44 protein-coding genes and 1 tRNA gene (1 of these 45 running past the window's edge) are annotated in these 57,671 nt (G+C 59.9%); 33 read left to right on the plus strand and 12 right to left on the minus strand.

The window, feature by feature from the left end; all coding sequences use genetic code 11:
- Positions 1–89 precede the first annotated feature (89 nt).
- From ABIT76_11155 to ABIT76_11215, 13 genes are all read left to right on the plus strand, one after another.
- A complete protein-coding gene (locus ABIT76_11155; protein ID MEO7933704.1) occupies positions 90–7,124 on the plus strand; it encodes a LamG-like jellyroll fold domain-containing protein in 7,035 nt (2,344 codons plus the stop codon).
- Between the two features lie 3 nt (positions 7,125–7,127).
- Positions 7,128–7,490, plus strand: a complete 363-nt coding sequence (locus ABIT76_11160; protein MEO7933705.1) for a hypothetical protein — start codon at positions 7,128–7,130, stop codon at positions 7,488–7,490.
- A 56-nt stretch (positions 7,491–7,546) separates the two neighbouring features.
- Complete coding sequence (locus tag ABIT76_11165; protein MEO7933706.1) at positions 7,547–8,995, plus strand: MFS transporter; 1,449 nt, start codon at positions 7,547–7,549, stop codon at positions 8,993–8,995.
- 7 nt (positions 8,996–9,002) lie between these two features.
- Positions 9,003–10,472: a glycosyl hydrolase family 28 protein gene (locus tag ABIT76_11170; GenBank protein MEO7933707.1), complete on the plus strand. Its 1,470-nt coding sequence runs from the start codon at positions 9,003–9,005 to the stop codon at positions 10,470–10,472.
- A gap of 7 nt (positions 10,473–10,479) precedes the next feature.
- The gene (locus ABIT76_11175; GenBank protein MEO7933708.1) at positions 10,480–12,297 is read left to right on the plus strand and encodes a DUF2264 domain-containing protein; all 1,818 of its coding nucleotides are present in this window, start codon (positions 10,480–10,482) and stop codon (positions 12,295–12,297) included.
- On the plus strand, positions 12,294–13,832 hold the full coding sequence (locus ABIT76_11180; protein MEO7933709.1) for an alpha-L-rhamnosidase: 1,539 nt from the start codon (positions 12,294–12,296) through the stop codon (positions 13,830–13,832). The genes ABIT76_11175 and ABIT76_11180 overlap by 4 nt, the downstream gene beginning before the upstream one ends.
- Positions 13,833–13,837: 5 nt before the next feature.
- On the plus strand, positions 13,838–14,014 hold the full coding sequence (locus ABIT76_11185; GenBank protein MEO7933710.1) for an alpha-L-rhamnosidase C-terminal domain-containing protein: 177 nt from the start codon (positions 13,838–13,840) through the stop codon (positions 14,012–14,014).
- A 4-nt stretch (positions 14,015–14,018) separates the two neighbouring features.
- Positions 14,019–14,429, plus strand: a complete 411-nt coding sequence (locus tag ABIT76_11190) for a hypothetical protein (protein ID MEO7933711.1) — start codon at positions 14,019–14,021, stop codon at positions 14,427–14,429.
- Positions 14,426–16,825, plus strand: coding sequence for a beta-L-arabinofuranosidase domain-containing protein (locus ABIT76_11195; protein MEO7933712.1), 2,400 nt, complete (start codon positions 14,426–14,428; stop codon positions 16,823–16,825). The genes ABIT76_11190 and ABIT76_11195 overlap by 4 nt, the downstream gene beginning before the upstream one ends.
- A gap of 13 nt (positions 16,826–16,838) precedes the next feature.
- Positions 16,839–18,224: a family 43 glycosylhydrolase gene (locus tag ABIT76_11200; GenBank protein ID MEO7933713.1), complete on the plus strand. Its 1,386-nt coding sequence runs from the start codon at positions 16,839–16,841 to the stop codon at positions 18,222–18,224.
- 163 nt (positions 18,225–18,387) lie between these two features.
- Complete coding sequence (locus ABIT76_11205) at positions 18,388–20,049, plus strand: hypothetical protein (protein MEO7933714.1); 1,662 nt, start codon at positions 18,388–18,390, stop codon at positions 20,047–20,049.
- 10 nt (positions 20,050–20,059) lie between these two features.
- Entirely contained in the window at positions 20,060–22,462 is a 2,403-nt protein-coding gene (locus ABIT76_11210; protein MEO7933715.1) for a glycoside hydrolase family 95 protein, read from the plus strand.
- A 19-nt stretch (positions 22,463–22,481) separates the two neighbouring features.
- Positions 22,482–25,427, plus strand: a complete 2,946-nt coding sequence (locus ABIT76_11215; GenBank protein MEO7933716.1) for a TIM-barrel domain-containing protein — start codon at positions 22,482–22,484, stop codon at positions 25,425–25,427.
- Here the strand turns inward: ABIT76_11215 and ABIT76_11220 are convergent.
- From ABIT76_11220 to ABIT76_11230, 3 genes are all read right to left on the minus strand, one after another.
- Positions 25,394–25,627 (minus strand): hypothetical protein, encoded by a 234-nt coding sequence (locus ABIT76_11220; protein ID MEO7933717.1) that lies wholly within the window; start codon positions 25,625–25,627, stop codon positions 25,394–25,396. The two genes, ABIT76_11215 and ABIT76_11220, sit on opposite strands and share 34 nt — an antisense overlap.
- A 181-nt stretch (positions 25,628–25,808) precedes the next feature.
- Positions 25,809–26,678 carry an RluA family pseudouridine synthase gene (locus ABIT76_11225; GenBank protein ID MEO7933718.1) on the minus strand — a complete coding sequence of 290 codons (870 nt, stop codon included), beginning with the start codon at positions 26,676–26,678 and terminating at the stop codon, positions 25,809–25,811.
- 6 nt (positions 26,679–26,684) lie between these two features.
- Positions 26,685–27,539, minus strand: a complete 855-nt coding sequence (locus ABIT76_11230; protein MEO7933719.1) for a D-alanyl-D-alanine carboxypeptidase family protein — start codon at positions 27,537–27,539, stop codon at positions 26,685–26,687.
- Between the two features lie 133 nt (positions 27,540–27,672).
- Here ABIT76_11230 and ABIT76_11235 point away from each other — a divergent pair, with 133 nt between their 5' ends.
- The 10 genes from ABIT76_11235 (at position 27,673) to ABIT76_11280 (ending at position 38,487) form a co-directional block, all read left to right on the plus strand.
- Entirely contained in the window at positions 27,673–27,849 is a 177-nt protein-coding gene (locus tag ABIT76_11235; protein MEO7933720.1) for a ubiquitin-like protein UBact, read from the plus strand.
- A complete protein-coding gene (locus tag ABIT76_11240) occupies positions 27,850–28,647 on the plus strand; it encodes a proteasome subunit alpha (GenBank protein ID MEO7933721.1) in 798 nt (265 codons plus the stop codon).
- Positions 28,644–29,417, plus strand: a complete 774-nt coding sequence (locus tag ABIT76_11245) for a hypothetical protein (protein MEO7933722.1) — start codon at positions 28,644–28,646, stop codon at positions 29,415–29,417. Before ABIT76_11240 ends, ABIT76_11245 begins: the two co-directional genes overlap by 4 nt.
- A gap of 35 nt (positions 29,418–29,452) precedes the next feature.
- Positions 29,453–30,127, plus strand: coding sequence for a peptidoglycan-binding domain-containing protein (locus ABIT76_11250; GenBank protein MEO7933723.1), 675 nt, complete (start codon positions 29,453–29,455; stop codon positions 30,125–30,127).
- 43 nt (positions 30,128–30,170) lie between these two features.
- Positions 30,171–31,184: a glycosyltransferase family 4 protein gene (locus ABIT76_11255; GenBank protein MEO7933724.1), complete on the plus strand. Its 1,014-nt coding sequence runs from the start codon at positions 30,171–30,173 to the stop codon at positions 31,182–31,184.
- A gap of 44 nt (positions 31,185–31,228) precedes the next feature.
- Entirely contained in the window at positions 31,229–32,767 is a 1,539-nt protein-coding gene (gene cobA, locus ABIT76_11260; GenBank protein ID MEO7933725.1) for a uroporphyrinogen-III C-methyltransferase, read from the plus strand.
- Positions 32,768–32,891: 124 nt separating this feature from the next.
- Positions 32,892–33,797: a nucleotide exchange factor GrpE gene (grpE, locus tag ABIT76_11265; protein ID MEO7933726.1), complete on the plus strand. Its 906-nt coding sequence runs from the start codon at positions 32,892–32,894 to the stop codon at positions 33,795–33,797.
- 33 nt (positions 33,798–33,830) lie between these two features.
- On the plus strand, positions 33,831–35,396 hold the full coding sequence (locus ABIT76_11270; protein ID MEO7933727.1) for an Hsp70 family protein: 1,566 nt from the start codon (positions 33,831–33,833) through the stop codon (positions 35,394–35,396).
- 32 nt (positions 35,397–35,428) lie between these two features.
- A complete protein-coding gene (locus ABIT76_11275) occupies positions 35,429–37,069 on the plus strand; it encodes an SUMF1/EgtB/PvdO family nonheme iron enzyme (protein MEO7933728.1) in 1,641 nt (546 codons plus the stop codon).
- A 149-nt stretch (positions 37,070–37,218) separates the two neighbouring features.
- Positions 37,219–38,487 carry an adenylosuccinate synthase gene (locus tag ABIT76_11280; protein ID MEO7933729.1) on the plus strand — a complete coding sequence of 423 codons (1,269 nt, stop codon included), beginning with the start codon at positions 37,219–37,221 and terminating at the stop codon, positions 38,485–38,487.
- Here the strand turns inward: ABIT76_11280 and ABIT76_11285 are convergent.
- On the minus strand, positions 38,484–38,705 hold the full coding sequence (locus ABIT76_11285; protein MEO7933730.1) for a hypothetical protein: 222 nt from the start codon (positions 38,703–38,705) through the stop codon (positions 38,484–38,486). The genes ABIT76_11280 and ABIT76_11285 overlap by 4 nt on opposite strands.
- A gap of 99 nt (positions 38,706–38,804) precedes the next feature.
- On the opposite strand from ABIT76_11285, the gene ABIT76_11290 reads away from it, so the two are divergent.
- On the plus strand, positions 38,805–40,091 hold the full coding sequence (locus ABIT76_11290; GenBank protein ID MEO7933731.1) for an AI-2E family transporter: 1,287 nt from the start codon (positions 38,805–38,807) through the stop codon (positions 40,089–40,091).
- Between the two features lie 3 nt (positions 40,092–40,094).
- Positions 40,095–40,469, plus strand: a complete 375-nt coding sequence (locus tag ABIT76_11295) for a hypothetical protein (GenBank protein ID MEO7933732.1) — start codon at positions 40,095–40,097, stop codon at positions 40,467–40,469.
- Here the strand turns inward: ABIT76_11295 and ABIT76_11300 are convergent.
- Together ABIT76_11300 and ABIT76_11305 are read right to left on the minus strand one after the other, a co-directional pair.
- Positions 40,466–41,206 carry a pseudouridine synthase gene (locus tag ABIT76_11300; GenBank protein MEO7933733.1) on the minus strand — a complete coding sequence of 247 codons (741 nt, stop codon included), beginning with the start codon at positions 41,204–41,206 and terminating at the stop codon, positions 40,466–40,468. The two genes, ABIT76_11295 and ABIT76_11300, sit on opposite strands and share 4 nt — an antisense overlap.
- A 16-nt stretch (positions 41,207–41,222) precedes the next feature.
- The gene (locus ABIT76_11305) at positions 41,223–41,378 is read right to left on the minus strand and encodes a small basic protein (GenBank protein ID MEO7933734.1); all 156 of its coding nucleotides are present in this window, start codon (positions 41,376–41,378) and stop codon (positions 41,223–41,225) included.
- Positions 41,379–41,517: 139 nt separating this feature from the next.
- Between ABIT76_11305 and dapF the strand changes: the two genes are divergently transcribed.
- The 6 genes from dapF to ABIT76_11335 are packed head-to-tail and all read left to right on the plus strand — an operon-like array spanning position 41,518 to position 46,413.
- The gene (gene dapF, locus ABIT76_11310) at positions 41,518–42,327 is read left to right on the plus strand and encodes a diaminopimelate epimerase (GenBank protein MEO7933735.1); all 810 of its coding nucleotides are present in this window, start codon (positions 41,518–41,520) and stop codon (positions 42,325–42,327) included.
- 30 nt (positions 42,328–42,357) lie between these two features.
- Positions 42,358–43,233: a 4-hydroxy-tetrahydrodipicolinate synthase gene (gene dapA / locus ABIT76_11315; GenBank protein ID MEO7933736.1), complete on the plus strand. Its 876-nt coding sequence runs from the start codon at positions 42,358–42,360 to the stop codon at positions 43,231–43,233.
- Positions 43,234–43,974 carry a 4-hydroxy-tetrahydrodipicolinate reductase gene (gene dapB / locus ABIT76_11320; protein ID MEO7933737.1) on the plus strand — a complete coding sequence of 247 codons (741 nt, stop codon included), beginning with the start codon at positions 43,234–43,236 and terminating at the stop codon, positions 43,972–43,974.
- Between the two features lie 5 nt (positions 43,975–43,979).
- Positions 43,980–44,480 carry a 2-amino-4-hydroxy-6-hydroxymethyldihydropteridine diphosphokinase gene (gene folK, locus ABIT76_11325; protein ID MEO7933738.1) on the plus strand — a complete coding sequence of 167 codons (501 nt, stop codon included), beginning with the start codon at positions 43,980–43,982 and terminating at the stop codon, positions 44,478–44,480.
- Positions 44,477–45,235, plus strand: coding sequence for a 3-methyl-2-oxobutanoate hydroxymethyltransferase (gene panB, locus ABIT76_11330; protein ID MEO7933739.1), 759 nt, complete (start codon positions 44,477–44,479; stop codon positions 45,233–45,235). The genes folK and panB overlap by 4 nt, the downstream gene beginning before the upstream one ends.
- Entirely contained in the window at positions 45,232–46,413 is a 1,182-nt protein-coding gene (locus ABIT76_11335) for a glycosyltransferase (GenBank protein ID MEO7933740.1), read from the plus strand. Before panB ends, ABIT76_11335 begins: the two co-directional genes overlap by 4 nt.
- Here the strand turns inward: ABIT76_11335 and ABIT76_11340 are convergent, their stop codons facing one another.
- Positions 46,414–48,813: a tetratricopeptide repeat protein gene (locus ABIT76_11340; GenBank protein ID MEO7933741.1), complete on the minus strand. Its 2,400-nt coding sequence runs from the start codon at positions 48,811–48,813 to the stop codon at positions 46,414–46,416.
- The gene (uvrA, locus tag ABIT76_11345) at positions 48,810–51,695 is read right to left on the minus strand and encodes an excinuclease ABC subunit UvrA (protein MEO7933742.1); all 2,886 of its coding nucleotides are present in this window, start codon (positions 51,693–51,695) and stop codon (positions 48,810–48,812) included. Before uvrA ends, ABIT76_11340 begins: the two co-directional genes overlap by 4 nt.
- A gap of 67 nt (positions 51,696–51,762) precedes the next feature.
- Between uvrA and ABIT76_11350 the strand changes: the two genes are divergently transcribed.
- A complete protein-coding gene (locus ABIT76_11350; protein ID MEO7933743.1) occupies positions 51,763–52,014 on the plus strand; it encodes a hypothetical protein in 252 nt (83 codons plus the stop codon).
- A 28-nt stretch (positions 52,015–52,042) separates the two neighbouring features.
- Complete coding sequence (locus ABIT76_11355; protein MEO7933744.1) at positions 52,043–52,963, plus strand: hypothetical protein; 921 nt, start codon at positions 52,043–52,045, stop codon at positions 52,961–52,963.
- A gap of 86 nt (positions 52,964–53,049) precedes the next feature.
- Here ABIT76_11355 and ABIT76_11360 read toward each other — a convergent pair.
- From ABIT76_11360 to ABIT76_11375, 4 genes are all read right to left on the minus strand, one after another.
- Positions 53,050–53,133, minus strand: a tRNA-Leu gene (locus ABIT76_11360).
- A 53-nt stretch (positions 53,134–53,186) separates the two neighbouring features.
- Positions 53,187–54,281 carry a DNA polymerase III subunit beta gene (dnaN, locus tag ABIT76_11365; protein ID MEO7933745.1) on the minus strand — a complete coding sequence of 365 codons (1,095 nt, stop codon included), beginning with the start codon at positions 54,279–54,281 and terminating at the stop codon, positions 53,187–53,189.
- Between the two features lie 92 nt (positions 54,282–54,373).
- A complete protein-coding gene (dnaA, locus tag ABIT76_11370) occupies positions 54,374–55,720 on the minus strand; it encodes a chromosomal replication initiator protein DnaA (GenBank protein MEO7933746.1) in 1,347 nt (448 codons plus the stop codon).
- Between the two features lie 472 nt (positions 55,721–56,192).
- Positions 56,193–57,671 carry the 3' portion of a sodium:solute symporter gene (locus tag ABIT76_11375; protein MEO7933747.1) on the minus strand. The gene runs 135 nt beyond the window's last position, so the window shows 1,479 of its 1,614 coding nt (coding positions 136–1,614); the start codon falls outside the window, past its right edge; its stop codon occupies positions 56,193–56,195.

Below are 57,671 nucleotides of genomic sequence, written 5' to 3' on the forward strand. Positions count from 1 at the left end.
GCGCCGATCCCTACGCCGGCGGCACGGCCTACTCGCGCAGCGGGTCGACGGTCACGCCCCTGTCCGGCGACCGGGTGTTCCAGGTGAACATGACGGCATCGACGACGCCCTATGCGCCCTTTGTGCACCCGGGCGCCTTGCACACGGAGGCCGACTTCGACCGCATGAAGGCCAAGATCGCCGCGGGCACCGCGCCGTGGAAAACCAGCTATGACCAGCTTACGGGCGCCCGCTTCGCGTCAACGGGCTGGGGGCCCACGCCGGCCCAGTATATCAATCGAGGCGGCACAGCGGCCGACAACTACACCCGCGCCCAGTGGGACGCGCAGTCACTCTACGAACTCTCCCTGCGCTGGAAACTCACCGGCGACGTGGCCTATGCAAACCAAGCCGTGTGGATCGCCAACGCTTGGTCGGGCACGCTTCTCGGCATCACGGGCGACAGCAATCAATCCCTCGCCTCCGGCATCTGCGGTTATCTCTTCGCCACCGGCGGCGAAATCCTCAGCACCTACCCCGGCTGGCCTGCGGCGCAAAAGCAGGCCTACAAGGATATGATGATGCGCGTGTTCTACATCGCGAACGAAGAGTATCTTTGGTATCACTTCGGCACGCCCGTGAACGCTGGCGGCAACACGCACTACCGGCTGAACTGGGACGCGGACAACCTGGCCTCGATGGCCGCCATCGGCATCCTTTGCGACAACCGGGCGGTTTACCAGCAGGCTGTGGACTACTTCAAATTCGGCTCGGGCAACGGACGCGTGGAACGCGCGGCGTGGTACATCCACCCCGACGGCACCTCGCAGACCGAGGAGAGCGGGCGCGACCAGTTCCACAATGAGGGCGGCTGGTATTCGATGGGGCTGCTTTGCCAGATGGCGTGGAACCAGGGCGACGACCTCTTCGGCTACGACAACAACCGGGTGCTGCGCGCCTACGAATACATCGCGAAATACAACCTCGGCAACGATGACGTGTCCTGGGTCTATCACAGCAACACCGATACCGCCACCAACGAGACGCTCTCGAGCACCGGCCGATGGGTGGGCAACTACCCCGCCTGGGAGCTGGTTTACAACCACTACGCAAACGTCCAAGGTGTCGCCGCGCCGTGGAGCAAGATCGCGATGAACGTGATCCGGCCCGAGGGGTTCCCCACGCTCACCAGCCCTGCCTCCGCAGCGGATTCCCTCGGCCTCGGCAGCCTCACTTACGCACGGGACGACACGACCACCAGCGCCGCGCCCAGCGGCCTGCTCGCGCAATGGAGCAAGAACCAGCTCATTCTGAATTGGTGGGGCAGCCCCACCGCGACGAGCTACCAGATTCAGAGAACCGCCAGCGGTGCCAGCGCCGCCGGTCCCTACGCGACGCTCGGCACAGCCGTCGAACCCAACCTCAATTTCACGGACACCACGGTGGTGAACGGCGGCAGCTATTACTACAAAGTCGTCGCCATTACTCCGACGGGCAACCTCGAGAGCCCCCCGCTGCTCGCGAACCAGGCGCTCGTTGCCAGCTACAGCTTCGAAGGAAATACGAACGACGGCACCGGCACCCGCCACGCGACCGCCGGGGGCGGTGTCACCGCCCCCGGCTACGCCGCCGGCTTCGGCGGCGGGCAGGCGATTTCGCTCAACGGCACCGACCAATACGTCCAGCTCCCGGTCAACTCCGGCCTCTCCCGCGACGTCACCCTCGCCGGCTGGGTCTATTGGAACGGCGGCAACGCCAACCAGCGCGTGTTCGATTTCGGCAGCGAAATCGAGAAGTTCATGATGCTCACCGTCAAAAACGGCAGCGGCAAATTGCAATTTCAGATGACGACTTCCCGCGTCAACAACGGCACGATCACCCTCGTCGGCCCTACGATGCCGACCGCCACCTGGACGCACCTCGCCGTCACCTTCAACGGCGAAACCGCCACCCTTTACGTGAATGGCAAGCCCGTCGCGTCCGGCTCCTCGCCCCGGCTCGCCCCGATGTTCAGCCAGCCCTTCTGCTACCTCGGCCGTAGCATGTGGAACCCCGACGCCTACTTCAGCGGGCGCATCGACAACTTCCGCATCGCCAATTACGGCATGACCGGAAAGGAAATCTACAACCTCTGGGGCCAGGGAGGTGCCAACGCCGCTCCCGTCTTCACCGCCAACCCGATCAAGCCCGTCGATGCCACGCAGGGCATCAATTACAGCGGCTCCGCGCAGACGCTCGCCAGCCTGGCCACTGATGCCAATGGCGGCACGCTCACCTACTCCAAAGTCACCGGCCCCGCGTGGCTCACGGTCGCCAGCAACGGCGCACTCAGCGGTACGCCTGCGAACGGCGATGTGGGTGTAAACGCCTTTGTTGTCCGCGTGACCGACTCCTCCGGCGCCACCGACGACGCTAACCTCTATATCACCGTCGCCAACGTGAACGACGCTCCGACTTGGAGCACGAACCCCATCTACAAGCTCTCCGTCACGCAGAACATCGCCTACATTGGAACGCTGGCGAACGACGCTTCCGATGTTGATGTCGGCGACACGATCTCCTTCAGCAAGGTCAGCGGCCCCGCGTGGCTGGCGGTCGCCGCCAACGGCACGCTCTCCGGCACGCCCGCCGCGGCCAACGTCGGGGTGAACAGCTTCGTCGTGCGCGCAACCGACTCCTCCGGCGCCTTCAACGACGCGACCCTCACGATCTCGGTCCTCGCGCCCGCCCTGCAAACGCGTTTCCTCCTCGACGGCTCTGCATCCGACAGTCTGGGCGCGACCACCGCGACCCTGACAGGCACCCCGTCGTATGGGACCGGTGTGTTCAACCAATCGCTCCTTCTCGACGGCACCACCAATTATGTGACCCTCGGAACGCTTTCCGGGATGACCTACAACGACTTCACGGTTGCCACCTGGGTTTATTGGAATGGCGGGAACGCCCCGCAGCGCATCTTCGATTTCGGCAGCGGCACCGACGAATACATCTATCTCACGCCCTCCAACGGCTCGAACATGCGTTTCCTCATCCGGGAAAACGGCGTGGACCAATACGTGGACACCGCCCCGCTACCGAAGAACCAATGGGTGCATGTCGCGGTGACCCTTAACGGCAGCACCGCCACCATTTACGTGAACGGCGTGGCCAAGGCGTCCAACAGCGCCGTCACCAACGAGCCGGCCAACATCAGCCTGACGCTGAACTACATCGGCAAAAGCCAGTATGCGTCCGACCCGCTTCTCAATGGCCAGATCGATGACTTCCGCCTCTACAATTACGCGCTCAGCGCCTCGGAAGTCACCGCGCTGCTGAGCGGCGTCCCCGCCATTATGCCGACGGGCGTCCTCGCCGTTCCTGCGTCCAGCAAGATCACGCTGACCTGGAACACGAGCGCCACGGCGCAGAGCTATAGCGTCAAGCGCGGCACCACCAGCGGCGGCCCCTACACGACGATCGCCTCGGGCCTCACCGCCACCAACTACACCGACACCAGCGGGCTCTCCATCGGTGTCACCTACTACTACGTGGTCTCCGCCACCAATACCCTTGGGGAAAGTGCCAATTCAGACGAGGACAGCGTCGTCCTTTCTGATCTCATTGCCTACCTCAAGTTGGATGAGACCTCCGGCACCACCGCCGCCGATTCCAGTGGCAACGGTTTCGACGCCACTCTCGTCAACACCCCGACACGGATCTCCGGCCTCTACGGGAACGCGGTCAACCTGGCCTCCGGGTCGAGCCAGTATGCGACGCTGCCCGCCGGAGTGATGAACGGTCAGACTGATTTCACCCTCTCGGCCTGGGTAAAACTCGGCAGCATTTCGACCTGGGCGCGGATCTTCGACTTCGGGACGGGAACGACGAACTACATGTTCCTTTGCCCCGCGCCTTCGACCGCGAACAAAATGCGCTTCGCCATCCGCACGCCATCGGTGACGGAGCAACAGATCAACAGCGGCACCATCGTGACCACGACCGGGGTCTGGACCCATGTGGCGGTGACCCTCTCCGGGTCCGTGGGCACGCTCTACATCAACGGCGTGGTCGCCGGGACGAACTCGGCGATGACGCTCACCCCGTCGAGCCTCGGGTCCACCACGCTAAATTACATCGGCAAATCACAGTTCAACGACCCGTATCTCAACGGTGCGGTCGATGAGTTCCGCATCTACAACCGCGCGCTCACCGCGGCGGAAGTTCTCGCCCAAGCCACTCCCGCTCCCACCGTTCCCGCGGCACTCACCGCGACGGGCAATGACGGCTACGTGACCTTGAGCTGGCCTCAAGCCGACGCCGCCACCTCCTACACCGTCAAACGCGCCACCGTCAGCGGCGGACCTTACGCCACAGTCACCAACGGCTCGGCGGTGACCGCCACCACCTTCCTCGACACTGGTCTGACCAACGGCAGCACCTATTACTACGTGGTCAGCGCCAACAACTGGCTCGGCTCAAGCGCCGATTCCACGGAAGCGTTTGGCATCCCCTACGCGATTTCCTGGAGCGGTCAGGATATCGGCGCCGTGGCCGCCGCTGGAAGCAGCAGTTACGCGACCGGCACCTACACGGTGATCGGCTCCGGAGCCGATATCTGGAGCACGCTGGATGAGTTTTACTTCCGCAGCGTGCTGGTCGGTGGCGACTGCAGCCTCACCGCCCGGGTGGTGAGCGTGCAAAACACCAATGCCTGGGCCAAGGCCGGCGTGATGGTTCGAAGCTCGCTGGCGGCCAACGCCTCGAACGCCGCCGTCCTGCTCACCCCGACGACCACCAACGGAGTCACATGGCAGACGCGGACGACCGACGGTGGAACCTCCGCCAGCAGCAACACCACCGGCATTGCCCCTCCTTATTGGGTGCGCGTCGTGCGCGCCGGCAACACGCTCCAAGGCTACCGCTCGGCGGACGGATCGACCTGGGTTTCCACCGGCAGCGCGACGATCACCCTGGGCACCAACGTCTATATCGGGCTGGCGGTGACCAGCCACCTCGATGGCACTCCCTGCACGGCGACGTTTGACAATGTCACCCTCGTCTCGCTCCCCGTCGCTCCCGCCGCCCTCACCGCCACCGCCGGCTACCAGGCCGCGTCACTCGGCTGGACGGCTTCCGACGGCGCGACTTCCTACAACATTAAACGCGCGCTCGTCAGCGGAGGACCTTACACGGTTCTGGCCACGGGGGTAAGTGCCCTCAGTTACGCGGACGCCAACCTCACCGCCGGCACGACGTATTATTATGTGGTGTCGCCCGTAAACGCGGCCGGCGAAGGTCTTGATTCCCCCGAGGCATCCGTCATCCCGCTAACCCCCGGCACGACGGTCACCTTCAACTCCGCCTCCGCGCAGGATGGCTATGTGCGCGAGTCGAGCGAGACGAGCAACGCGGGGGGCACGATCACATCAACCAGCCTGCGCATCGGCGACGACTCGTCGGACCGGCAATACAAGACGATCGTCTCCTTCGATACCTCCTCGATTCCAGATGACGCCACCATCATCTCGGCGACCCTGAAGATGCGGCGCTCCGGAGGCAGCGGAACCAATCCCTTCACCACCCACGGAACCTGTTACGTCGATGTCAAATCAGGCTCCGGTTACTCCGCAAGCACCACCTTGCAGATCGGCGATTTCGAAGCCACGGCCGATGTCGCGACGGTGGCTACGATGAGCAATGCGGCGAGCACCGGCGCCTGGTCCACCGGCAGCCTGAATCAAGCGGGACGGGGATTGATCAACAAGACCGGCACCACGCAATGCCGCGTCTATTTCACCCTCGATGATAACGACGACCGAGGGAATGACTACGTCAGCTTCAACTCCGGCGAGGATTCCGCCAGCGGTTATGCGCCGGTGCTGGAGGTGACCTACAATCAGGACGCTCCCGGCATGCAGCCCAACGTCAGCCTGCATTTCAACGAGACCACGGGCACGACGGCGGCGGATTCATCGGGCAACGGTTGGAACGGAACGCTGGTGAACGGCCCCGCCTGGACGACCGGAAAATTCGCCAACGCCGTCAGCCTCGATGGCACCAATGATCACGTAACCCTACCGGCCGGCGTCGTCAGCAGTCTCAACGATTGCACGATTTCCGCCTGGGTGAAGCTGAACAGCGTGACCGCCTGGACGCGCATCTTCGACTTCGGCACCGGCACGGCGAACTACATGTTACTGACGCCCACCAACGGCTCCGGCGTCCGTTTCGCGATTAAGACGACCCCTTCCGCCGAACAAGTGATCACCGGCAACACCGCGATCGCCGCCGGCGCTTGGACGCACGTGGCGGTGGTCTTGTCCGGCTCGACCGGGACTCTCTACGTCAACGGCGTCTCCGTCGGGACCAACACGGCCATGACGCTCAGGCCCTCCAGTCTCGGTGCCACGACCTTGAATTACCTCGGTCGATCACAGTTCTCCGCCGACCCGTATCTCAACGGCGTGATCGATGAATTCCAGATCCACGGCTACGCGATGAGCGTGTCCGAGATCACCGCGCTGGCCACGCCCCCCGCGGCTCCCACCGGAGTCATTGCCACGGCGGGCGACGCCCTGGTCGCAACGATTTGGAATGCCTCGACGCGCGCCACCGGCTACAACGTCAAGTGCGCCACCACCAGCGGCGGTCCCTATACGACCGCGGCCGCCGGCGTGACGACGACTGCGTTCAGCGACTCCGGACTGACCAATGGCACGACCTATTATTATGTCGTCAGCGCGCTCAATGCCATCGGTGAGAGCGCCAATTCAGCGGAAACCAGCGCACGGCCGCTCTCTGCCGTGCAGACGTGGCGGCAAACCTATTTCGGCATGATCGACAGCGTCAGCACCGCCGCCGACACGGCCGACCCGGATGGCGACGGCTGGACCAACGCCCAGGAGTTCCTCACCGGCACCGATCCCACGAACGCCACCAGCACGCTGAAAATCAGCGAACTCCAAGTGAGCGGCAACGACTTCGTGGTAAGCTTTCCGTCCGTATCCGGAAAAACCTACCGCGTGGAGCGCTCCGACACGCTGCAAGCCGGCTCATGGACCACCCTGCTGAACAACATCGCCGGAACGGGCGGCGTCGTGCAGATCACCGACGCTGGCGGGGCCACGCAGAGCAAACATTTTTACCGAGTCGTCCTTCTTCCATAATCTATGAAACTCATTTGCCCGCATTGCACTCAGAACCTCGAAGTCGCCGACGAATGGGCGGGCCACGCCGTGGATTGCCCGAGCTGCCAGCAGGTGCTCACCGTGCCAGCCGTGGGAGAGGCGATTCCGCTTCGCTGCGGCAGCCCCGAAGCCTCCGACGCCCACGCTACGCCGTTCCGTGCCGGGCACTTCCTCGCCGTCGAAGCCGCCGCAGCGAAGCGGGGGTGGGGGATTTGGGGGATTTCTGCTGATGATCTCATTCTCGCGGACGGAGAGTTCGGTTACCGCATTCGCGCCTACAACACCGGAGGCTACTCTGCCTACTCGAACGTCGCTCCGGGCGCGCCCGCGCCGCAGACCAAATGAGCCGCGCGCCCCGCATGACCGCCACCACCATCCACCAACGCCCGTAAGCAATCCCCATGGACACCTCTTCTGCTCACCCGCATCACCACGAAACCGCGCTGAAGGATCGCGTGCCGCTGCGCGAAAAAATAGGCCTCGGCTGCGGCCGCATGGTCGTCGAAGGCACCCACGGCTCCCAATACGTCCTCGCGAATCCGATCTACAACATGACGATGGGCATGAGCCCCGCGTTGCTCAGCCTGATCGACTTCATCAAGCGCATCTGGGACGCGATGATCGACCCGGTCATCGGTCAATTCTCCGATAATTTTCGCTCCCGCTGGGGCCGGCGCCTTCCGTTGATGGCCGTCTCACTCGTGCCGTTGACGTTGCTTTTTGCCGCGTTGTGGTGGTTTCCCCGCGACGCCTCGGGCACAGGGCTCTTCTGGCATCTGCTGATCGTCTCCCTGGCCTTCTATGCCTGCTACGCGCTGTTCTCGATGCCGTTGAACGGACTGCTGCTGGAAGCGACCGACGATTATCACGAGCGCAGCCGCATCGTAGGCGTGTCGCTCGCCTTCGGGTTCGTCATCCAGATCGGCAGCCAGTGGCTGCCGTGGCTCGTTTATCAATTTCACAATTCCGCGACCGGCGCAGCCGATCCCATCACCGGCATCCGCTGGGTCTCGGCGGGTTGTGTCGTCTTTTTTGTCGCGCTTGGCCTCGTGCCGCTCCTGCTCTGCCGCGAGCGCAACTACCACCGCGTGGCCGCCCGTCAGGAAAAAATCGCGCTCCTGGCCAGCCTCCGTGCTGTCTGGCACAACAGCCAGTTCATGACTGTGCTCTGGGCGCGGTTCATCTTCTGTTTCTGCTTCAGCCTCGTCGGCATCATGTCGAGCTACATGAACGTCTATTACGTCTTCGGCGGCGACAAGCAGGCCGCGTTCTCCGCACTGCGTTTCATCGGCTCGTCCTATCACGTCGCCGCGCTGCTCACCTCGCTTTTCTTTTTTCCGTGGCTCGCCCGCCGCATCGGGAAAAAGGCCGCGCTGCAAACCGCCGCCGGGCTGCTCATCGTCGGCTGCGTCTGCAAACTCTTCCTCTACATCCCCGGCCAGCCGTGGTGGCAGCTCATCGTCCTCTCGTTCAACGGCGTAGCCAACGCCGGCTTCACGCTCATCCCCACTTCAATGATCGCCGACCTCGCCGATGAGGACGAATACGCCACCGGCCTGCGCCGCGAGGCTGTCTTCGGCTCGCTGCTCGCCTGGTTCGAGAAAGCGGGCAGTTCCCTTGGCGGCCTCATCTCAGGCCTCCTCCTCGTCTGGATCGGCTTCAACGCCAAATCCACCGGCGGCGTCCAAACGCCTCACACCTTGGAATTGATGAAGTTCAGCTACTTCGCCGCGCCCGCCATCGGCGCCGTGACCGCGCTAGTTCTCCTCCGCCGCTACACCCTCACCGAGGCGCGCGCCTACGAAATCGAAGCCGCGCTCAAACAACGCCGCGCCTCTGCCGCGCAATAAAAATCCCGTGACCGCACTTCAAAAAATCAGTCTCCTGCTTTCTGTGATCCTGCCGCTTTCGGCGTTCGCGCAGTCCCCGGATTGGGAAGCCCCGTTGCGTGCATCCCTTGAAGTCATGGCCGACACGCTCACGAAAACGGTGAAGCCCTGGCCCGTCCCGGATCGCGTCTTCCGCGTCGCGGAGTTCGGAGCCGTCGGCGATGGCGCGACCGTCAACACCACCGCGATTCAAAAAGCTATCGACGCCTGCACCACGGCGGGCGGTGGAGTCGTCCTCGTGGAAAAAGGCGACTACGTCACCGGCACCCTCGTCCTGAAAAACGGCGTGATGCTCGAAGTAGCCAAAGGCGCGCAACTCCTCGGCAGCACCAATCTCGCCGACTACCCCGACCATGTGCCCGCGCGCCTCACGGTCATGGACACATGGATGAAGATGAAGCAGTCGCTCATCTACGCGGAGAACTGCGAGCGCATCGGCATCCGCGGCGCAGGCGTGATCGACGGCCGCGGCACGCAGCAAAACTTCCCCGGCAAAGCCACCATCGCCGAGACACCGGGACGTCCGTTCATGATTCGTATTCTCGACAGCCGCAAAGTCGTCATCGACGGCATCACCCTGCGCAACCCCGCCTGCTGGACGGAAAACTACCTCGGCTGCGACGATCTCATCATCCAAGGCATCCACGTCGAGAGTCAGGTCAACGGGAACAACGACGGCATCGACATCGACAGCTGCCGCAACGTGATCGTCCGCGACAGCCTCATTAACTCCGAGGACGACGGCCTTTGCTTCAAGGGTGCCGGACTGCGCACGATGGAAAACGTGCTCGTCGAAAACTGCAAAATTTACAGCACCTGCAACGCGATCAAGTTCGGCACCGATTCACAGGGCGGGTTTCGCAACGTTCTCATTCGAAACGTCGAAATCGGCGGCGTCCCCGCCAACATGGCGGCCTATCGCCGCACCCGCAGTATTTCCGGTATTTCATGGGGCGCGGTGGACGGCGGCACGGTTGAAAACATTCTCGTTTCCAATGTGAAGATCGATCGTGCGAACGCACCGTTTTGCGTGCGCCTCGGCGACCGTGGCCGCGTGAAACCCGACATGGCCAAGCCTGCGCCAGGCTCCATCCGCCGCCTCGTTTTTGAACACATCACCGGTGGAGACAATGGCTCGTTCGGCTCCCTCATTTCAGGCATTCCCAGCGCGCTTGTGCAGGACGTGATGTTCCGCGACGTTACACTCACCGTGGGTGGCGGCGGCACCGAACAAGATGCCACGCGCAATGTGCCTGAACTCATCAACGCCTACCCCGATGCCTTCAGCTTCGGAAAAACGGTGCCCGCCTACGGCTTCTGGATTCGCCACGCCGCCGGCATCACCTTCGACCGCGTCACGATCACCCCGCAAAAGCCCGACGCCCGCCCTTGCTTCGTCGCCGGCCTGGACACCGCCGAGATAGTGATTCCCCGGTAAAATCCCGATGACCGCCCTTCCCTTCGCCGCCAATCCTCTGCGCACCCGTGCTGATTTGCAGCAACTCGCCCGCGATCTCGCCGCGCCGCTCGTGGCGCATTTTTCACCCGGTCGCGCCCAGGTAAAACTTGGTGCGGGACTCGGTCATTTCGGCGAACAGCCCGGCTGGCTGGAAGGTTTCGCCCGCCCGCTTTGGGGTCTCGTGCCGCTGTCGGCGGGCGGTGGTGAGTTTGAGCACTGGTCGCTCTGGCAGCAGGGAATCGCCTCCGGCGTTGATCCCGCACACTCTGAATACTGGGGCCTGGCCGGCGACTACGACCAACGCAGCGTCGAACAGGCCGCTTTCGCTTTTGCGCTCCTGCTCGCGCCGGAAAAATTCTGGGAACCGCTCTCCACCGATACCCGCGAGCAGCTCGCGTCGTGGCTGCTCCGCATCAACGAGGTGAAAGTCGTCCAGAGCAACTGGCTCTACTTCCGCATCCTGGTGAACCTCGCCCTGCGCCGCTGCGGCCAGACGTTTTCCCAGAAACAAATCGACGCCGATCTCGCGCTAGCCGACACGTTTCACCTCGGCGACGGCTGGTATTCCGACGGCGCCGACAGCGCGCATCATCGCGACGGCCGCACTGGCGATTACTATGTGCCGATGGCGTTTCAATTCTACGCGCTCATCTACGCCAAACTCGCGGGCGATACCGCGCGCGCGGCCGTGTTAACCGAACGCGCCCGGGCGTTTGCGCAAGACTTCCAACATTACTTCGCCGCCGACGGCTCCGCGCTGCCCTTCGGTCGCAGCCTCGCCTATCGTTTCGCCCAGGGTGCCTTCTGGGGCGCGCTCGCCTTCGCCGATGTCGAGGCGTTGCCGTGGGGCGTGATGAAGGGACTCTACCTGCGCCACCTGCGTTGGTGGATGCGTAAGCCGATTTTTTCCGAAACCGGACTGCTAACCATCGGCTACACGTATCCGAATCTGCTCATGGCCGAAAGCTACAACTCCCCCGGCTCGCCCTACTGGGCGATGAAAGCCCTGCTCCCGCTCGCCCTGCCCGAAAGCCACCCTTTCTGGCAAGCCGAGGAAGCCCCGCTGCCGCCGCGCCCTTCGGTGCATACCGTGCCCGGCGCAAATCTGATCCTCACCACCAACCCAACCGGCGACGTCACCGCCCTCAGCCCCGGCCAGCCCTGCCTCGACTGGCCGCGCAACGCCCCGCACAAATATTCCAAAATCGCCTACTCGACGCGCTTCGGTTTCAGCGTCCCCGCCAGCGTGACGACGCCCGCCGAGGGCGGCCTCGACAGCGTGCTCTCGCTCAGCGACGACGGACGTTTCTTCCGCCACCGCGAACACTGTCTCGACGCCACCGTGCACGACGGCGTGGCCTATTCCCGCTGGCAACCGTGGCCCGACGTCGAGGTGCGCACCTGGCTCATCGCCGACGCCACCGGTCACATCCGCGTCCACCACCTGCGCACCACCCGCAAACTCTGGGCACTCGACGCCGGCTTCGCCGTCAACTGGACCACCCGCGCGCATCTCGAAATCGGCCCGACCGAAGTGCGCACCCCGGCCGGTGTGTCGTCGTTGAAAAACCTCCTCGGCGAACGCGAATCCGGCAGTGTGGATCTCGGCGCGAACAGCCATCTGCTCGGCTCGCTCTCGACCATGCCCGTGCTGCGTTCCTTACATCAATCCGGTGAACACTGGCTCGCTTGCCGCGTGGGCGGCGAGCCGGACGAAGGCGCCATCTTCTCCGTCCGCGTGGAATCGAACCGCTGCGCCCTCTTCCGCAATCACGAACTCATATGGAACTCCGCCGACGCATGAAAAAATCCTACTGTCTTTACTTCACACTCGCGGGCGCGTGGCTGGCCACGCTCGCCAGCGCTTTCGCCCAGACCGTGCCGTTGCAAGTGACGCCGCTCGCGCCCGTGCGGGCGGAAACGCGCGGCCCCGTCACATTCGCCGACTTCGGCCAAGATGCCTACGGCAACCTCCAGATCACGATCCCCGCGTTGGCCCGCGCCGCCACCCTCACCGTGCGTCTCGGTGAAAAACTCGCCACCAACGGCACCCTCGACCGCAAGCCGCCAGGCAGCGTCAACTACCGGGAAATCCAACTCGTCACGCGCGACGGCGGCGGCGTTTATAAGCTGACCCTACCATCAAAGAAATTCCATCTCGGCGACGCCTCGGTGAAAATGCCCGCGTCCATCGGCGAAGTGACGCCCTTCCGTTACGTCGAAATCGAAAATTCCCCCGTCCCGCTCACCGCCGAAAACCTGCGTCAGCTCGCCGTCGCCGCGCCGTTCAACGACGACGCCTCCGCCTTCACCTGCTCCGACGAAACCCTCAATGCCATCTGGTCCCTATGTAAGCACACGATGAAGGCGACGAGCGCGTTCGGCGTTTACATCGATGGCGAACGCGAACGCATCCCCTACGAGGCCGACGCCTATCTCAACCAACTCTCGCACTATGCCTGCGATCTCGATCCAAGCGTGGCCCGCGCCACCTTCGCCCATCTGCTCGCCCATCCCACCTGGCCGACCGAGTGGAGCCTGCACATGCCCATGATAGCCGAAGCCGATTACGTTGCGACCGGCGACCCCGTGCTCGCCGCGAAAAACTTCGAGGCGATCAAAAAGAAACTCCTCATGAACAAGGCCGGCCCCGACGGCCTCCTGCGCGCCTCCGCCATTGTGGACTGGCCCGCCGTCGAGCGCGACGGCTACAACGACGGCGTCGTCGATCCGAAGGAGAAAAAGCAAGTCGGTCCCGAGATAAACACCGTCGCCAACGCCTTCTATTATCGCGCCCTCCGCGCCACCGCCCGCCTCGCCACCGCCCTCAAAAAAGACGACGAGGCCCGCGACCTGAGCGCCAAAGCCGACACCGTTTACGCGGCTTTCAACGCCACGTTATTCGACGCGACGCGCGGGATTTATATCGACGGACAAGGCTCCGCCCACGCCTCGCTTCACGCGAATATGTTCCCGCTCGCCTTCGGCCTCGTGCCCGCCGAACGCCAATCCTCCGTCGCCGACTTCGTCCAATCGCGCGGCATGGCGTGCAGTGTTTACGGTGCGCAGTATCTGCTCGAAGCGCTCTACGAAACCGGCCGCGCCGACTACGCGCTAAGCCTCATGACCGCGCGCACCAAACGCGGTTGGTGGCACATGCTGGAGCAAGGTTCTACCATGACACTCGAAGCGTGGGACGCGAAAGCGAAGCCCAACCTCACCTGGAATCACGCGTGGGGCGCGGCTCCGGCCAACATCATCGCGCGCTACGTCCTCGGCGTGCGCCGCTCTCGCCCGGCTACGACCGCATCCTCATCGCACCGCAACCCGGCACGTTGATCTGGATGTCCGGCAAAGTCCCCACTCCGCACGGCCCCGTCGGCGTTGCATGGGAAAAATCTCCCTCGCCCCGGTTTACGATCGATGTGCCCCAAGGCGCCACCGCCGAGTTCGTGCTCCCCGGTTGCCCCCCGGAAACCCTCTCGCCCGGCCGCCACATCATCCCTTTTCAAAAACCGTAAACCCGTGAAGCTTTTCGCCCTCGTCCCCGTCGAGCTCGATCCCTCCGGCATGGCCGACGGCCAGGTAGCCGGCCGCTGCCTCTACAATCGGAACTGCGCCACCATCGCGGTGCGCCACAAGCAAGGCGCGCTCGTGGTCGAGACCGCGCACAACCAGACGATCCTGCGCGGCCCCGCCGTCGCTGCGAAACCGCTCTGGCTGCGCTCCGAGTGGGGTTGGACGCTGTCTGCCGCTTCTCCTATAGCGCCGACGACAAAACCTTCGAGCCACTCGGCGAGCCCTACCGCTTCGGTTGGGCTGATTACCGGCGAACGCATGGGCCTTTTTTCCTACAACAACCAAGGCGACGCCGGTTACACTGACTTCGGCTTGTTCACTTATCGCTCCCACACGCTGATGCCCACTCCATTATGATTTCCCACTCCTTCAAATATCTCGCCTTTTCCATGGTCACTACCTGCTCGGCCTTTGCCTCCACCATACTCGACGCCGTTCCGGTCAAACTTCAGGCCGAGCCGTTCCCCCTCTCGCGCATCCGCCTGCTCGACGGTCCGTTCAAGGAACGCCAGGATCTCGACGCACGCTACCTGCTGGACGTGGTCGAGCCCGACCGCCTCCTCTCGGGCTTTCGCGCCCAGGCCGGTCTCCCCGAAAAAGCGAAACGCTACGGCGGCTGGGAAGCGCGCGGCATCAACGGCCACAGCCTCGGCCACTACCTCACCGCCGTCTCCGCCCTCTACGCCTCCACCGGCGATCCGCGCGCGCTCGAACGCGTCCGCTACGTCGTCTCCGAACTCGCCGACTGCCAGCAGGCCAACGGCGACGGCTACGTCCTCCCCGTCGCAAAAAAAATCTACGAGGACCTGCGCGCCGGAAAAATCCAGGCCACCGCCTTCTCCCTCAACGGCGAATGGGTTCCCAATTACACCCTGCACAAAGTCCTCGCCGGCCTCCGTGACGCCTACCGCTTCGCCGGCTCGACCCAGGCCCTCGACATCGAACACCGCCTCGCCGACTACCTCGCCGGCGTTTACGCCAAACTCACCCCCGCCCAAGCCCAGCAAACCCTCCAGTCCGAGCACGGCGGCATGAACGAGGTCTTCGCCGACCTCTCCGCCGACACCGGCGATCCGCGTTACCTGAAGCTCGCCGAAACCACCTTCAACCAAGATGCCGTCCTCAGCCCCCTCGAACACGGCCGCGACGAACTGGACGGCAAGCACGCCAACACCCAGATTCCCAAGATCATCGGCCTGGCTCGCGAGTATCAGCTCACCGGCGACGAAACCGACCTCGCCGGCGCAAACACGTTCTGGCGCAGTGTCGTCGGGCAACGCTCCTTCGCCAACGGCTCCCATGGCGAAGGCGAGCACTTTTTCCCGCCCGCGCAGTTCCCCCAAAAGCTCAAGCCGCACACCGGCGAGACCTGCGGCTCTTACAACATGATCAAGCTGGGCGGCCTCCTGTTCTCCGTTGAGCCCAAGGCGGACCAGATGGATTTCGTGGAGCGCGCCCTCCTCAATCACATCCTCGCCAACCTCGGCCGCCAGCCCGGCGAATTCGGCTACTTTCTCGGCTTGGAATCCGTCGGCGTGAAGGTCTTCTCCACCCCGGACGATTCCTGGTGGTGCTGCGTCGGCACCGGCATAGAAAACCCCGCCCGCTACGGCGAACAGGTGTATTTCCACCGCCCCGACACGCTCTGGGTCAACCTCTACATGGCCAGCACCCTCGACTGGCGCGAGCGCGGCGTGACCCTCCGCCAGGAAACCAAATTCCCAGAAGGCGACACTGTCTCCTTCACCATCGCCGCCGCCCAGCCCGCCCGTTTCACCCTCAAGCTCCGCCACCCCTACTGGTGCGCGCAGCCCGAAGTCACCGTCAACGGCCAGCCCGTCGCCGTGACCTCCTCGCCTTCGTCCTACCTCACGCTTGATCGCACCTGGAAAACCGGCGACCGCATCCAGCTTCGTCTTCCCATGACGCTGCGCACCGAGCCGCTGCCTAATTCCGGCGGCAAAACCGTCGCCCTCCTTTATGGCCCGCTCGTGCTTGCCGGCGTCGTCCCTACTCCGTCCGGCGCACCCGATCCCGCGAAACAACGTTTCTCCGACCACCTCAAAGGCCGCGGCCTGACCGATCAGCCCCCGCCCGTGCTCGTCGCCGCCGACACCGCCGATCTCCTCGCGCATCTCCGGCCCGACGGCAACACCTTCGCCTCCTTCCGCAGCGACGGCGTGGTCAAGTCCTCCGATCTCGCCTTCGTCCCGCTCTACCTCATCTACGAGGAACACTACGCGGTTTATTTCCCCCTGCTCACCCCCGCCGACTGGACCGCCCGCGAGGCGTCCATTCGCGCCGAAGACGAACAACGCGCCCGGCTCGCCGCCGCCACGCTCGACACCGTCGAACCCGGTTTCCAGCAATCCGAAGTCGAACACAAATTCGCCTCCGACCGCAGCGAGACGGGTGATTTCCGCAACCGCAAGTGGCGCGACGCGCTCCCCGGCGGCTGGTTCTCCTACGAGATGGCCGTCGATCCGGCCAAACCCATCGCGCTGGTAGCCACGTATTGGAGCGACGACCGCGGCCGCGAATTCGACATTGAGATCGACGGACGCCGCCTCGTCACCGCCAAGCCGTCGTATAACAAAGCCCTCTCCTTCTACGAAGCCACCTACGCAATTCCCCCCGAGCTTACGCGGGGTAAGACCACGGTGACTGTCCGCTTGGTCGCCACCCACGGTCGAATCGGCACCTTCGGCTTCCGCACCATGCTTGCCGCCTCGCTCAATCCCCAAGACCACTAATCCGCGAAATGCCATGACCTTGCGCCTTCCTTTTGTTTTTGCCGCCGGCCTGCTGGCCTCCGGCGCCTCGGCCCTCGCAGCCACCACATCTCCATTTGGGCGCCCGCTCATCCCCGACATGGTGGCCGACGCGAGCATCGTTGATATCGACGGCGTCTTTTATTGCTATGCCACGACCGATGGCTGGGGCCAGGGACTCAAAACTTCGGGCACTCCGGTCGTCTGGAAATCGAAGGACTTCCTGAACTGGAGCTTCGAAGGCTCCATTTTCCCCAACAACTTCAATGTCAAATACTGGGCGCCCAGCGCTCCGGTGAAGCACGACGGCCGCTACTACCTTTTCCCGACGCTGGACGGAAAAATCACCGCCACCGTTGCAGACCATCTGACCGGCCCCTTCCACACGCTGGACGGCAAGGACATCTTCCCCGGCTCGGGCTGGAGCCCGTTTCCCATCGATCAAAAATCCGCGATCGACGCGGAGATCTTCCGCGACGACGACGGACAATCCTACATGTTCTATTCTCGCCGCCGCATGGTGAAGCTCAAGCCCGACCTGTCCGGCCCCGACGGCCCTGTCGTCACCTTGAACACGGGCGAAACCCAATACTCCGAAGGCCCGGCAATTTTCAAACGCAAGGGCATCTATTACTACCTCTACACGCTCGGCGGAGATGAAAAATATGTTTACTCCTACGTGATGAGCCCCACGTCCGTGGAGGGTCCTTGGTCGATCCCGACGGAGAAAATCATCGCCAAGACCGACGCCTCGGTCGGCCTTTACGGCCCTGGCCACGGCAGCTTCTTTCACCCGGAAGGCACGGACGACTGGTATTTCGTCCACCTCGAATACGGGCGCGGCAGCGCCAACCGCCAGACCTTCGCCCAGAAAATGACGTTCAATGCGGACGGCACGATCCAGCCGATCACGTTGACCAACCAAGGCGTCGGCGCACTTCGCAAAGTCTCCTCGCGTTGTCCCAACCTCGCGCTTGCCGGCACCGCCACGGCGTCCTCGGTCCGTACGGATCTCAAGGTGAAGCCGAACCAAGACCCTTCACTCAACCGCACAGAGACCTTTGCTCCCGATCTCGCTCTTGATGACTCCAACGGCAGCCGCTGGATGGCCGCCGACGGCGATGCCTCGCCCTGGTGGCAGATCGATTTGGGCGCTCCGCGCGACATCGTGGGCACCGAAGCCTACTTCGTGAAACCGGCCGCCTGCCACGCCTATCGCCTGGAGTCCTCACTCGATGGCCAAACCTGGACGCCCTACGGCGGCCATGAGGAACTCGCACTCCGTTCGCCGCACGTTGATCAAAAGCCGGTTCGCGCCCGTTACTTGAAACTCACGATCCTCCAAGGCTCCCCGGGATTGTGGGAGTTCCGCGTCTATTGAGTAAGCCGCATTGGATTTCTCGTTACCTCATGAATCTGAATCATACAATTCTTGATTGCCTGATGTTAACCGGCTCGGCAAATTCCCAAGTGTGCCTTTCCCCGACCGGCGGTTGCGCTGCTTTGCTCTCGCCCGCCTCCCGAGCTGAACCATCCATCGCGCCATGAAACGATCTCTCTGCCTCCTGCTCACGAGCCTCGCGTGCATGATTTGCGCGGCTCCCATGCCGACTGCGGCGTCCTCCGATTGGCAATGGTCCGTGCCGATGGGCAAGGGCCGCGCGTTCCTCTGGATTCCGCCGGAGTGCAAACAACTGCGCGCTGTGGTCGTCGCGCAGAACAACATGATCGAGCAGGGCATCCTCGAGCATCCGGACTTCCGCCGGGCGCTGGCGGCCGAAGGCATCGGCGAGGTGTTCATCGCGCCGATTGCGGATCTGGTTTTCGAGTTCGAGCAGGGCGCCGGCGAGCGGTTCGACGATCTGATGAATCGACTGGCCGCCGTGTCCGGCTACACGGAGCTGAAATTCGCGCCGGTCGTGCCGCTCGGGCACTCGGCGTGCGCGAGCTTCCCGTGGAATTTCGCGGCGTGGAATCCCGGCCGCACGCTGGCCGTGCTGTCCGTTCACGGCGACGCGCCGCAGACGAATCTCACGGGCAGCGGGCGGCCGAACCCCGATTGGGGGACGCGCAACATCGACGGCGTGCCCGGCCTGATGGTGATGGGCGAGTATGAATGGGGCGACAACGAGCATGGCGTTGATCGCCTCTCTCCGGCGCTGACCTTCCGGCAGAAGCATCCGAAGACGCCGCTCGCGATGCTGGCCGAGCCTGGCAGCGGGCATTTCAATTACTCAGACCAGCTCGTCCGCTTTCTCGCAATGTTCGTGCGCAAGGCCGCGGCGGAGCGGCTCCCGACCGAAATGCTGCTGGATCGACCAGCGGTGCTGAAGCCAGTCGATCCCACGAAAGGCTGGCTCGTCCAACGCTGGCACTTGAACCAGCCGCGGACGGTCGAGCCAGCGCCGTGGGCCGCCTACAAGAGCGACCCGAAGGAGGCGTTCTGGGCGTTCGACGAGGAGACGTCCCGTGCGATTCAGGACTACGGAGCGGATCAGCCCGGCAAACAGCCGCAGCTCGTGAGCGTCACCGCGGGTGGCCAGCTTCCGGGCGAAGGATGCGGGGAGCCGGTGGAGCCGGCGTTTCTTCCCGATGCGGACGGTGTGACGTTCCATTTAAAAGCGGCGTTCCTGGACGCCGTTCCCGGCGACGCGACTCACAACCAGAATCCTGCGCGTTGGACGTATTTGTCGGCTGGCTCACTGCTCGAACACGCCACCGGCGGCGGCCCGATCACGCTGCGCAAAATCGTCGGCCCCGCGATCCAGATCGACGCGAACACCTTCCAATTCGCGATGAACCGGCTCAACTCGACCGAAGACCGCCGCAACTTGGACATCTGGGTCTGGGCCAGCCATCCGGGCGACGCGAAGTTCAAAAGCATTGTGCAGCAGGCCATGATTCGCGTGCCGCAAAACATCGAAGGCGCGGAGCAATGCATCACCTTTCCTGGGATTCCCGACCAGCGGGCGGGAGCGAAATCAGTGAAGCTCGCCGCCACCTCCGACGCAGGCACGCAGGTGCGCTATTACGTGCTCGAAGGTCCGGCGGAAGTGGACGGCGACGTGCTGAAATTCACGCCTATCCCGCCGCGCGCAAAATTCCCGATCAAAGTAACCGTGGTCGCGTGGCAGCGCGGCCTCTCCGGCGAAACTAAAATTCGTGCCGCCGAGTCCGTCGTCCGGGAATTCAATCTCACCCAATAACATCCAACTCATGATCCTCCACCGTCTCATTTCAAACGTTTGCGCCGCCATGTTCGTTTCCATAGCTTCACTCTCTGCGAATACCGACGTTCCCAATCCCTCCACCGCGCTGTGGTATGACAAGCCCGCCTCGCAATGGATCGAGGCGCTGCCGCTGGGCAACGGCCGCTTCGGTGCGATGGTCTTCGGCGACCCGGTGAAGGAACGCATCGTGCTCAACGACATCACTGTCTGGTCTGGCGGCCCGCAGCCGAAAGCGAACAACCCCGATGGCTGGACGCACCTCGCCGACATTCGCAAGGTGATCCGCGAGGGGCGCTACGACGAGGCGGAAAAGCTCTGCAACCAGTTCCTTACCTGCCAGGCAAACTACGACGAGAACAAATATCAGATGCTCGGCGATCTGAATCTCGACTTTCAGCCGCCCCTCGGGGCGGTGAGCGATTACCGGCGCTGGCTGAATCTCGAAACGGCCGAGGCCGGTGTGCAATATAAGGCAGGCGGGGTGAGCTACGAACGCGAGTTGTTTTGCAGTGCGCCCGACAAGGTGCTCGTCCAGCGAATGTCCGCGAGCCGGCCCGGAGCCTTGAGTTTCAGCATGAAGCTCGGGCGGCCCGAGAAGGCGCAGACGAAGTTCGTCGCGCCAGACATGCTCGTGATGACGGGCAACACAGGCGCGAACCTCGACTATCAGGTAAACGTTCGAGTGCTACTCAAGGGCGGCAAAATCACGGGCGAGGGGAATACGTTAAAAATCGAGGGCGCGACCGAAGCCCTTGTCCTCGCGACCGCGAACACGTCCTACGTGATGGACTATGCGAAAGGCTACAAAGGTGCCGATCCCGCCGTCGCGGCGAAAGAACTCCAAGCCGCCGCGGCGAAGAGCTTCGCGCAGCTCAAGGCCGCACACCTCGCCGATTACCAGAAATATTTTAGTCGCGTGAAACTCGACCTTGGCAAGACTCCCGCTGCGAACAAGCCCACGGACGAGCGCCTCCGTGCCTATGGCGACGGCAATGGCGACCCCGCGCTCGTAGCGTTGTTCTTCCAATACGGCCGGTATTTATTGATCTCGTGCAGCCGTCCCGACAATCCCGCGCCCGCGAATTTGCAGGGTCTGTGGGCCGACGGCCTCAGCACGCCGTGGAACGGCGACTACACGATTAACATCAACTTCGAGATGAACTACTGGCCCGCCGAGCCGACGGGTTTGAGCGAGATGCACACGCCGATGCTCCGCCACATCGAGAGCCTCGCCGAGCCCGGTGCCAAGACGGCCAAAGCGTATTTCGGGCCAAACGCGCCCGGCTGGGTGACTGGACCAAAGAGCAACGTCTGGGGCTGGGCGAGCCCCGGTGCGCGCCTCTCGTGGGGCGTGTGGTTCGGCTCGAACGGCTGGCTCTGCCAGCATTTCTGGGAGCATTACGCGTTTACGGGCGATAGCGAGTATTTGCGCTCGGCTTACCCAACGATGAAGGGCGCGTGCGAGTTCTGGCTGGCCGAGCTGGTCGAAGGTGAGGACGGCAAATTGATTACCTCGCCTTCCAGTTCACCAGAGAACTTCTTCTTCACCGACACGCACCTGAGATCAAGCGTGTGCGAAGGCGCTGAGATGGAGAAAGCAATCGTGTGGGATCTTTTCGACAACACAGCCCAAGCCTGTGCCGCGCTTGGCATTGACGCTGATTTCAAAGCGAAAATTCAAGCTGCGCGCGACCGCATTCGCCCTCCGCAGATCGGCAAGGCCGGCCAACTCATGGAGTGGGGAGGGGATTGGGACATGAATTCCAATGACATGCACCATCGCCACGTCTCGCACCTCTATGGACTGCATCCCGGCCACCAAATTACCGCTCTCGGCACACCGGAACTGGCTGCAGCGGCAAAGAAGACTCTGGAGCTTCGCGGCGACGAAGGCACCGGCTGGAGCAAGGCATGGAAGATCAACTTCTGGGTGCGGCTGCGTGATGGTGATCATGCTTTTAAAATTCTCGCCGAGCAGCTTCGACCGACCGAGGAATTGAAGGTGGTGATGAGCAAAGGCGGCACCTATCCGAATCTTTTCGACGCGCATCCTCCTTTTCAAATTGATGGCAACTTCGGAGCGACCGCCGGCATCTCCGAGATGCTGTTGCAAAGCCAAGAGCGTTACACCGATCCCGCCGCGCCGGATCAGGCGAGCTACATCATTGACCTCCTGCCCGCACTGCCGAGCGCATGGCAAAATGGTTCCGTCCAAGGCCTGCGCGCGCGGGGCGGCTTTGAGGTTGATCTAAGTTGGAAGGACGGAAAGCTCACGTCGGCGACGATTCGTTCACTGCTCGGTCGCTCTGCCAAACTTCGATCCGGACTTACCACGCGCGAAGTAAAACTCAAAAAAGGTGAATCGCTAACGTGGGACGGACGTTTGTAATCCCCAGTCACAGAATCAAATGAAACTCAAAACTACTCCATCCATTCTCCTCGCTGGTGCCTTGTTCATTCATGCCGTTGGTGCCCTCGCGCAAGTGCCGACGGGAATCAATGACGCCGGACAGCTTGTAGAAATTGCCAGCGTGGAGACGCCCGGATTCACTTTTGCCAAACTCCAAAGCGGCGTCCAAATCCGCGTCGGTGGCCTGACCAAAAACATCCTCTTTTACGGACCCGGCATCGTCCGCGTGAATGCCAACCCCGGCAAGGCAGACACCACTCAGCCGAGTCTCACGATTATGACGCAGCCCGCTGCTGTGCCGTTTGAAACCAAAGATACCGCCAATACGCTGACGATTTCCTCGGAAAAGCTGCACGTGCTGGCGGACAAGAAAACCGGTGCGCTAACCTTTCAACGACCCGACGGAACGGTCATCACACGCGAGAAATCAGCGGAAGTTAAGGAGGTCACCATCTCCGACGCTCCGACTTATGAAGTGCGGCAGACGTTCACGCTCACGCCCGATGAATCACTCTACGGTCTCGGCCAATATAATCAGCGCTACATGGATTATCGCGGCAAGGAAGTGTTGCTCGTGCAGACCAATATCGGTATCGTCATCCCGCTGCTCGTCTCCACGAACCGCTACGGCATCCTCTGGGACATTTATTCCAAGAGCATCTTCAAAGACAACGCTTCCGGCGCATCGTTCTGGGCCGAGAGCGCACCCGCTGGCGTGGATTATTACTTCATCGCCGGGCAGGACATGGATGGCGTGATCGCGGGCTACCGCCAGCTCACCGGCAAGGCACCGATGTTTGCAAAATCCGCCTTCGGCCTCTGGATGAGCAAGGAGCGCTACAAAACGCAGGATCGGCTGATCGAAGTGGTGCGCGAATTTCGCAAGCAGCAGATACCCCTCGATAACATCGTGCAGGATTGGCAATACTGGGGCGGCCACATCGGCGCGAGAGATGATTGGAAGGCTCCTTGGGACGACAAGTGGAGCGGCATGATCTGGGACAAGGAACGCTTTCCCGATCCCGTCGCGCTGACGAAAACGCTACACGACGAGCTGCATGTGAAGCTCATGAACTCGATCTGGCCGTCCATCGGAAACGGCACCGAGCTGGCGCACGAACTCGACGCGAAAGGGTTGCGCTTCGAGCCGCTGCACTGGATCACGAAGCAGGCACGCATCTACGATGCGTTCAGCGCCGAGGGCCGTGAGATTTATTTCAAGCACGTCAAAAAAGGTCTGCTCGATGTCGGCGTGGACGCGCTCTGGATGGACGGCACCGAGGTCGAGGTGGGCAGTGCCTGCCACGACGCGGCCAAGGTCGAGGCGGATATTAAAAGCCTCGGGAAAAACGCTCTGGGTGACTTCACCCGCTACCTGAATCCTTACAGTCTGGAAACTACCAAGGGCGTCTATGAGGGCCAGCGAGCGAACGGCAACAAGCGCGTGCTCACCCTCACGCGTTCGTCGTGGGCGGGCCAGCAGCGCTACGCGGCGCTCCCGTGGTCGGGCGATACCACTTCAAGCTGGCAGACATTTCGCGATCAAATTGCTGGCGGCATCAACGTCGCATTCGCGGGTCACCCGTATTGGACTCAGGACACGGGCGGCTTTTTCGTCCCGGGCAACTGGCGCAAAGGCCGCGAAACCACGCCTGAATACAACGAACTCTTCGCCCGCTGGAACCAGTTCGGCGCGTTCAACCCGATCTACCGCATCCACGGCGCCGACATCGAGCGCGAGCCGTATGTTTTCAAGGACGCCGACCCGGAGGTCTTCCAGTCGCTCATCGCCACCAATCATCTGCGCTACCGCCTGCTGCCCTACATTTACAGCCTCGCCTGGATGAGCACCGCGCAGGATTACACCATGATGCGCGGTCTGCCGATGGACTTTCCAGATGACAAAGCGGCGCGCAAGCTCGACGACGAGTTCATGTTTGGTCCTGCCTTTCTCGTGCATCCGGTGACGCGCGCAATGGTTCGCGTGCCGACTCCTCCGCCGGGCACAATTCCAGCCGCAGTCTTTCGTACGCCCGACGGCAAGCCCGGCATTGAGGTGCAATACTTCGAGGGCAGGAATTTTGAAAAACCCGCAGGCAAGATCATCGAGGCGAAAGTGGATCACACCTGGCCCGGGCCGCCGCTGGCCGAACCGCCCGCCGGACTGAAAAGCTGCGACAATTTCTCCGCTCGTTGGGAGGCGACCATCACCATGCCGGAGGATGGCGAATACGAGATCGGCGCGGAGGGCGACGATGGCGTGCGAGTGTGGCTCGACGGCAAGCTCACCGTGGACGATTGGGGCACGCATGCAATGCGGTGGAAAGGGCAGAAGCTCACATTTCGCAAAGGGCAGCAGGTCGCCCTAAAGATCGACTACAATCAAGGCAGCGGAGATCGCGGTTTGCGCCTCGGATGGCGGACACCAAGCGAACTAAAAGACCCGACGGGCAAGAAAGTGGCCGATGCGCAGGAAACCTACCTGCCATCGGGCGCGGACTGGTATGACTTCTGGACGAACGTGCGCCACCCCGGCGGCCAGACTGTGAAGCAATCAGTGCCGCTCGACCGGATGCCGTTGTTCGTCCGAGCCGGTTCCATCGTGCCCTTTGGCCCTGTCGTGCAATACGCCACAGAAAAGCCGGACGCTCCTTATGAAGTGCGGGTGTATCCCGGTGCTAACGCAACGTTCACCCTCTACGAGGACGACAACGAAACCTACGACTATGAGAAGGGGCGTCGCGACACCTGCACACTCTCGTGGAATGATGCGGAGCGCACCCTCACCATTGGAGAACGCAAGGGCTCTTTCCCCGGCATGATCTCCACGCGCACGCTGAACATCGTGCTAGCCGCGCCAGACCAGAACGCGGGCATTACCGCCGCTCCGCAGGCTGTGAAATCCATCACTTACACAGGCAAGCCGATCGCGGTGAAATTCTGAGTTCCGGCAAACCGAAAGCCCGTGATACGAACTCCATTTTCGCCGTCGGCGTGCTGACCAGCTCGCTCGCCGTTGCTGAAGACAGCCAGCAAACTCTGGCGTCCGCCTCCCTCTTGGCGGGGCGCAGTTTGAAACTGGAGTGGAATCGAAGTCGCGGCTGATGGCGCGACGCTGAAGGTTCCCGGTGAGGCAGTTTTCACGGTGCATGCCGTTTGAAAAATGTTCCTGGCGAGGCGCCCGCCAGATGATGGGCGCGTGCAGGAACTGAAACTAACCGGACTCTCCGACAATGGCCGGGATCTAAGTGTGCAAATTCCAGAGCTTAAAAATGGGGCGGTTGTCCGCACCGAGGAAAGCAAATGAAGCGGCCAGTGAGCGGGGTTAGAATAGATTCGCCAGCGCCTTTGGCAACGGCGAGGTGAAGTGCATTTCCTTGCCTGTAACGGGGTGGGGGAAACGCAGCGAGGTGGCGTGGAGTCCGAGTCGTTTCGCGGGATCGCTGACGGCTCCATATTTGTTGTCGCCGATGATCGGATGCCCGGCGTCGGAAAGATGGACGCGAATCTGGTGGCGGCGTCCGGTGCCGAGGGTGAGTTCGACCAAAGTCCGCCAGGTCGTGCGGGCGAGCACGCGAAAATGCGTGACCGCATAGCGCGTGACATCGCTCTCCGGCGCGCTGTGGACCTTGTAGGGATTCGTCTCGTCGAGATGGCTGTCGAACGTGCCAGAGTCGAGTTTCATGCGATTCTCGGCGACGGCCTCGTATTTTTTTTCGGCCTGATCCCAGTTGGATTGCAATGTCTCCTTGGCCTGCGGCGTCTTGGCGAAAATCATCAGGCCCGAAGTCTCGCGGTCGAGTCGATGAACAATCCAGACGCGTTCCTTCGCCTTCGCTTGCCCTTGGCGGAGATACTCGGTGAGCTGAAAGTAAGCCGTTTTTTCCGGTTCCGCCTCGCTGGCGATGCTCAGGAGATTGGACGGTTTGTCGATCACGAGAATGTGCGCGTCCTCGAAGTAAATCTTGATGCCCGCACCGACGGTCGTCTTCGGAATAGCAAACCGATCTCCGCGAATGCCGACGACATCGCCGGGCTTGAGAGCGTGATCAAACTGGCTGATCGGCCGGTCATTCACGATCACGGCTTGATGCTTCAGCCACGTGCGGATTTGCTTCTTTTTTTCCGCCGGCCAGGCTTCAAACAAACTGGCCAGAAGCGGGCCGGGCTGGGCAACGGTAAACGGGGCGGGCATGGGCCGCTAGATTCCCAGACTCCAGGAGAGCAGGCGATAAGAATCGGACCAAACTCCGGCCTTGGTGCAGTGCATGACGACCACGATGGAATCGCGCAGCGCACTGCGTCCACTGGAGGCGAGGCAGAAGCCGGCGAGTTCGGTGTAACCCGTTTTCAGCCCGTTGCAGAGCGGGTAGGTGACGAGGAGTTTGTTGGTGTTTCTGTAAGTAACAATGCCGCGTCCGGGGCGTCGGAAATCGAGCGTTTTCATCGAGGTGATACGCCGGACCACGGGGTTGCTGTAGGCGGTGCGGGCGATGATCGCGATGTCGCGGGCGCAGGAATACTGGCCCTCGGCAGGGAGTCCGTTGGGGTTCAGAAAATGGGAATTAACCGCGCCGAGTTCGCGGGCGAGCTGGTTCATTTTTACCGCAAACGCCGGGAGCGAACCCGCGTTGTCACGAGCTAGGGCGCGGGCGCAATCGTTGCCGCTGTGGACGAGCAGCGCCTCGAGCAATGCCATGCGCGTGTAGGTTTCCCCGGCTTGCAGATAGACCTTGCTCGGCTCGCAAAGGGTGTCCGTTTCCTGAATCGTGACCGTGCGCGAAAGGTCGCCATCGCGGATGATAACGAGCGCGGTGAGCAGTTTTTGCATGCTCGCGGCGGGTTGGTGAAAGGTGGAGTTTTTCTCGTAAAGAATCGTCCCGGTGCGGGCGTCGATCACCAGCGCGCTGCGGGCGGAAACCTTCGGGGCGTTGTCGCGGGTGTTGGTCGCGGAAAATGAGCGCAGCGGCACCGAGGTCAGCTCCGCCTGCGTCTGGCCGGTGGCCGACCACAGAATGGCGAGGGCGATGAAAGTGCGAAAAAGCCGGACAAGCATGATAATCGGCGGGACTCTGCGGAAGGTTGGGCCCGCTGTCAATGCGCAGGGCTGGAGAAGTCGCAAAAACCCGCCTGAATCAGGCCGCGGCCACCTTGCCAAGAGTGCGAATGAGGTTAATTTGATTTCCATTATGCCAGACCGATTGCAAAAGCCGTTGGTTCCCATGCCGGGCGGCCCAAATCATCCCTCCGACCAAGGCCCGAAATCGCCGACCGCGCCGCGTCCCGACACTCAGGAGTTGCTCAAGCGCATGCGCAAAGTGGACCCCGAGCAATCGAAGCGTTACCGCCAGCGCACCGGGCAATAAATGTCTGACTCCGCCCAGTTTTCCGGTAGCGGCATTTCGGGCGATTTCCCGGAGGTGTTGCAGCGTTATGGAGTCACGTCGCTGCCCTCACTTTCGTTGCATGGAAAAGAATTTACCCAGACGCAGGCTACGACCATTCTCGCCATCAAATACGCGGGCGGCGTCCTTATCGCCGGTGATCGCCGCGCGACTGCCGGAAATGTGGTCGTCTATGATCGCGCCGATAAGGTTCTGGAGATCGACCGTTTCTCCGTCATGGCCATCGCGGGTGTCCCGGCGACGGCTTGGGAAATGGCGCGGGTGCTGGAGCATTCGTTTCACTTCTATCGGCGCACGCAGCTTCAGGAAATGAGCGTCGATGGCAAGGTCCGCACGCTCTCGAAATTGCTCCGCGACAACCTCGGGCTCGCTCTGCAAGGCGTCGGCGTCGTGGTGCCGATTTTCGCCGTCTATGATAAGGATGCAACTCCGGGCGAGCGCCTCTATTTTTACGACGTGATGGGTGCGCAATTCGAGGTCGCCGATTTTGCGGTCAGCGGCTCGGGGTCACCCGCCGTTCGTGCCGTGCTGAATTACGAGAATCGCTGGGGCAAAAAACCGCTCGCCGACCGCAACGAAAAGGAAGCGATCTCACTGGCCCTCCGCGCCTTGGAAACGGCCGCCGAAACGGACACTGCGACCGGTGGATTCGACCGGCGTGCGAACATTCTGCCCATTCTAAAAACCGTCACCAAACTCGGCGTGCAGACGGTCGCTGATAACGTTCTAACTCCGCTCTACAAGAAAGGCCTCGCATGACGGACGAGCCCTACCGTTACGTCGAGGCGATGGCGAATCGCCGTGAGTACGTTGAAACTCAACTCGTCGCCGCCAGCCCGGTCGTGGCCCTGAATTACAACGGCGGAATCCTCTTTCTAACCATTGCGCCGGAGCCGCAGAAAATCTTCGAGATCTACGACCGCATCGCCCTCGGAGCGATGGGGCATCCGGGCGATGTCGAACGGCTGCGGATGACGGCCATTGAAATCGCCAGCGCGGAGGGATTTACGCGTTCGCCGGCGGATGTGTCGCTGCGGCGACTTGCGAATTTTTCCTTCAGTCCGCTGCTAAAAAACACCTTCGAGCAGGTCTATGGCTCGGTCTTCATCGTGCGCCTGCTTTTCGCGGAGTTAGGTGCGACTTCGAAGACGGATTTGTTTGTCCGAGTGGACTTCGATGGAACTCTGCAAACCGGCGGCGGCGCAACGAGGAAATCCTTCGGAGTATTAGGCGGAACCACGACGGCAGAGCAGGCGATGAATCAGTTTCTCCTAACCAAAGCGAAGCCCAATCTAACCTTGGACGCCGCCCTGCAAATCGCCCTCCTCACCTGGGCTGTTGGAAGCCAGGTCGAGCCCGTTGATTCACCAGACGAGGGGAAACTGACCGAGATCCTCCGCGACGCGCTGTCCTCGAAAGTGGTCGAGGCCGCCGTTCTCGATAGAAACACTGGCAGCAAGGTGAGCTATCGGACTTTAAATGAAATGGAACTCCGCAAAACCGTGAACCGGATCACCCGAGAGCGTTGAATAAACCCCTGACTCGACGCGTCGTAAATTCTCGCATGAAAAAATATCTCCCTCTCTTGCTGCTCCCGTTTTTTTCCGTCAGTTGCCTGGCAGACGAGCAGACGCGCCAGGTGCAGGCGGCCTTGAGCGAGGCGGGTTTCTATTATGGCACTGCCGACGGCCAGATGGGCGAGGAGACGCGCGCCGCGCTGCGTCGGTTTCAGATTCGCAATGGGCTCGACGTGAGCGGCTCGATGACGCCTGAGACCCTGGCAGCGCTTAAGTTAAAGAAAAAAGAAACCCGCAGCGTCGCCTCCGAGGACGAGGCGCAGGTCGCGGCCACGGCGAAAAATCCCGATGCTTTTCTTGCGCCACAAAGCCGCCGTCCGGCTCCCACTCCGCCGCCCCGCTCACCGGTGCGCGAGTCTTTTGCCGACACCGATCTGGCGGAATCCACGTCGCGGGATCAATCCGCGACCCTGCTCAACGCCCAGCGCAAGCTCCTGCAACTCGGCTATTACAAATCCGCCCCAAATGGATTGTCCGGACCTGAGACGGAGACGGCGCTGCTCCGTTTCCAGCACGCGATGCATCTGCGGCTTACCGGCACGCTCGACTCCGACACGCGCGAGGCGCTCTTCGACACGCCGCCGCCGGTGCCGACAAAACCGTTTCGTGCGTCGAAAAATCGTCCGCCGGGCACGGTTTTACGCGGAGTCTGGGTGCAGTGATTTCCTTTCGCATTCGAGTTCGATCCTGATCTATAAACGCGGCGTGAAAATCGCGTTTTACTCGTATGCCTTTTACCCGTTGGTCGGCGGCATCGAATCTGTCTCGATGGTTCTGGCGACGGAATTTGCCCGGCTCGGGCACGAGGTTCGGGTGATCACGACGACGCCGGCGGCGGTCGAGTTGGATTCAAATCTGCCGTTTCCAGTGCTGCGGAATCCCTCGCGAAATGAACTCAGCGCCACGATTCGCTGGAGCGACGTTTACTTTCAAAACAACATCAGCCTGCCCGCGCTCTGGCCCGCACTCGTTTTCCACAAACCTTGGGTCGTGGCGCATCAGACCTGGCTGCGAGCGGTTGATGGACACGTCGATCTGGCGGCGCGGCTCAAGCTGATAACCACCCGACTCGCCTCGGCCTCGGTCTCGATCAGCCAGGCGATGGCGGATCAATTTTCGACGAAACAGGAACTGATCGGAAACTCCTACGACGCCACGGTTTTTCGCGAGATCAGCGGCATTTCGCGAGATCGGGATTTCATTTTTGTGGGCCGCCTGGTCTCGGACAAAGGCGTCGATACGCTGCTCGATGCGTTTGCGTTGCACGTCCAAAAACATCCGGAGTCGCATTTGACTGTCGTCGGCGGCGGCGATGACGAGCCGGTTTTGCGCGAACAAACCACGCGGCTGGGACTTCAGGAACGCGTCGAGTTTGCCGGCGTGAAACGCGGCGAGGAATTGACCCGGCTGCTGAACCAGCATCGCGTGCTCGTCGTCCCATCGCGCTGGGAGGAGCCGTATGGAATCGTCGCTCTGGAGGGGCTGGCCTGTGGTTGTTTGGTTGTCGGATCGGAGCGCGGCGGGCTCAAAGACGCGATCGGACCGGGTGGCCTGACGTTTCCCAATGGCGACGTGGCCGCGCTGGCGGCGGCGTTGGAGAAATCGCTGGTCACGACCCGCGACGAGGCTGCGGTGCGGGCGCACTTGGAGCGCCAGTCGCCCGCCTCGGTGGCGCAGGCGTATCTCGAAATCTTCCAACGGGTTGCCCGCCAGTCGTAATCGTTTATGTTACGCGCCGCCCAAAAACCGGCGGACATTTTTCCATGAGCAAATCCAAAAAAACTACTGGTCATTGTTTCCTCGTCGGCGCCGGACCGGGCGATCTGGGGCTGGTGACATTGCGAGCGAAGGAGGCGGTCGAACTCGGCGATGTGCTGATTTACGACTACCTCTGCAACCCGGCGATGCTCCTTTGGGCGAAGCCGGACGCGGAGAAAATCTACGTCGGCAAAAAAGCCGGAGCGCACACGCTGACTCAGGATGAAATCAATGAATTGCTCGTCAAAAAGACGGCGGCCGGACTGCAAGTAGTGCGGTTGAAGGGTGGCGATCCTTTCATTTTTGGCCGGGGAGGGGAGGAGGCGCTGGCGCTGGCCGGTGCGAAATTGTCCTTCGAGATCGTGCCCGGAGTCAGCTCGGCGATCGCCGCACCAGCTTACGCAGGCATCCCGCTGACACATCGCGGACTGGCCACGCAGGTGACGTTTTTTACGGGTCACGAGGACCCGGCGAAAACGGAGTCGAGTCTGGACTTTATGGAACTCGCCCGGCTGAAAGGGACCAAAGTCATGCTCATGGGAGTCGAACGGCTCAGCATTATCACAGGGAAATTTCTCGAAAATGGCGCGTCGCCAGAGACTCCAGTGACGCTGATTCGCTGGGGCACGACGCCGCGCCAGGAGACGCTTTCCGGCACTTTGGCCGACATCGCGGAACTGGCGGAAAAGGCGAATTTCCAGGCTCCGGCGGTCGCTGTTTTTGGCGAAGTCGCGAAACTGCGAAACGAGTTGCAGTGGTATGACAACCGCCCGCTTTACGGCAAGCGCATCGTCGTCACCCGCAGTCGCAAACAGGCCGGAGTCCTCACGAAAAGCCTCACCGACCTCGGCGCTGACGTCATCGAAATCCCCACAATTCGCACGGAGCCGCCGACGAATCTCCGGGAGTTTGCCGAGATGGTTCGCGACGCGCACACTTACGACTGGCTGATTTTCACGAGTCCGAACGCAGTCGAGGCGTTCTTTGAAATGTTTTACCGCATCTATCGGGATGCCCGGGAAATCGGCGGCACGCGCATTGCGGCGGTCGGCCCGGCCACGGCCAAAAAAATCACCGAATATCACCTCAAAGTGGACGTGCAACCGGATGAATTTGTCCCGGAAGCCATCGTTGATGCCCTGCGGAAAGAGGGCGACATCGAAAATTTGCGCGTCCTCATTCCACGAGCCGAAGTGACCCGGGAAATCCTGGCCACCATGCTGACCAAGCTCGGCGCGATCGTGGACGAGACCATCGCCTACCGGACCGTTCCGGAAACGGAGGACACCTCGGGTGCGCTGGCGAGGTTCGATGCGGGGGAGGCGGATTTGATCACCTTCACCAGTTCCTCGACCGTGGAAAACTTCCTCGCGCTGCGTCCGAAGCTTCCCAAGACTCTCAAAACTGCAAGCATCGGGCCGCAGACCACGCAAACTTTGCGAAAAGCGGGGATCGTTCCAGACATGGAGGCGGTGAAGCACGACGTGCCGGGTTTGGTCACCGTCATCCTGCGAGAGCTGGGCCAGGCGCGTTCTTCTCGATAGGAGTTTAATAATTATCGTCAAATCTGCCGAGTTGGCCCGAAAACGGCTAATACTAGAGGGCATGGTCGGCGATGACATTATCAGCTCACAAAAAAACACCCCCTCGAACTCCGAAAACGACGTCGTGATCAACGTTCCCTTTCCCTACACCCCGGAAACGGACGAACCAGTCGCGCCAACTTCGGAACCAACCCTGAAAATCGATTACACCGCGATTGAGATTCCGCCGCCGAAGAAAACGATCCCGGTTCGCCGCACGGCGCAGCAAACCCGGCTCGTGCGCCTCGAAAACAGCCTGAACGCCGACATTTCCAAACCGCCGGAAATCATTCCATCTCCGATCAAAAAAACGCCGCACGCACCGGAGCCGGAGCCGAGTGGAGATATTTCCGAGACGATTCATAAACTGGTAAAAAGCGTGGGATCGATCAGCCTCGCGACCCAGGAAAACCAGCGTCAATACGCCGCCATTGCCACTTCGCTGGAGAAACAATCAGGGGCGCTGCCGAAACTGGAGGCGCTCCAAAAACACCTCGACCACAGTCACAAAGTCGAGACGGCCAACCAGCGTCTTTTCGACGTAATGCACAGCGAGTTGAAGGGGTACAAGGACAATTTCCTCTTCGACGCCCTGCAAAAACCCGTCATTCGCGACCTGCTTGCGCTCTTCGACGACCTCTGCGGGCAAGGTCGGCGCATCGGGCGTTTTCTAAAGGAGAATGCGATGGAACCCGACTCAGCGGTGAACTGGAGCACCGAGTTGCAGTCGTCCCAGGACAACATCAACAACACCGTTTTCTTCATCATCGAAGTCCTTAATCGTCTCGACGTCATCATGATGGAGGGCGACAACACCGTCCTCGACCTGAAGCTGCACAAGGTCGTCGGCGTCGAGCCCACGAGCGATCTGGCGGAGAAAAATCAGGTCGTCCGCGTCGTGCGCCCCGGTTTCATCTGGAAAGATCGCGTTTTGCGCCCGACTGAGGTCATTATCAAAAAATACACCGCGCCGGAAGCCGACGTCGCCTAAATCCTTTCTTCAATACCTTAAAACCACACGAGTATGTCTGACACACGCAAAGCAGTAGGAATCGATTTGGGCACCACCTTTTCGGCCATCGCCCACATCGACGCCTACGGAAAACCGCAAATCATTCCCAATGCCGAGAGCGAACGCATCACGCCATCGGTGATTCTTTTCGACGGCAGTAACGCCATTGTCGGCACGCTGGCCAAGCAAAATTCCGTCGCCGAGCCGGAGAAAATCGTCGATTTCGTCAAACGCGAAATGGGCAAAAGCAAGACCGCCTTTCATCGCGAATTCGACGGGCGCACCTTCTCCGCCGAGGAACTTTCCGCGCTGATTCTCAAGAAACTCAAGATCGACGCGGAGAAATATCTCGGCGAATCCGTCACCGACGCCGTGATCACGGTCCCGGCCTATTTCAACGACGCCGAACGTCTCGCCACGATTCACGCGGGCCAGCTTGCGGGTTTCAACGTCCTGCAAATCATCAACGAGCCGACTGCCGGTTCGCTCGCCTACGGCCTCGACAAACTGGACGAGGACCAGACCGTTTTCGTCTTCGATTTGGGCGGGGGCACCTTCGACGTCACGATCATGCGGATCGAAAATCATCACATCCAGATGATCGCCACCAACGGCGACCACCGTCTCGGCGGCAAGGATTGGGACGACATCATTGTCAATCTGGTCGCGGACGAGTTTGATCGCGTTCACGGGGAAAATCCGCTGCTCGACTTGCAGAGTTATCAGGATCTCCAAAGCCGCGCGCTCGCCGCCAAAATCCAGCTTTCCAGCCGTCAGCGCACGGCGCTCGTTCACAGTTACAACGGCAAAAGCGTTAAGATCGAGCTCACCCGTCAGGACTTTGAAAACCTTTCCGGCCACCTCATCGAGAAGTGCAAATCCATCTGCGAAATCGTCATGCAGGAAGCCAAAATGAACTGGGGCCAAATCGACAAAGTCCTGCTCGTTGGCGGCATGACTCGCATGCCGATGGTCCGCGACATGATCGCCGCTCTCAGCAACGCCCCGACGGCCGACGAGGTCAGTCCCGACGAGGCCGTGTCCCTTGGCGCGGCGATTCAGGCGATTTTGCTCGTCCTCGGCGAAGAAGACACCTCCGGCCAGCACACGCTCCCGGCAGAAACGCGCCAGCAATTTTCCAATCGCGACGGCTCGCTCATCAAGGTCTCGAACATCACCTCGCACACCCTCGGAGTGGTCCTCTGGGACGACAATCGCATGGAGGAATACGTCTTCCCGATGATCAACAAAATGACCGCGATTCCGTGCGAATTGAAGAATTCCTTCGGCACCGCCACGGCCAACATGAAGAGCGTCGTCGTCCGCGTCGTCGAGGGCGAAAGCTCACTTCCCAGCGAATGCACGCCGCTCGGCACCGCCGCATTTGAGTTGCCTCCGTATCTGCCGAAAGGCTCGCCGGTGGAATTGACTTATCGCTACAACGCGAGCCAGATTCTCGAAGTCGTCGTGGATGGTTTTGGCAAGCAAAAGGTCATCGAGATTCAACGAAACATGGGGCTTTCCGAGGAGGAAATCGCCCAGGCCACAGCCAACATGTCGCTTATTCGCGTAGAATAAATCCACTCTTCGTCCCCCTTTAGAGTTTACCCATGTCGCTGCCGTCTCCACTCCCAGATGACCCCCGCAAATGGACTGGTTGGAAGAACTACAACTCGCAAAATTTCTACGAGCGTCTCTGCCTCAGCGTTGAGCAAAATCCGAGCAACGAGCTGATCGAGGATCACACCCGACAGCTCCTGGTCTGGTGGCAAAAGAAGCTCCCGCTGAAGAACCAGCCGAGCAATCCGCTCGCTCAGATCCTGCGCGACGGGCTCGATGTTGCCCCGAGTTTTCTGGCCGAGGCGCGCCTGGGACTTTGCAATCCAGTCACCCGCAAGACGATTGACGAGAGCCTTCTCGCCTCGGCGAAAACGTCGATGACGGCGGAGTTTCGCCGTGTGTTTTCCATCATCGCCGCCGGCAACGAACTGAGCGAGGACGGCGAGGCGAGTCTGCTGCGCTTCGGGCTGAAACATGGCTTTTCCGAAGAGGAAGTTGCCGCGTTGATCGGGGAGGAAATGGCCTCGCAAAACGTCACCCGCATCGTCCGGGAAGCCGCCCCGCCGCCGCCACAGGCGAGTTCCATTCCAATCTCCAGCGCCGCACCCGGTGGCAACGACCCGGTTGCCGAGTTTAAGCGTTTTCTAAAACTGAGCGGTCTCGACAGTGACAGCATGACGGACGATCAGCGCGACGCCCTCATCAACATGGCCGAAAACCTCGGTCTCAACGGCGGCGACGCCGAGGACATCGTGGACGATTACCTGGAGGAACTCGACTCGCAGCCGCAGAAGCCCGGTGCCACGGTGCCACCTCCGACGCCATTGCGCTCGCCCTCGCCCGCCCCCATCAAATCGAGTCCCGTCGCCAAACCGGGCGCGCCCGCCGCCGTCCGTCCGAATACCCCGCGCATCACCACCACCATTTCTCCGGCGGAAGAGCGCAGCAAATACCCGAATTTCACCAACACCCTCGGCCAGCAACTCCTCCTCGTCCCCTCCGGCACCTTCCTCATGGGCAGCACGGAACCCGACGCCGCGCCCAACGAAGGCCCGTGCAACAAGGTCACCGTGAGCCGCTTTTACATGAGCCGCCACCCAGCGACGTGCGCCGTTTACGAGCAATTCAGTCCGGCGCACCGGTCGAATCGCATCCCGCTCGCGGGGGATAATCACCCCGTGCTCTACGTCAGCAGCGCTGATGCGATCAAGTTTTGCCAGTGGCTCAGTCAAAAGGAACGCCGCAAGTATCGGCTGCCGACTGAGGCCGAATGGGAATACGCCGCGCGCGGCACCGACAATCGTATCTACCCTTGGGGCGACCATCTCAACAACCCAGGCGCGCTGGGCAATTTCGCGGACGCCAACACGAAGTTTTCCTGGAGCGACATGGAGGTGAACGACGGATTCGCCGAGACGTCGCCCGTCGGCCAATATCCGCGCGGAGCCAGCGCCTTCGGCATCGAAGACATGGCTGGGAACGTCTGGGAATGGTGCAACGACTACTTTGAAAACTACAAACCGAACGACCGCATAAATCCCAAGGGGCCGATGAACGGCACGAAACGCGTCTATCGCGGCGGAAGCTGGAAGTCGCGTTTCAGCAGCCTCCGGGCGACCAGCCGCAACTCGAACACGGTCGATTACCGCTGCAACGACCTCGGTTTCCGGATCGTCTGCGAGTGCGAGTAAAATTTCGCCCGCGTTTTCTGCACATTGCGCTTGCACGCCTTTCCGCGTTTCCCTAGTTTTCGCCAAGTCCCGATGTGCCGAAGAGGCCGCCGGGACTGTTTCGCGTTTTAGGACCGGGGACAGCAGCTCAACATTACTCTCTAACTCACATGGCAAATACAATTCTCGTCGGCGCTCAATGGGGCGACGAAGGCAAAGGCAAAATCATCGATTTCCTCACCGAGGACGCCGACATCGTCGTTCGCAGCCAGGGCGGCAACAACGCTGGCCACACCGTTGTCCTCGGCGAAACGAAATACATTCTCCACCTCATTCCCTCGGGTATCCTGCGCCGCGAAAAAGTCTGCGTCATCGGCAACGGCGTCGTCATCGATCCTGTTGCGCTCGTCAAGGAACTCGATGGACTCGCCGAAAAAGGCATGGCCGTCGATGGCAATCTCCTCATCAGCGACTGCGCCCACCTCGTTTTCCCGTATCACCGCCTTATCGACGAGCAGAGGGAAGTTTTGAAGGGCAAAAACAAAATCGGCACCACCAAGCGCGGCATCGGGCCGGCCTACGGTGACAAGGCCGCCCGCGTCGGACTCCGTATTTGCGATCTCATGCAGCCCGAGGTCTTTGCGGAAAAGCTGGCCCTCCGCATTGAGGAAAACAATCAGGTCCTCAAGGCACTCGGCGCGGCCACAGTCGAGTTCCAGTCGATTCTCGACACCTACCTCGCCGCCGCCGAGCGGTTGCGTCCGTTCGTCGCCAACACCGTCGTTTACCTCCACGAAGCCATTCGCGCGGGTAAAGACATCCTCTTCGAGGGCGCTCAGGGCACCTTCCTCGACCTCGACCACGGCACCTATCCCTACGTCACGAGTTCCAACACCACCGCTGGCGGCGCCTGCACCGGCTCCGGCGTGCCCCCGCATCGCATGGACCGCGTTTTCGGCGTCATGAAAGCCTACATGACCCGCGTCGGCGAAGGCCCATTTCCCTCGGAGTCGGCTGAAGTTTCCGATCTTCTCCACGGCATGGGCCGTGAATACGGCTCCACCACCGGACGCGCCCGCCGCTGCGGCTGGTTCGACGCCGTGGCCACGCGCTACGCCACCATGATCAACGGCATCGACGAACTCGCTGTCACCAATCTCGACGGCCTCGACACCGTCGAAACGCTCCATATTTGCTGCGGCTACCTCTACCAGGGCGAAATTCTCCAGGTGCCGCCCTCCGACGTTTTCCAATTGGGAATCTGCGAGCCCGTTTATGAATCCATGCCCGGCTGGAAATGCTCCACCGAGAACGTGAAATCCTTCGCCGAACTCCCCATCGAGGCGCAAAATTATCTTAACCGCATCGCCGAATTGACCGACGCCCGCCTCAGCATCGTCAGCGTCGGCCCGAGCCGCGCGCAGACGTTCGTGCTTTAGCGCGGTTTGTGGGGTGGTGTCGGGGATGGCGTCGGCGTCGCAGTAGCGATGGCGGTCGATTGGCTGTCCCCGGGCACTTCATTGTTGCCAACTGGACCGCCGTTGGCCGCGTCACCGGTGGTTTGCCCGCCCGCAAACTTTGGAGTGGGGGACGGATCGACCGCGAAGGCTGCTGATACGAATGAAAGTCCGATGGCAAGTGCGAGGAGCGTCTTCATATTCCTGAAACGATCTACCCGAGCCGCGCGGTCTTATCGATCGCACGGAGTTAAAGGAGGATTGCGTTTCCACGGCTGGGCTGGTTTAGTGTGCGCCCTATGGATTATCCGACGCCCTACCAGAAAAAAACCCTCTGGGCGGCCCTGACTGGACTCGCGATGTTATCCATCGGCGCGATGGTCGTTCTGGGAATCTGGGTCACGGGACGCACGCTTTCGTTTCTCCAGCCGCTGCTCTTTCCCGTCGCCGCCGCCGGAGTCATGGCCTATCTGCTCGACCCGGTGGTGGTGTGGATGGTGCGTCATCGGATTCCTCGTTTCCGGGCGGTGATAATGGTGTTTGCACTGGTGACGCTCGCGAGTGTGGCGATGCTCCTCTGGCTGGTGCCGACGATTTATTCGCAGACGATCCGCCTCGGTAGCGCAGTGCCCGTTTACGCCGCAAAAGCCCGCGTGATGCTCGATTACGAAATCAAACGCTACGGCAACAAGCTGCCAAACTTCGGCCCCTTCAAACGCGCTACTCCCGAGCCGACCCAATCCACTCCGACTTCGATCCCACTCACGCCATTGGCTCCGCTGGTGCCGCTGAATGTGGTGACGACGCCCCCGGCTCCCGATGAATTGGAAATCGAGGCGGCAAAAGATCCCTACAAAGTCCTTTTCGGCCCGAACGCCCAGGCATGGATTCAGCAGCAAGTGCCTGAGATTTCCGCGAAAGCCTGGAGCATCGTCAGGGGCAGCATTGGCGGTTTCGTGGGCATTTTTGGGTTCACCGTCGGGCTGTTCATCATCCCGGTTTACCTGTTTTTCTTTCTCGCGGAGACGGACAATATTGCGAAAAACTGGACCGGCTTCCTGCCGTTGCGCGACTCGAAGTTTAAGGACGAGGTGGTGATCGTCATCGGCCAGATCAACGACTACATCATCGCGTTTTTTCGAGGCCAGTTGCTGGTCAGCATCATCGACGGCCTGCTTGTCGGCACAGCACTGCTCCTCATGGGACTACCGTTTGCCTTGCTCATCGGGTTGATGGTCTGCTTCCTCTGCATCATCCCGTATCTCGGCGTGGTCATTTGCTGGATTCCGGCGGTGATCATTGCTGCGGTGGAGTTTAAGGACTGGCAGCATCCGCTCGCTGTGACTGCGATTTTTATCGCGGTACAACAGATCGAGGGCTTCTTTGTCGCGCCGAAAATCATCGGCAACTCCGTGGGCTTGCACCCGATGACGATCATCATCTCGGTCTTTGCCTGGAGCTTGCTGCTGGGCGGTTTGCTCGGCGCGCTGCTGGCGATTCCATTGACGGCCACGCTGAAGGTTTTGCTCAGCCGCTACGTCTGGCAGCGTCAAAGCGCCGAGGCCATTTTGCTCTTCACCGAGTAGCTCATGTCCGCCACCCCTCCAGACTCGCGCCGGGTCATTTCGTCCGGGGCCAGCAAACGCGAAATCATCCTCGCGGTGCTCGGAGCCTTGCTGGTGATCGCGCTCGTCGGTTTCGCCGTGATGAAGCTCGGCAACAACTCGAGTGAGACAGCCATCACGGGCCAGGTCGTGGCGAAAAAATTTGTACCGCGCCCCGAAACACAGGTGACCATCGGGGGCGGGGGAGTGCAGCGGAACGACCAGGCGGGGCTCTATTATCTGAGCGTGAAAGCCCGCGACACGCAGGAAATTTATAGCGTTCTCCTCAGCGAGGAAGATTATAACCGGGTGAAAATCGGCGACACCTATCAGATCCCGAAGGCGTCGCTGGTGCCTTAATTTTTAGTCTCGGCGTGACGAATCCGCTCGATGGCGGGCTTTTGCGTCAGATGCTCGTGAATCAAACGCAACTCGCGCGTGGTCAAAAGCCGGTAGCTGCCGGAAGGTAGCTCCCCAAGTCGAATCGGGCCGATTCGCGTGCGGCAAAGTCGCATCACTTCGTAGCCAATGGAGGCAAACATGAGACGAATCTGACGCTTCATGCCCTGTGCCAGGACCACACGCAGGTGGTGGGGTTTAACGATTTGCAGGCGCTCGATTTTGGCCCGACCCTGCTCGAGGACGATGCCTTTTATGAGCTTGGGAGTTAGATCTGAATCGTAAGGTTTGTCGAGGAGCACCTCGTATTCCTTTTCGATCTTGTGCCGGGGATGGGTCAGCTTCTGGGCGAGTTCGCCGTCGTTTGTGAGCAAAAGCAGTCCCTCGCTATCCATGTCGAGTCGGCCCACATGAAAAAGCCGGGGCCAGTTTCTCGGGAGTAAATCCTCGATCGTGCGACGGCCAAATTCATCGTCCATCGTCGTCACGTAGCCGCGCGGCTTGTTCAATAACACGTAAGTCGGCTGCTCAACGTGGACGAGTTTATTACCGACCTTGACGTGGTCTTCCGGCGCAACTTCCGTGGCGAGGGCCACGCAGACCCGGCCATTGATGGTTACTTTTCCCTCGCTGATGAGGGTTTCGCAGGAGCGGCGCGAGCCGAGTCCGGCTGACGCCAGAAAGCGGTTCAGGCGCATGGAACTCGAATGAAAATTAGGCCTCGGGCAAGGTCTTTGTCAGACCCATGACCTTGTCGCCATCTTTGAATTGACCGCGTTTTTTCAGCAGGTCAACGCGTTCGAAACGCTTGAGGACATTACGTTTTGCGGCAATTTTGCTGGCACCTTTGAGACTGCGATGTTGGGACATAAACTTGGTAGAGTGAGGTTTTCGAGGGGCGGGAAGTTAGACAGGTTTTGCCACCTCCGCAACTGGAAATTACCCATGGGAAAAGATAAATCCATGGCTCCACTTGCCCTCGCTGCAAGTCTCTGATAACCAGTGAGAAATGGTGAAGTTTCAGAAAATGAATGGCGCGGGCAACGATTTCGTGATGTTCGACAATCGCGACGGTGCGCTGCAACTCAGCGGCGGCCAGATCGCGCGCATTTGCGACCGGCATCGCGGCGTGGGAGCGGATGGAATTTTGCTGGTTGAACCCGCTCAAAACGGAGCCAATTTTCGGATGCGCTATTACAACAGCGACGGCGGCGAGGCCGAGATGTGCGGCAACGGCGCGCGCTGTTTTGCCCGGTTTGCGCATCAGATCTCGGGTTCGGCTCCGATGCTCACCTTTGAAACGCTGGCCGGCGTGATCGAAGCGCGGATCTCTGACGAACAGGTCACGCTCACTATGTCGTCGCCGCACGACCTGCGCCTGGATCGCAGCCTCCCGGTGGAAGACGAAACGGCGCAAATCCATTTCATCAACACAGGCGTGCCGCACGCGGTCGAGTTTGTGGACCATCTGGAGCGGGTCGATGTCGTCAAGCGTGGCGGTGCCCTGCGTTATCACCCTGCTTTCCAGCCTCGCGGGACGAACGCCAATTTCGTCAAAAAACTTTCCGATCACGTCATCGCCATTCGCACCTACGAACGCGGCGTGGAAGGCGAGACGCTTGCCTGCGGCACCGGCGTCGTCGCGTCCGCCCTGCTCCATGCGCTCGTCCATGGCATTGGAAGTCCGATCTCGGTCGAAGTCCGCGGTGGCGACACACTGGAAGTGGGATTTGTGCGGACCGGGGAGCACTTTGAAAATGTGACGCTGACCGGCCCGGCGGATTTCGTCTTCGAGGGCGAAATCGAAATCGGCGGTTGATCTTTTTCCTCTCAACCCCGAAAGAAAAGCATGTTTACAGGCACCTACACGGCACTCGTCTCCCCGTTTCGCGATGGGAAAATCGACGAGGCTGCATTTGAAGAATTGATCGAGGGCCAGATCGCTGGTGGCGTCGATGGCATTGTCCCGGTCGGCACCACCGGCGAGTCGCCCACGGTTGATCTCGACGAACACGTGCGCCTCATCGAACTCGCGGTTCGTTACGCCAAAGGCCGGGTGAAAGTCATCGCGGGCACGGGTTCCAACTCCACTTCCGAAGCCATCTGGCAATCAGAGCAAGCCGCCGACAAAGGTGCGGACGGGTTGCTCATCGTCAATCCCTATTACAACAAGCCATCGCAGGAAGGCCTCTTTCGCCATTACCAAGCCATCGCCCAAGCCGTACCGCTGCCGATCATGCTCTACAGCATTCCGGGTCGTACCGGAGGGGAAATCGCCATCGAAACGGTCGTCCGCCTCGCTGGAATTCCCAACATCGTCTCGCTCAAGGAAGCCGGCGGCAGCGTGGATCGCAGCAGCCAGCTTTGCATGGCCGTGCCCGAGGGTTTCACCATCCTTTCCGGCGACGACTCACTGACCCTTCCATTTCTCAGCGTCGGAGCTGTCGGCGTGGTCAGCGTCGCCTCCAACATCATCCCCGGAGAGGTGGCAAAAATGGTCGCCGCATATCGTGCCGGTCGCACTGCCGAGGCGCTCGCGCTCCATCGCTTCTACGCGCCGCTTTTCAAAAACCTCTTCATCGAGCCCAATCCGGTTCCGACCAAGACCGCCCTGCAATGGATGGGAAAAATGACCGCCGAAGTGCGCCTGCCGCTTTGCGAAATGGCTCCTGCGACGGCCAAAGTTCTCCGCGACACGCTCGAAAAACTCCAGCTCGTTTCCTAAATGCAGCCGCTTCGACTCCTCATCAACGGCGCCCGTGGCCGCATGGGCCGCGCCATCATCGGCTGCGCCGAAACCGATCCCTCCGTTGAAGTCAGCGGCGAGGCCGAATCAGACGCGGAACTCGTTGCATCGCTCCCTCACTCGGATGCGGTCATCGATTTTTCCCACGCCGACGTCACCGTTCGAGTGCTTGAACGCTGCGTGGACGCGGAAAAAATCCTCATCATCGGCACCACCGGCCAATCTGAAGCCGTCCGCGCGCAGATCGCCGAGGCCGGAAAAATCATTCCCATCGTCTTCGCGCCCAATTACAGCGTCGGCGTGAACACCCTCTTCTGGCTCACCCGCAAAGCTGCGGAAATTCTTGGACCCGAGTTCGATCTCGAGGTCGTCGAGATGCATCATCGACTCAAAAAAGACGCGCCCAGCGGCACCGCGCGCGGACTCGCCGAGATACTGACCGAAGTCCGGAACCTGCAATACGCCAGCGACATTCGCCACGGACGCGAAGGCATGGTCGGTGAGCGGACTGCCAATGAAATCGGGATGCACGCCATTCGCGGCGGCGACGTCGTGGGCGATCACACCGTCATTTTTGCCAATGTCGGCGAACGCGTCGAACTCACGCACAAAGCCTCCAGCCGCGACACGTTTGCCAAAGGCTCCATCCACGCTGCAAAATGGGCGAGCCGCCAGCCGCCCGGGCTTTACACCATGCAGCACGTCCTCGGATTGGAGTAGCCGACATGCGCACGGGCATCGCCTTGGGCACCAATCTGGGCGACCGTCTGGCCAATTTGCGCCTGGGTCGCGACGCTGTTCTGGCCCAGCCCGGCATCAGCGGCCCCGCTCTTTTTTCCGGTGTTTATGAAACCGCCCCAGTCGATTGCGCACCGGGCACGCCCTCCTATCTCAACGCCGTCATGGAAGTCGAATACCACGGCCATGTCGCCGCACTGCTCGACGCCTTGCAAGCCATCGAGCGCCAGATGGGACGCCCCGACAAACGCCCGCGCAACGCCTCGCGTCCCATCGACCTCGACATCCTTTATTGCGGAAATCTCACCTTGAACAACGAGGAAGTCATCATCCCGCATCCGCGTCTGCACCAGCGGAGGTTCGTGCTGGAACCACTCGCAGAGATCGCTCCTGAAAAAATTCTACCGGGGAAAAATGTGAGCATCGCCGACTTGCTAACTTCGCTGCCACCGGACACCGAGATTCACTCATTGGGAGTCAGGTTATGATCGTCTCCGCTCCGAGTTTGATAGAAATGAAGCGGGCCGGACATCGCATTTCGGCGCTCACCGCCTACGATTTTCCCACTGCCAAACTACTCGATGAAGCCGGCATCGACCTCTTGTTAGTAGGCGATTCGTTAGGAATGGTCGTATTAGGAATGCCCGACACCACGGAAGTCACGCTCGCTGACATCATTCACCACACACGCCCCGTCGCCCGTGCTGCCCAACGCGCTCTGGTGGTCGCCGATCTCCCTTTCGGCTCCTACGATTCACCGGAGATGGCCATGGAATCCGCCCGCCAGTTGATCGAAGCCGGCGCGAAAGCAGTCAAACTCGAGGGCGCTCACATCGCGGAAATCTACGCTCTCACCCGACACGGAATCCCCACCATCGCGCACCTCGGAATGCTCCCGCAGCACGTGCGCGAGGAGGGCGGCTACAAGATCAAGGGCAAGTCGGAGGCCGACGCGGCTCGATTGTTAGAAGAGGCGCTCGCCGTCGAAAAAGCCGGGGCGAGCGCCATTGTATTGGAACTCATCGTGCCCGATGTCGCGCGGCTCATCAGCCAGGCCGTGGCCATTCCCACCATCGGCATCGGCGCTGGAAAAGAATGCGACGGACAGATTCTGGTCACGCACGATTTGATCGGATTTTTCCCGTGGTTCACGCCCAAGTTTGCCACCGTGCGAGCCGACGTGGCCGGTCAGATCAGCCAGGCCGCGAGGGATTTTCTGGCGGCTCTCGCGGAAGAGAAATGAGCGACGTCATTTTTCTCTATCACCTGCTCGTGGTGTTAGTACTAGTGACGATCCTCATCAATTTCCTGCTCAATCAACTGGCCGTTCCCCGGCTGACGGGTGGAAAAACACATCCGGCTCAAAGTCCGCTCGTGTCCATTCTGGTTCCCGCGCGCAACGAGGAGGCGGGCATCGCACGCTGCCTAAGTTCGCTTCAAACCCAAGATTATCCTAACTACGAAATCCTCCTGCTCGACGATCAATCCAGCGACCGCACCGCAGAAATCGCAGGCGAGTTAGGTTTCATTCCCGGCGAGGGAAAATGTCGGATTCTCTCGGGTCAGCCGCTCCCCGCTGGCTGGGTCGGAAAACCATGGGCGTGCCATCAACTTTCCCAGGCTGCGCGTGGTGAATATCTGCTCTTCACCGACGCGGATACTCACCATTCGCCACAGGCGCTCGGTGCCGTCATGGCGGAGGCATTTGAGTCCAAGTCCGATCTGCTCACCTTGTGGCCCGCGCAGGAAACGAAAACCTGGAGCGAAAAGCTGGTCATCCCTATTCTCTTCGTGGCTGCGGCGGGAATGCTGCCTCACTGGCTGCTAGTAATAGCGCAGAAAAATTCCTCCATTCGCCAGCGTCTCTCTGCCAGGCAATGGCGCATGTTAGGAGTCGCCAACGGCCAATATGTCCTCTTCACCCGTCGAGCTTATGATCAGATCGGCGGCCACGAGGCGGTAAAAAACCACATGGTGGAAGATGTGGCTCTCGGTCGTCTCGTCGCCAGTAAAACGCACGAGGGAATGATCCTGCGAAATTGCGATGGCGGCGCTGTGGTTAGCACGCGGATGTATCAATCGTTCGACCAGCTCTGGGAAGGTTTCAGCAAAAATGCATGGCCCATTTTCGAGGGAGATTTCCGGCTCTTCTGTATCGGAAATGTAGGGATGATTCTAGTCTTCGTCGGCCCCTTTCTTTTCCTCCCTTTCTCCAGCGTTTCGTGGCTGATGCTTCTCTTCCAAATCGGGCTGATCGCCTTCATTCGCATCGTCATCACACTGCGCTACCAGTCGAGCTGGCACAGCGCAGTGCTGCATCCAGTAGCCTTTCTTCTAGCCACCGCGATTTCCATCAACAGCCACCGCCAAAATAGGAAACAGGGACTCACTTGGAAAGGTAGAACCTACCAAGTGAATTAACTATTTCTCCCAGATGAAATGCTCCAGTCGCAGGCGCTTGATGCGTTCCGTTGCCTCGCCGGAACGCGGGCCTTTGGCATCGGCGAGCTTGCGGTAAATGGCGATGGCCGCCTCCCATTGTTCATCGGATTCGAGGCTCTCCGCCGCGTCAAATCCAGCACGATAAAACCAGTAGTAATCGGGAGTTTCATTCGTATCAGCGGGCAGCGCGAGGGCGTCGTAGTAGGCGGCCAGCATCTCGTCCTTCTTGCCCAGCCATTCGAGACCCTTGCCCTTCTTGTAGAGCGCCAGATTTTTCCAGTAGCGCGAGACATTGGGAAGTGTGGCCAGTTGATTGAAAGTCTCGACAGAAACGGCAATTTTCTTTGGATCGCTGCTGCCCTGCAAGTAGAGCGTCTCAGCCTTGGCCGCCAAAGTGGAAGCTAACAAATCGGGAGGCAAAGTCTGGCTGAGCAAGTCGTCATACAAGACAATCGCCTCGTCGTAAGCGGCGCTGCTTTTCTTAACCGTAGCCTGCTCAAAACGCGCATAAGTCTGGAGCGCACCCTTCATGTGCACGACTTGCTCGAAGAGAGAAATGGCACCATCGACGGCGCTTGGATTCATCGTGCGAATGGCCGATTGACCGGCGAGAAAACGTGCCTGCTCCAGCAACGGCGAGTCGGGGAATTTCGTCGAAATCAATTCGAATTGCGTGCCTGCTGTTGTGTAATCCTTCTCGGCAAACTGGGCTTCACCTAACTTAAATCGCACGTCCGCCTCGAAGATCGAGTTGGGATACTCCTTGAGAAAAGTCTCGCACTCCTCGATCTGTTTTTTGACGTCGATTTGCTGGACAAATTTTAGATAAGCAGCGCGCTCCGCCGTCTCTGGTGCAGGATGCGATTGCGAGACGAGAACAAGCTGTTGCTCCGCTTCGGCGGGAGCGCTTTGCGTGGAGATTTCAGCCAGGGCGAGGTGTGCGTCTGGAATACGCGGATGCTCCGGGAAGTCGCGAATGAACAAGTTTAAAGTGCTTTGTGCCTTCTCCATTTCGTGGGTGCGGGCTTGGAAAAATCCTTCCTCCATCAGAAGGTCGCGGCGCAGGTTGCTCTCTGGAAAAAGACTGCTGAAATTCTGGTAAGCCGTGAGAAACTCCTTGAAGTTAGAATCTCTCAACCAGCAAAGGGCGCTGTTGTAGAGAAGGTTCTGCGCGGAGTTGTTTAGGAGTTCCGAGGCTTTCTGAAAATGCGAGGCTGCCTGCGCGAAATGATTGTTGGCAAAAAGGGCACGAGCCAGAGTCGCATGTAACTCGCCCGTGGTTGTCGGCAGCGAGGACAAGGCGAGTCCCTCGTTCAGGCGACGCACACTTTCCTGGAGTTTGTTTTCGGAGATGAGTTGTTCGCCATACTTCAGCAAGACGCTGGCCCGAAGCGGATGAGTCGGAAACTTGTCCAGCCAACTGGAAAGAGTTGCGAGAGCGGTATCGGAGCCTTTGTCGCGCAGATCGAACTGGGATTGATAGTAGATAGCCAAAGCCTGGCGCGCCGGATTGGTGGCATCGCGGCTCCAGTGACGCAGTGGGTTTTGCGATGGGTTACTTTGCTTTTGATAGATTGTGTTGAGTTCGACAAATATCTCGGGAAGCTGCTCTTGGCACGGACGTTCCTCGATAAATTTCTCCAACAAATCACCGGCGTCATCGAGGTGATTTTGCTCCGCGAGGGCGCGCGCCAGGCCCAAATGTATCGTTGCGTATTGGGAGGAGGCGAGTCCTGCTGGATTGTCTAGCAATGAGCGGAAATGGCGCTCGGCATTGGGGTAATCCTTGGTTAGGAGGAAACTTTGAGCAGTCAATAAAGTGGCAGCGGGTGAAAGATATTTTGAGGCACTTAGCTTCACCGAAACTGAGGGAGTTGTTTGCAGGGAAATATCCGCCTTTCGCAGGCGGGCGGCGTCTCCTAACATCGGATCAGCCTCGATTAGTTCATAATCTTCGCTGGCAGATTTGAGTTGTCCCAAGCCGCGTTTTGCCTCGGCGCGAGCGAAGACATCGCGCGCATAAAATGCGGAATCTGTGGATGGCAGAGTGTCTAGCTTTTGGATAACTGCGTGCCAGTTTCGGTCAGTTAGATACGACTGGGCCAGCCAATAGTTCACGTCTTCGCCGGAAGAAATCCTGGCTAACAGTTCACGCGCGGCGTCCGTCTTCTTGATGGAAAGGTAAGCTTGGGCCAGTTCCAGATTCACGCGCCGGGTTTGTTCCGCAGATAGATTTTGAGTTAGATACGACTGCAACTTCTGTATGCCGACTTGGGGAATTCCCTCGCGCAGCGCCGCCTCGGCTGCTTGGAACAAGGGAGCATCCTCCGCGAGCAAGGCGGAGGTTAGAAAAAGTAGGCTGGCGACGGCAGTTTTCATGAAAGGTAGCGACGAAGGTAGCGCCCGGTTTCGCTGGCGGGTGTTTTGGCGATGACTTCAGGTGGTCCGGCGGCAACGATCTGACCGCCGCCCGAGCCGCCTTCGGGGCCAAGGTCGATGATCCAGTCGGCGCATTTGATGACTTCCAGATTGTGTTCGATGACGATGAGGGTGTTGCCGCTCGAACGCAGGCGGAGGAGCACTTCGAGCAATTTTTCTATGTCCGCAAAATGAAGGCCGGTCGTGGGTTCGTCGAGAATATAGACGGTGCGGCCGGTGGCTTTTTTGGCGAGTTCGGTGGCGAGCTTCACCCGTTGCGCCTCGCCGCCGGAGAGCGTGGTGCCGGATTGTCCGAGTCGCAGGTAGCCGAGTCCGACTTGTTCCAGCGCGACGAGTTTGTCGGAAATGGCCGGGACTTGGCGAAAGAACCGGCTCGCCTCGTCGATGCTCATGGCTAGTACGTCGGCGATGTTTTTACCTTTGAAAGTAACTTCCAAAGTCTCGCGATTGTAGCGTTTCCCCACGCAGACTTCGCACTCCACATACACGTCGGCGAGGAAGTGCATTTCGATCCGAATCAAGCCGTCGCCCTGGCAATTTTCGCAGCGTCCGCCTTTGACATTGAAGCTGAACCGCCCCGAGCCGTAGCCACGAATCCGGGAAATCGGCAGCGCGGCAAACAGATCACGAATCGGCCCAAACGCCCCGGTGTAAGTCGCCGGATTCGAGCGCGGGGTGCGGCCGATCGGCGTCTGGTCGATGACGATTGCCTTGTCCACTTGATCGAGGCCGACAATGTTAGTATGAGCGCCGGGTTTTTCCTTGGAGCGATAGAAGCTGCGAAATAAGGCGCGCCGCAGAATGTCATCGACCAAGGTGGATTTTCCGCTGCCAGAAACTCCGGTGACGCAGGTGAGGAGGCCGAGGGGAAACGCGGCGGTGACGTTTCTGAGATTGTTTTCACTGGCACCCACGATGGTAAGCCAACCGACGGAGCGGCTCGGGTCGGCCAGCAAATCCTCACGTGGATGATGGCGCTCACGAGGCACATTGATCTTTTGGCGACCAGAGAGAAACGCGCCGGTCAATGAGGTGGGCGATGTTAGGATTTCTTCGATGGTTCCCTGCGCGACTAACTGTCCGCCGCGCGGGCCGGCTCCGGGTCCCATGTCGAAAATATAGTCGGCGGCGCGAATCGTGTCCTCGTCGTGCTCGACCACGATCACGCTGTTACCCAAATCGCGGAGGCGGCGCAGAGTTCCTAACAATCTATCGTTGTCACGCTGATGCAGCCCGATGCTCGGCTCGTCGAGCACATAGAGCACACCCGCGAGGCCGGAGCCGATTTGCGTCGCGAGCCTGATGCGTTGTGCTTCGCCGCCGGAGAGCGTGCCGCTTTCGCGATTCAAGGAAAGATAGCCGAGGCCGACTTCTGATAGGAATCCAAGTCGATTGCGAATTTCCCGAAGGACTTCCTCGGTGATCTGCAGTTGCTGAGTGGTGACGGCGAGTTTCGTCATGAAATCTGCCGCCTCGGCGATAGTGAGCTGGCAGAAGGTGTGAATGTTCAGCTCCTTGCCGTCGGTCGAGCGAATCGTAACGGCGAGAATTTCCGGCTTGAGCCGGGCTCCCTGGCAAACGGGGCAGGGGTGACGCGACATAAATCCGCGAATGCGCACCTTGGTGAATTCACTTTCAGTCGTCTCATAGAGCCGCTCCATCTGCGGGAGCACGCCCTCAAATGGCTTGTGCACCGTCTTGCCATTGGCGGTCATTTTGATGGCAATGTCCTCGTCACCCGTTCCAAAAAGCACGGCGCGGCGAAATTTTTCGGGCAGCTTCGACCACGGCTTGTCCATCGGGACCTGGTAGTGTGCGACCAGCGCTCCGAGCAAAATCCGGTAGTAGGCCACCATGCGTTTCGTGCCCTTGTTCCAGGGAGTGATGGCTCCCTCGGCGAGCGTTTTGTCGAAATCGGAAATCATCAAATCCGGGTCGCAGACTTGCTGCGTGCCGAGGCCGTGACACACCGGACACGCCCCGAGATGCGAGTTGAAGGAAAAATGCTTTGGCGCGGGAGGCGTCATGGTGAAGCCGGTGCGCGGGTTCGAGAAATTCGTTGAAAATTTCTCGTCCTTCCACTGCGCGTCGTCGGGAGACTGGACGAGAAGTTGCAGTTGATTCGCGCTCCACTTCAGCGTCGTCTCGACAGAATCCGCCAGCCGCGACCGGACGCCTTCCCGCACGACGAGTCGATCCACGACAGCCTCGATGGTGTGCGGTTTGTTCTTTGCCAGACGTGGAATTTCCGGCGTGCTGATTTCGATCATTTCGCCGTCGATGCGGACGCGGACAAAGCCCTCACGCTTTATTTTTTCCAGCACGTCGCGAAATTCGCCGGTCTGATTTTCCACCAGCGGCGCGAGGAGGACGAGCTTGGTGCCCTCGGCGTGCTCGAGAATGCGATCCACGATTTGCTGCGGCGTCTGCTTGCGGATTTCCTCACCCGTCGCCGGATCGTGCGGCTGGCCAATCGAGGAAAAAAGCAGGCGCAGGTAGTCGAAAATCTCCGTGGTCGTGGCAATCGTCGAACGCGGATTCGCCCCGGAAGAGCGCTGTTCGATCGCTATCGCCGGTGATAATCCCTCGATAAAGTCCACGTCGGGCTTCTGCATTTGATCGAGAAATTGCCGGGCGTAGGCGGACAGACTCTCGACGTAACGGCGCTGGCCCTCGGCGTAAAGCGTGTCGAAGGCGAGCGACGATTTGCCCGAACCGCTCATGCCCGTGATCACAACCAGTTTGTCCCGCGGAATTTCCACCGTCAGGTTTTTTAGATTGTGCTGGCGAGCACCGGTGATTTTGATAATTTGAGCTGGCATCGGGCGTGAAACCTCGAATCAGCAACCTAAGCACAAGCCCACGCCAGTCACCAGAATCTTTTCCGTTATGAGCCAATCCGACAAAGCCCTTCCCACTCCCGAGGAGTATGCCGATCTCGTGCTTTATTACAGAAAAATGAAACACGACATCAATAACTCGCTCGCCGTAATGATGGCCTTGGCCGAGCTTTCCCAGCGCCGCGCGGAGCACGTGCCGAAGTTGATCGACATCGTTCTGGAAAAAGCCACCAAAACTGCGGACGACTTGAAGCTTTTTCAAGCCAAGCTGAACGCGCTTTTGCCAGCCGTTCCAGAATAAGCCGATTTCCCATTTCCTCCCCCACAACATGAAAAAATCTGCCGCGACTCCGGTCGCTTTCGCCGCTTCTGTCGCCTTGGTTTTTTTTGCATGGGAGTTTTATGCGTCTGCGGCCGACGTGGCCCCGCTTGATCCGCATCAGATTTTGCAGGAGTTGGAGGATATTCAGACGAAGCAGAAGACTGTTTCCAGCACGATCCAAAAGCGAAACATGGATCTGGTTTTCAAGGCTGCGGGCAGCAAAGAGGCGGCGATGGCGCTCTATGAAGAGGCGTTGATGGCGACGCAATTTCAAGGCGTGAATCGGGAAAATACCCAGTTTCGCGACTGGAAGAAGGCTCACGAGGAGCAACTCAAGAACAGCGATTTCCGCGAGTCTGTCCGACTGCATCTTTTCTATCTCGGTCTCAGCTTGAGGAAAGCCGCCGATGCCAAGCCCGAAGATCTCGTGCCGCAAGTGTCCGATTATTTGAGAATCCTCGACGCCTCCTGGGAGGCCGTTGACGTAAAGGAATCGCTCCTAAAAAGCTCGGTCTCCGATGGAATTTTTTCCAAATGGCTGGGACTTGGACCCGAATTGGCGAAGGCGGAAAACTGGGAAATGAACCCCGGCAAGTCCGACGCCATCGCCGCAAAATATCTACTGCCCCAATGGCGCAAACAGAAGAATCCCGCATTGCTGTCTTACTGGGATGCACGGCTCGCCCGCGAGGCTGCGGTGTCGGGCAATGCCAAGCTCGACTTTCAGGAAAAGAATTTCGCCACGGTGCGCAGGCCCGAGTTGCTCTGGCAGCGCTCCCAGGAACTGGTGGTTCTCGATCAGCCAAATCGTGCGGCACAGGAGATGTTTTCGTTAATTAAGAACTACCCGAACCATCCGAAAATCACGGAGTGGATTGCCACTTTGCAGAAGCTCCTGCAACCGGAATCGGCTCCGAAGGCTGAGTAAGAGCGAACTTAGCCGAAGTTTCGCTTGGAGTCGAATGCACTCGCCTGTGGCGGGTTAGTGAGAAAACTCGCAAGCTGCGAGTTAGTTGGTGCTCACGAGAGGACTTGAACCTCCACTCTGTTAGGAATACGATTCTGAGTCGTACGCGTCTGCCATTCCGCCACGTGAGCAATTTTGGAATTTTACTGATAGTCGAATTCCGCGACTTGAAAACTGATTTCTTCTACGAGATGCGCATCGGCATCAGAACGTAAAGGAACGGCGTCTGGATTTTGATAACGCCGGGACTCATCTCATCAATCAGATCGAGGAAAACTTCGTCGTTCGGCAGGTTGCGCAGCGGCGCCATGAGGAATTCCGGATTGAAGGCAATCGCCATGTCCTTGCCCTTGTAGGTGACTGCGACAGACTCGCGGGCCTCGCCGACGTCGGGCGTGTTGGCCGTAATGTCGATGTTGTTTTTGCTGAAGATGAGTTTGACCGAGTTGGACTTATCGCTGGCGAGAATGGCGACGCGGCGCACGCAGTTGAGGAAGGATTCGCGCTCCAGAATGACGCGCTCGCGAGCCTCGCCGGGGATCACCTGGCGATAGTTTGGGTAGTTTCCTTCGATCAGTTTGGAAATGAGTAGAGTGTTATTCAACTCGAATGCAACCTGGTTGTCGGAGATGGAAACTTTCACCTCGCCGTCGTCCTTGAGCAGACGCGAAATCTCGGTAATCGCCTTGGTCGGAATGATAACTTCCGTCTCCTGGCTGCGCGGGAATTCGAGTTCGATATCGACCAAAGCCAGACGGCGGCCATCGGTTGCAACGAGCGAAAGTTTGTTTTCCTTGAAGCTGTGTAGGACGCCATTCAGCACGTAGCGGGTTTCGTCCGTCGAAATGGCGTAAGCGGTTTTTTTGAGACCGTCCTTGAGTTCCTTTTGCTTAATGTTGAAGACGCGGGCGTTTTCAAAGCGGGAGAGGGGAGGAAATTCTTCCTCGGGCAAGCCGAGGATTTTGAAGAAGGAAGCGCCGCAACGAATCGAGGCGGAATTTTTTGAATCAACATCGAACTGGATGTCCGAGGAAGGCAGTTCGCGAACGATGCTGGAAAGGCGGCGCGCCGGCAGTGTGGTGGCTCCGATTCTTTCCACCGTCGCCTCGACTTGGATGCGAATTCCGACATCGAGGTCGGTTGTGGTCAGGGTCAAACCGCTTTCCGTGGCCTGAATCAGCACATTGGACAGAATTGGGAGGGTCGTGCGGGTGCTGACGACGTTCTGCACGGCTTGGAGGCCTTCGTTGAGTTTTTCTTTGCTAACGCTGAATTTCATGAGTGGGTAAAAGTGCGGTTTGGGAAGAGGATGCGAAACTATGCGTGGAACGCTCGGCGTGTCCACTCTTTACGGGTGATTACTTGGTGTTTTTAACGCTGCAATTGCGAGTCGATGAGGGAAACGGCGCGCCGAGTGGTCTCGTCGTTGGCGATTTTCTCGTTCACCACCTTGCAGGCGTGGAGGACGGTGCCGTGATCGCGACCGCCGAACGCCTCTCCAATCTCATTGAGTGAGGATTTGGTGAGCTGACGGGCGAGATACATGGCGACCTGGCGCGGATAAGCGATGTTGGCGGGGCGGCGCTTGCTCGTCATGTCAGCAATGCGGACATCGTAATGTTCCGCCACGCGCCGCTGGATTTGATCGATCGTGACGGTTTTCTTGGCTTCCTCGTTGAGAATATCCTTGAGGAGATTTTCGATGACGTCGCGGTCCAAGTCCTTGCCGCTGAGCGACGCAAAAGACGCCACCCGCAGGAGGGCGCCTTCGAGTCGGCGGACATTGGTGCGAATGCGCTGCGCTAGAAATTCAAAAACCTTGGCGTCGAGCTTGATGCTGAGCGTCGCGGCTTTTTTCCGCAGAATCGCCATGCGCGTCTCGATGTCGGGCGGCTGCAACTCCGCCGTCATGCCCCATTCGAATCGGGAAACGAGGCGATGCTCCAGATTGGCGATTTCGCTGGCTGGACGATCCGAGGACAGCACGATCTGTTTGTGCCCCTCGAAAAGCGTGTTGAACGTGTGGAAAAACTCCTCCTGCGAACGTTCCTTGCCCGCGAGAAACTGAATGTCGTCGATCAGCAGCACATCGGCCTGACGATATTTCTTGCGAAACTTCACCAAGGAATTGTGCTGGATCGCGTCGATGAATTCGTTCGTGAATTTCTCGCTCGAGAGATACATCACCTTGGCGTTTTTCTTGTGGCCTTGGACGTATTGGCCGATCGATTGCATGAGGTGCGTCTTGCCGAGACCAACCTCGCCATAAACGAAGAGTGGATTGTAAGTCCGGGCTGGTGCCTGGGCGACCGCGATGGCGGCGGCATGAGCAAATTGATTGTTCGCCCCGACGACGAATGTCTCAAATGTGTTCCGCGGGTTCATCCCTGTGGCAGCGGCAGCGGCCTCGGGTTCCAGCGGAACCTCGGCAACGACTTCCACCGATTTCGGCGTGACTGGTTCCTTCGTCAGTGCTTTCGAGTCGGCATAGACGAAGCGAAGTTTGCGCGGCTGGCCGAGAATATTTGTGACGGCAGATTGCACCAAGGGCTGATAATTCGACTCGATCCAGACTTGGTAAATGTTGTTTGGAACACAGAGAGTCAGCGCCTCTTCATCTGCGGCAGTCAGTTGAATTTCAGCAAACCAGCGCTGGAAAGTATCGGGGCTCACCTGCGGGCGGATCGCCTCGGAGATAGGGTGCCAAATACGGTGCATGGAATCAGACATAGTAAATTTATCCACAGAGAGGCGTCACGCAGATGTCACATTCTGTGCACTCTGTTTGCCGGTGGAATATGGAGGGAGGGGAAAGGTCATTTGCAGCCGAGGAGAGGGAAAATTTTAGTTAAAAAATTTGCAAGCCCTTGAAGATAAAGGGGTTACGTAAGTGTGAAAAAAATAGATCCACTAGTGCATTCAGCGCCGAAACACCATTCAGTAATCGTTCGGAGTGAGGCACTTACCAAGAGTGGGGAGGATGTTTTACGCATTTTGTTCACAAGTTATTCACAGCTCCTTCTAGGGAGTTGCTGAGGGCAAGAGACTAAAATTCCGTGCTCCCATCGCCAAGGAAATTTTAGGAAAACAGCCGTTTTTATTTCAGCCTGAAGGCTGAATTCACCTTGACGCAGACCGTGGAAAATGCGCGCCGAATAACCTGTCATCGACCTCGGGTTATGGAACGCCCTCAGTTTGCAGCGCTTGCGTTCCGAATGTGATCCTCCGCCGCCCAAACCTGCTTTTCCGGCGTTCGAAATAAGATGGCGACTACAAATGTAACCACCGTTCCGAAAAGAATTCGCCAGGGAAATTCGATCTCAATAAATGGCCAGAGAGTTTTCCCGCTTGCCGTCGAGGGCAGCAGTCCGAGCAAAATCCCAATCGTGATGTGCAAGCCGCTCAAGAGCGCGGTGACGATAAACCCCGCGAGCATCGCCAGCACATTTCCCGTGTTGGAACCGCGGCGCTTGCTCAACATGCCGACCAGGAAAACGCCCAGCAACGATCCGTAAGTGTAGCCAAAAATCCCCAGCACAATCGGGATAATCCGCAGATGCAGCACGATTCGTCCGTAGGCAGTAAGGCCGCCGACTACGATCAGCAGCACCGAAAACACCACCGTGGACCAGCGCGCCGCCCGGACGATTTGAGCCGAAGTCGCCTGCGGCTTGATATAGGCCACATACCAATCTTCCGTAAAACTTGTCGCCAATGCATTCAGCGCCGTGCTGAGCGAGCCCATTGCGGTCGCAAACAAGCCAGCCACGACCAGTCCACGAACTCCCGGCGGCATCTCGTGCACGATATACCAGGCGAAAACATCCTTCTTGGCCGGGTCTTGATAATGCACCCACAGCAACAGGCCGATTAGCAAAAAGCAGAGCACCACCGGGATGTCGAGCAGGCCAGACAGCATCAGAGCGCGGCGACTGCGCCGAATGTCGGGCGCGGTCAGCATCCGTTGAACCATGTCCTGATCGGTCCCGTGCGTCGCCATCGTGGTAAAAACCGAGCCCAGCAACGCCGCCCAGATCGTGTATTCGATTTCCAGAATCCCTTTCACATTCGCGCCGAAACTTTTCGTGTGATCGATTCCGCTGTCGAAAAACGCGGGAGCTTTCACCTGCGCCAGCACCGTGCTCCATCCGCCTGGCACTCCCTTGAAAAGCACAAAAATCGCAAACCCGATCGCGCCAAACATAATCGTCGCCTGAATCACATCCGTCCAAACCACCGCCTTGATCCCGCCGAGCGCGGTATAAACGGCTGTGATCGCCGTAATCAACACCAGAGCCGCCACATAGATCCAGATTTCCTGCATCGGCTGCAACTCGACTTGCGCGACCATTTCATAGGCAAAAACCAACACGATGGCCCCGACATAGAGGCGTGTGCCGCTGGCCAGCATTCGCGTGAAAAGGAAAATGAAGGACGCGCCATTTTTCGTCGTATTGCCGAAGCGCACCCGGAGAAAATCGTAGATCGAGACGACGCGATAGTCGTAGTAAGGCTTGATAAAGATGTAACTCACCAGCACCCGCGCCAGCACCGTGCCGATGGCGAGCTGGGCGTAGGTGAAATTTCGCAAGCCGTAGCCTTCGCCCGGTGCACCCAAGAAAGTCGCCGCGCTCACCTCCGCCGCCAAAATCGATCCCAGCACCGCCCA

The sequence above is a fragment of the Chthoniobacterales bacterium genome (assembly GCA_039930045.1).
In the GTDB taxonomy this organism is placed as follows: Bacteria; Verrucomicrobiota; Verrucomicrobiia; order Chthoniobacterales; family DASVRZ01; genus DASVRZ01.

Coding starts and splice junctions, on each gene's coding strand:
- ABIT76_11285 (MEO7933730.1), bottom strand. CDS start 38,705: ATGAAGACGCTCCTCGCACTTGCCATCGGACTTTCATTCGTATCAGCA.
- ABIT76_11300 (MEO7933733.1), bottom strand. CDS start 41,206: ATGCGCCTGAACCGCTTTCTGGCGTCAGCCGGACTCGGCTCGCGCCGC.
- ABIT76_11215 (MEO7933716.1), top strand. CDS start 22,482: ATGAAACTCAAAACTACTCCATCCATTCTCCTCGCTGGTGCCTTGTTC.
- folK (MEO7933738.1), top strand. CDS start 43,980: ATGCGCACGGGCATCGCCTTGGGCACCAATCTGGGCGACCGTCTGGCC.
- ABIT76_11180 (MEO7933709.1), top strand. CDS start 12,294: ATGAAAAAATCCTACTGTCTTTACTTCACACTCGCGGGCGCGTGGCTG.
- uvrA (MEO7933742.1), bottom strand. CDS start 51,695: ATGCCAGCTCAAATTATCAAAATCACCGGTGCTCGCCAGCACAATCTA.
- ABIT76_11185 (MEO7933710.1), top strand. CDS start 13,838: ATGTCCGGCAAAGTCCCCACTCCGCACGGCCCCGTCGGCGTTGCATGG.
- ABIT76_11200 (MEO7933713.1), top strand. CDS start 16,839: ATGACCTTGCGCCTTCCTTTTGTTTTTGCCGCCGGCCTGCTGGCCTCC.
- ABIT76_11275 (MEO7933728.1), top strand. CDS start 35,429: ATGTCGCTGCCGTCTCCACTCCCAGATGACCCCCGCAAATGGACTGGT.
- ABIT76_11205 (MEO7933714.1), top strand. CDS start 18,388: ATGAAACGATCTCTCTGCCTCCTGCTCACGAGCCTCGCGTGCATGATT.
- ABIT76_11225 (MEO7933718.1), bottom strand. CDS start 26,678: ATGCCCGCCCCGTTTACCGTTGCCCAGCCCGGCCCGCTTCTGGCCAGT.
- ABIT76_11250 (MEO7933723.1), top strand. CDS start 29,453: ATGAAAAAATATCTCCCTCTCTTGCTGCTCCCGTTTTTTTCCGTCAGT.
- panB (MEO7933739.1), top strand. CDS start 44,477: ATGATCGTCTCCGCTCCGAGTTTGATAGAAATGAAGCGGGCCGGACAT.
- ABIT76_11235 (MEO7933720.1), top strand. CDS start 27,673: ATGCCAGACCGATTGCAAAAGCCGTTGGTTCCCATGCCGGGCGGCCCA.
- ABIT76_11245 (MEO7933722.1), top strand. CDS start 28,644: ATGACGGACGAGCCCTACCGTTACGTCGAGGCGATGGCGAATCGCCGT.
- ABIT76_11240 (MEO7933721.1), top strand. CDS start 27,850: ATGTCTGACTCCGCCCAGTTTTCCGGTAGCGGCATTTCGGGCGATTTC.
- ABIT76_11230 (MEO7933719.1), bottom strand. CDS start 27,539: ATGCTTGTCCGGCTTTTTCGCACTTTCATCGCCCTCGCCATTCTGTGG.
- ABIT76_11165 (MEO7933706.1), top strand. CDS start 7,547: ATGGACACCTCTTCTGCTCACCCGCATCACCACGAAACCGCGCTGAAG.
- ABIT76_11335 (MEO7933740.1), top strand. CDS start 45,232: ATGAGCGACGTCATTTTTCTCTATCACCTGCTCGTGGTGTTAGTACTA.
- ABIT76_11280 (MEO7933729.1), top strand. CDS start 37,219: ATGGCAAATACAATTCTCGTCGGCGCTCAATGGGGCGACGAAGGCAAA.
- ABIT76_11195 (MEO7933712.1), top strand. CDS start 14,426: ATGATTTCCCACTCCTTCAAATATCTCGCCTTTTCCATGGTCACTACC.
- dapA (MEO7933736.1), top strand. CDS start 42,358: ATGTTTACAGGCACCTACACGGCACTCGTCTCCCCGTTTCGCGATGGG.
- ABIT76_11160 (MEO7933705.1), top strand. CDS start 7,128: ATGAAACTCATTTGCCCGCATTGCACTCAGAACCTCGAAGTCGCCGAC.
- dapF (MEO7933735.1), top strand. CDS start 41,518: ATGGTGAAGTTTCAGAAAATGAATGGCGCGGGCAACGATTTCGTGATG.
- cobA (MEO7933725.1), top strand. CDS start 31,229: ATGAGCAAATCCAAAAAAACTACTGGTCATTGTTTCCTCGTCGGCGCC.
- ABIT76_11295 (MEO7933732.1), top strand. CDS start 40,095: ATGTCCGCCACCCCTCCAGACTCGCGCCGGGTCATTTCGTCCGGGGCC.
- ABIT76_11355 (MEO7933744.1), top strand. CDS start 52,043: ATGAAAAAATCTGCCGCGACTCCGGTCGCTTTCGCCGCTTCTGTCGCC.
- ABIT76_11340 (MEO7933741.1), bottom strand. CDS start 48,813: ATGAAAACTGCCGTCGCCAGCCTACTTTTTCTAACCTCCGCCTTGCTC.
- ABIT76_11175 (MEO7933708.1), top strand. CDS start 10,480: ATGACCGCCCTTCCCTTCGCCGCCAATCCTCTGCGCACCCGTGCTGAT.
- ABIT76_11290 (MEO7933731.1), top strand. CDS start 38,805: ATGGATTATCCGACGCCCTACCAGAAAAAAACCCTCTGGGCGGCCCTG.
- ABIT76_11270 (MEO7933727.1), top strand. CDS start 33,831: ATGTCTGACACACGCAAAGCAGTAGGAATCGATTTGGGCACCACCTTT.
- dnaA (MEO7933746.1), bottom strand. CDS start 55,720: ATGCACCGTATTTGGCACCCTATCTCCGAGGCGATCCGCCCGCAGGTG.
- ABIT76_11305 (MEO7933734.1), bottom strand. CDS start 41,378: ATGTCCCAACATCGCAGTCTCAAAGGTGCCAGCAAAATTGCCGCAAAA.
- ABIT76_11155 (MEO7933704.1), top strand. CDS start 90: ATGACGGCATCGACGACGCCCTATGCGCCCTTTGTGCACCCGGGCGCC.
- dnaN (MEO7933745.1), bottom strand. CDS start 54,281: ATGAAATTCAGCGTTAGCAAAGAAAAACTCAACGAAGGCCTCCAAGCC.
- dapB (MEO7933737.1), top strand. CDS start 43,234: ATGCAGCCGCTTCGACTCCTCATCAACGGCGCCCGTGGCCGCATGGGC.
- ABIT76_11350 (MEO7933743.1), top strand. CDS start 51,763: ATGAGCCAATCCGACAAAGCCCTTCCCACTCCCGAGGAGTATGCCGAT.
- ABIT76_11210 (MEO7933715.1), top strand. CDS start 20,060: ATGATCCTCCACCGTCTCATTTCAAACGTTTGCGCCGCCATGTTCGTT.